Genomic DNA, 42,057 nt, shown 5'->3' with positions numbered 1-42,057 from the left:
CGGCCTGCTTCTTCCCGGCTCATTTTGTTATCATTGTTGTCTGCCATTTTGAATTCCTCCTTTTTAAGTGGTATGGTTTTTACATTCCACGTCTGAAAAAGAGTAAACAAAAATAGCACATTTACGAAAGAGCCGGGAGAACATTCGGGATGATCAACGCTTATTACGCCCTGCAAGCGACCGTCCATTCCGGGACAAGGGCCGGCGAATGGCGTTTCAATGCCCGTCCGATCTCTGCCGGATCTTCTATCAGCTCAATATGGCTTGAATGAAACGTGTCTTTTTGATTTGTTGTTTCATAGATAAGATCGTGATCATTCTTCATGAAATTCATATAATCCTGTTTCGTCTTCCAAAGCGCCATGATCACGGCTTCAGGCCCTTCTTCAGCCTCCAGCCAGCCGCCCCACTGCCTGACGAATCCTTTTATGTTTGAAATCGGCTTCCATTTGGCCTGCGCTTCGCTGAACGGCTGCCGATTCCGGCCGGCCGGCTTGCACCGAATCAGTTTCAGCACATTATCTTTTTCAAATCCGACGGCTTCAGACGCTGTTTTTGCCACCGAGAGACAGACGGTCTGTTGATTGGAACGAAACCTGTAAATCGCGCCTCTTGGAATCAAAAATGAATCATTTCGTTGCAGAACTTCTGTCCTGTGATCCATGACATCGACCAATAGCTCCCCCTCCAACACGATGATCAGCTTTTCTGAATCCGGATGAAAGCGCCACTGGCATTCACCTTCTAAAACCGCGGCCCGCACGCAATGGTCATTTACTTCTGAAACGGCAAAATGAATATCATCCTTCGTTCCTTTTGCCATTTCGATTACATGTCGTACTGGATTGGCCTCCATATGCTCCCCCTCTTTTTGTTTGATGTTCTCCCGAACTTATTTTACCATTTGACTTTTAACCGTTCGCCTTTTAAAGTGTTGGATATTGATGAAAAAGGGTTTGAAGAAATAGAAGAGGTGTACATCATGCAAAACCAAACCGGAAAAGCCTCCGGGCTTTTGCCGCTCTTATTATTTGTCTGTTTATTCGTTGGATCAGGGATTGTAACCGGCGATTTCTACAGCCTTCCAATAGTCGCCGCCGCTCTGATCGCTTCGGTTCTTTCATTGGCCATGAACCGAAAAGAGACGCTCAATCAAAAGACGGAGTGGTTCGCAAAAGGCGCGGGCCACCCCGATATTATGATTATGGTCATGATTTTTATTTTGGCCGGCGCTTTTTCGTCTGCCACAAAAGCGATGGGAGCCGTAGACTCGACAGTGCATCTGGCCCTGTCGTTTATTCCTGAACAGTTTATGGTTCCAGGCTTATTTATCATCGCTGCCTTTATTTCAATTTCAATTGGAACCTCGACTGGAACGATCGCGGCTCTTGCTCCGATCGGCGCGGGAATCAGCGGCGAAATCGGCGTTTCTGCTGCGCTTTCGGTGGCTGCCGTTGTCGGCGGAGCGATGTTCGGCGACAATTTATCATTTATTTCTGATACGACGATTGCAGCGGTTCGTACACAGAAAACGAAAATGGCGGACAAGTTCAAAACCAATTTCTTGATCGTACTGCCCGCCGCGGTGATAACGGTCATACTGCTGGTCATCTTCTCTCAAGGCGGGCATCTTGGGGCTCAGGAAGCGGCATACAGCTGGGTGAAGGTGCTTCCATACCTTGGCGTGCTGATTTTTGCGCTTCTCGGGTTCAACGTTATGGCCGTCATCCTCGGCGGAATCGTTTTGTCCGGTGTTATCGGAATCTTTGACGGCAGCCTGACGCTTCACTCCTATTTGAGCGCCATCACTGAAGGGATCGGCGGCATGTCTGAGCTGATCATTTTGTCCCTTCTGATCGGCGGAATGGCGGAAATGATGAAGAGAAACGGCGGAATCGCCTTTCTGCTTCACTTCGTTTCAAACCGGATCCGTTCAAAAAAAGGAGCCGAAGCCGGAATCGCCGGACTTGTCAGCACCGCCAACCTGGCCACGGCCAACAATACGATAGCCATCATTACTGCAGGGCCGCTCGCCAAAGATTTATCAGATCAATACGGCATCGACAATCGCAAGTCGGCGAGCATCCTTGATATTTTTTCTTGCGCTATCCAGGGGCTGATCCCCTACGGCGCACAAATGCTGTCAGCGGCGCAAATTGCGAAAATATCGCCGATCAGCATTCTGCCTTATTCCTTTTATCCGATTTTGATCGGCATCTGCGGGATTGCCGCGATCATATTCGGGCTGCCGCGTTTCACAAGAACATCAAAATGATTTACGGGCTGCCGCGTTTCACAAGAACATCAAAATGATTTACGGGCTGCCGATCTAATCGGCAGCCCGTTTTTTCTTATTCCGCCTGTTCTCGCTCCAGCTCTGCAAGCTTTTCAAGGATTCTCCGTTTTTTATACATCATCATCCCTGCTTCAGCAACCCCGCCAACCATTGAGCGGTTTGAGATTGCCCCAAAGAGAATGCCGGCGACAGGCACCATTTGAAAGAGCTTTTTCCAGCCGAAAGAATCGCGGTACGTATAGACGACTTCCCGCCATCCCTGAATTTGCGAGATCATGTTCTGGCGTGCGCCGGGTTGTTGATGATATGTACTGAGCTCTTCGATGATCGCTTTTTTTCCGACTATGTCCGCCGCACTGAGCTGAAGGCATTTAATGATGAACATGCGCTCCATTTTATCCTTCGGATCGTAGCCGTATGAGACCGCGATATCCTGCAGCGTTTTCAAGGAAAGGCCGAGAATGGCGGGAATATCAACGGCAAGGGTAAACAAACCGCCGACACCCGTTGTCGCGCCTTGGACGGCAGCAGTGTTCGCCCTGTTTTTTCCCAGCTCTTCACAAATATGATCCATCACAGAGAGCGGTGCTTTTTTGATATCCTCAATTGTTTGAATCGTTTCTTCCGGAAGCTTTTTTTGAAACTGCCGGATGAGATGTTTTTCAGACGTCAAATATTGCCCGCCATTTTGAATAAAGCCTCCGATTTCATCGAGCAGGACGCCGATTTTATCCTGGATAAACGCCGGCGTAAGCTTGTCCAGCACTTTAAACGGAATCCGGCCGATCCGTTCCCAAAACCATACTTTCTGTTGTTCCTTTTCCCATTTCTCAATGGCTTTCAGCTGGGCCTCTAGGTCTGTCTGTTCATTATGCATGGAACGCCTGTCCTCCTTACCGTTTTTTATAGTATACAATGATCAGCCTTAAGAATCCGTGTTTTTTTACCTATACGAAAAAGGAGGGGTGAGAGGATGCCATGGTCAGTGAGCGATGATTATTCCGCTCAAAACAAAATCGCACGAGGGGTATGAAGAACGGAGCGTAATTCCGATCGCAATAAGCCGGGCAAAAGAGTGGGCTGAAAAACAGAAACCAAGACGTTTTTGGAAAATGATGGTGAGACAAAACCGGATGGCGGCGGATTGAATCAGCGCCCCGAGCTCACGGAAAAGCGCGGGCATGTCATAGGCCGGGCGGTGAAAGCCGATGATGCCAAGCGCGCCATTGAAGTGAAAAAACAAAGTCTGTGGCGGTGGAACGGGCGAAGGAAATCGGCCGCAATAAAGGAACCGCCGTCATCGTTCATAAGAAAGACGGCAGCATGATACGGATAGACTAAAAAAAGACGCTCCTGATGTTGGAGCGTCTCATGTTTGCCGGATGATGCCGAAAATGGCATCCGCCGCCCTGCTGTAGCCGCCGGCGTCCCGCAGCGACCGGCCGATGTCCGCGGCGCCGGCGGTATAGGAGCCGTTATTGATGATTTCTTCTATTTTTTGCCGCAGCACTGCTGAGGAGAGCTCCTTTTTGTCAAGCTTCAGCCCGGCCCCTGTCTTCTCGACCTGGGCGGCGACAAGAAATTGATCTCCTCCCATCGGGATGACGAGAAGCGGCGTATCGAAGTAGAGCCCTTCATTTGTGCTGTTCATTCCCCCGTGCGTGACGAATAAATCGGCTATTTTCAAAAGCTCCAGCTGCGGAATATACGGCCTAACAATAAAATGATCAGGGATCGGATCAAGATCGGCCGGGTCCGTATATTTGCCGATTGACATCACCACTTTGCCGTCAAAATCCTTCAGAGCTTCAATGCACATATTGTAAACCTCTTGTTGCCGATTAAAAATCGTCCCCATCGAAATGACGATGACTTTTTCACCCTCCAGTTCGGCGAACGGAAAATCGGCAGATTCCGGCCGGCTGGTGATGGACGGCCCCACAAACAAATAATCGTCTCCAAACTTATCCGCTTGCGGCTGGAATTCTCTTGAAGTAAAGACAATCGTGATATCCCCCGGACAAAGGAAAACATCGAACGGATCCTCAAATCTGACTGGATAACGCTCGTTTAGTTCTGCAACCATCCGTTTGAATTTTTCAAAATAAGGTGAGCTTTCCAAGTCACCCTGCTTATTTTGAAACGATGTGCCCATGTCTTTATTGATCGCGAACGTCGTGCACAATGAGATGCCCGGAAGCCCAAGCTTTTCGGCAATGATTTTTCCCGCCAAAAAGTGATGATCAAAAATGACATAGTCGTACGTTTCATGGCGGACTTCTTCATATATCAGATCAACGATATCGATGGCTTTTTTCGCCATATGGTACATCATTTCGGCATAGTCCCTGTTTTCATCGCCCGTCATGTTTTTTCCAAAGGATATCGTCTCTCTGAAGTCCGGGTACAAACGGACCTCAGCCCCTGTTTTTTTGATTTTTTCTGCATATTCTTCAACAGCATAATAAACGATCGTCTCTCCCCTGCTTTGAAGCTCTTTTGTCACGCCTAAAGAGGGATTGATGTGACCTTCGCCGGGGAAGTTGATCATCAGCGCTTTTCCCATTGTGATCTTCCTTTCTTTTGAAATTTTATTAAGGACTTTACTACAAAAAAGCGTGATCGTAAAGTATTTAATTAAGTTAATAATAAATAGACATAACTATTTTACTATTTATATCTTTTTGCATATGTTTCCTTAAAAATTCCCCTGCATGCAAATAAGCGGATATGTTTAATAAAAAAGGGCTTTTTATTTCTTGACAGCCGGCATTTCCGAGCCAATTTTACTTTTTTTTCGTTCAAAAACTAAAACCCGGTGGTTCGTGGCACACTACAGCATAAGAAACAACATTACGGAGGATGTCAAACAATGGATACGAACACCACCCGGATTGAAAAAGATTTTTTAGGCGAAAAAGAAGTCCCAGCAGATGCATATTACGGCGTACAGACGATGAGGGCCGTTGAAAACTTTCCCATTACCGGCTATCAGATTGATGAAGAGCTCATTAAAGCGCTGGCGATGGTCAAAAAAGCCGCCGCCCTTTCCAATATGGAAATTAAGCGGCTGTATAAAGATCTTGGCGAAGTGATAGTAAAAGCGGCCGGTGAAGTGATAGACGGCCATTGGCATGATCATTTCATCGTCGATCCCATTCAGGGCGGAGCCGGAACTTCAATGAATATGAATACAAACGAGGTCATCGCCAACAGAGGATTAGAGCTTTTAGGGAGAGAAAAAGGAGATTACTTCCATTTAAGCCCCAATACTCACGTCAATATGGCCCAGTCAACGAATGACGTTTTTCCGACAGCCATTCATCTGGCAACCTTAAATCACATGAGAAAGCTGATAGCGACGATGGAGGATATGCTGGACGCCTTCCGAAAAAAAGCGGCTGAATTTGACTCCGTCATTAAAATGGGGAGGACCCATCTTCAAGACGCCGTGCCGATCCGCCTCGGGCAAGAGTTTGAAGCGTATTCGCGCGTCATCGAACGCGACATCGAGCGGATTAAACAATCCCGGCACCACCTCTATGAAGTCAACATGGGGGCGACGGCGGTGGGAACCGGCCTGAACGCCGATCCGAGATATATCAGAAACGTAGTCAAACATTTATCCGACATCAGCGGGTATGAGCTTGTCGGGGCAGAACACCTTGTCGACGCCACCCAAAATACGGACGCCTACACAGAGGTATCATCTGCACTGAAAGTAGGAATGATGAATATGTCCAAGATCGCCAATGACCTCCGTCTAATGGCGTCAGGCCCAAGGGCCGGACTCGCAGAGATCCGCCTCCCTCCCCGCCAGCCCGGTTCTTCCATTATGCCGGGCAAAGTGAATCCGGTGATGCCCGAGGTGATGAACCAGATCGCATTCCAGGTCATCGGCAATGACCATACCATTTGCCTTGCTTCTGAAGCGGGCCAGCTCGAATTAAACGTCATGGAGCCTGTCCTTGTATTTAATCTGCTGCAATCGATCAAGATCATGAACAACGGATTCCGCGTATTTACGGATTATTGTGTCGCAGGGATAGAAGCGAATGAAATCAGGCTGAAAGAATTCGTCGAAAAAAGCGTTGGCGTGATTACGGCGGTCAACCCCCACCTCGGCTATGAAGCCGCAGCGCGGATTGCAAAGGAAGCGATTGCCACAGGACGGTCTGTCCGCGAGCTCTGCCTGCTGCATGATGTTTTGACAGAGGAAGAGCTTGACTTGATTCTTGATCCTTATGAAATGACGCATCCCGGCATCGCCGGCGCTTCATTGCTTGAGGAATAAACGTCTTTTCAAACGCTGATATGCTTTCAAACGTTTATATTCGTCTTGGCAGGGCTAAAGACATAATATAAATCATTTGAAAGAGGGTGAAAGGACAATGTTAGGATTTCTCGTTTCAGTGATTGTTGCAATTGTCATCGGTTTAATCGGAGGTGCCATCGGCGGCAACGGCGCTCCGGGCGGCATCATCGGCTCAATGGTGGTCGGTTTTATCGGGGCCTGGATCGGCCATGGGCTGTTCGGCACTTGGGGCCCTGATATTGCGGGATTCGCCATCTTTCCCGCCATTATCGGCGCCGCGATTCTCGTCTTTATCTTAAGCCTGATCTTCCGCGGAAGAATGGGGTCTCAAGCATAAGCAGCATCCATGCCAGCATCGTTTCGCAGCGATGCTGGTTTTTGTTTGTGCAAAAATGCATACACTATAAAATCTAACAGTTGACAATTGATGATGGCAGGCATATGATGAACATATAATTTGCACTAAGGAAACATTTATAGCACAAGGAAAAACAACATAGAATCTAGGTGAATCAGATGATCAGTAACGATATGTCCAGACACACACAAATATCAAAAGACGCTCAAGACGCATTGGATGGAAAAAGCAGAGGCTTGAAAAGGCTTCTTCCCTTTTTAGGCCCGGCTTTTATAGCTGCCATCGCTTATATTGACCCGGGGAACTTTGCCACAAATATCGCTGCCGGTTCCAAATACGGGTATCTGCTATTATGGGTTATTCTTTTTTCTAATATTATGGCGCTTCTTATTCAGTCATTATCAGCAAAACTGGGGATTGCGACGGGAAAAAACCTGCCTGAGGTCGCCAGAGAGGAATTTCCAAAGCCGGTTTCTTTCGGCTTGTGGATTCAAGGCGAACTGGTCGTGATCGCGACAGACCTTGCCGAATTTATCGGCGCCGCGCTTGGACTTTATCTTTTGTTCGGCATTCCGCTTTTAGAGGCTTCCATCATTGCCGCTGTCGGGTCATTCGCGATTTTGGAACTGCAAAGACGCGGCTTCCGCCCCCTTGAAGCGGCGATTACCGGGATGCTGTTTATCGTCGTCATCGCGTTTGCTTTACAGACCTTTTTTGCAAAACCGGATCCCGTAGCGGTGCTTGAAGGGATGCTGGTTCCCCGCTTCAACGGCGCGGACAGCATTCTCTTGGCGGCGGGAATTCTCGGTGCGACGGTCATGCCTCATGCGATTTACCTTCACTCCGCACTCACACAGAGGAGAGTGGTCGGTAAAACGGAAGCGGAAAAGAAAAAGATTTTCCGCTTTGAATTCATCGATATTTTAATCGCGATGCTTGTCGCCGGGGCGATCAATGCCAGCATGCTGATTGTTGCCGCCGCATTATTCTTCAAAAACGGCATTTTCGTCGAGGACCTTGATGTGGCCTTTCATCACTTCAGCAGCATGGTCAGTCCGCTATCCGCCGTATTATTCGGCATCGGTCTTCTCATTGCCGGATTATCAAGCTCTTCTGTCGGGACGCTTTCAGGGGATATTATTATGCAGGGGTTTATCAATTTCAGGATTCCGCTTTACCTGAGACGTTTTATTACGATTCTGCCGCCGATCGCCATCATTGCATCAGGCGTCAATCCGACGACAGCTCTCGTGTTAAGCCAGGTCGTCCTGTCTTTCGGAATCGCCTTTGCCCTGATTCCGCTCATTTTATTTACGAGCAATAAACGGATTATGGGAAGCCTTACAAATGCGAAGTGGGTAACAGCCGTTTCCTGGCTCATCGCCGCGCTCATCGTCTCACTGAACATCTTCCTGATCTTTGATACAATTTTTGGTTAGAAAAGCTGACTTCGGTCGGCTTTTTTTATATGATACTGTTAAAAAGGAGGATCCTGGATGTTTACACTGACGATCAATGATGACTTGTATTTAAAGATGCTTGAACCGAAAGATGCGCGCGACGTTTATATGATGGTTCAGCAGTCTAAGCGTCATTTAAGAAAATGGCTGTTTTGGGTAGACGGGACGAAGAAGCTTGAAGACAGTGAAGCCTTTATTGAAGAAAGCATGAAGCAGACCGCGGCGAATAACGGTTTTCAGGCGGGGATCTGGTATCAAAACGAGTTCGCCGGAATCATCGGACTGCACTATGTCAATTGGATCAACCGCACGACTTCTCTGGGTTACTGGCTCGGGGAGCCGTTTCAGGGGAAAGGAATTATGACGGAGGCATGCCGCGCGCTGATTGACATGCTGTTCAATGATTATGAATTAAACCGGATCGAAATAAGGGCCGCAACAAAAAATATGAAAAGCCAGGCCATCCCTGAAAGGCTGGGATTTACGAAAGAGGGCCGCCTCAGACAATGCGAATGGCTCCATGACCATTTTGCCGATCATTTCGTTTACGGCCTGCTGCGGGAAGACTACCAGAACATGATTTAGGAATTTGTCACACGCATTTTCACCTGAAATCTGGTATGATGAGATAAAAAAATATGGAGTTTTGAAGATGAAAGTACTGATATTATTTTACCTATGGATCATTCCGCTGATTGTCGGACTGATATTTTTTCTGATCACCCAAAAGACAAGCTTTCAAAAAAGATTTTATCCGGCCTTCTCGATGATCGGGCTGGCGGTGGTCATATTTGCTGTCTGCTATTTGATCGGTCAGCCGTATCTCGGGAATTTCTTCGGCGGCACAATGCTGTTCGGAACGGTTCTTCCATTCATGGCCGCGGCGATGAAGAAAAAGAAATGAGCTAATCATAAACAAAGTAAAATACACGGATTTAGAAAGCCTGCTTTCCGAACATGTCGGGGCAGGCTTTCCCGTTTTATCATTCAAACGGCGGAATTCTCCGGCCGTCTACATCTGTAAACCGGTATTCTTCCGCCAAGTCTCCGGCTCTGAGCACCTTGCCGCTTTTCTCTAAAATATTCGGATCACCTGCCAGACAGACCGCCGCCCGTCCGACATAATGCGGCGATTCCGTCCGCTCCAATTCCTCTTTTTCATGCCAGTGCCCCTCATCTGTCTGAAACGCCCGCAGCACGAGCTCCGTCCTCATAAAACCCGGAGACAATGCCAAAACGGCGATGCCATCCTTCTTCAGCTCAACCGAGAGTCCGTACGCCATCCGGTTCAACGCATTTTTGGCCAGATCGTAGTAAAAATTACCGATATACTTGTCTCTGTTCCAGAAGGTCGTGTGGATGATCACTCCCGCCCCATTTTGGCGAATAAGCGGTATGGCATAGTAATTGGTCATAAGCTGCGCGCGGACCCCGGCTGTGAACATATGATCCCAATGCTCTCGCGGCTGCTCCCAAAAAGAAGTTGATTCAATTTTCAGCTCGTTTCCGCCCCAGACATTGTTGACAAGGATATCGAGACGTCCTTGTTCTGCCCTGATTCGATCGATGAGACGCTCTGTTTCCGAGTCGTTCGTATGGTCGCATACCGCTCCCGCCGCTTTCCCTCCTGCTGCCTCAATTTCCGACACGGTATCATCAATCGAGCCGGGCCACCGGTTTGTCGTATTTCCTTTCGTGCTTCTTCCGCTGACATAGACCGTGGCCCCGGCCTTTCCCAATTCTATCGCAATCGCGCGGCCCGCTCCCCTGCTTGCACCCGTTACAAGCGCAATTTTTCCTTTCAAGCTTTCCATTTATCCGTCATTCCTTTCTTAGAGAATCGATGTCTATCATAAAGGTTTAATCTTGACACCTTTTGTCATGTTTTATTTAATGGAAGGCAGAACAAAGGAAAAAAGGTGATGGCGATGAGAGGAGACCGGCTGCTGTCAATTGTTTTGCTGTTGCAGTCTTACGGGCGGATGTCCGCAAAAACATTGGCCGAACAGCTTGAAGTGTCTGAACGTACGATCCACAGAGATATGGAAGCGCTCAGCAGAGCTGGAATACCCGTTTATGCAGAACGCGGGAAAAACGGCGGCTGGCGGCTGATGGAGGACTACCAAACAAAGCTTACAGGCTTAAAAGAACAGGAGATCAGATCGCTGTTCATTTCTCCTTCTTTACAGCTGCTTGAGGATCTCGGACTTGCCCGGTCTTCCCGGGAAGCGAGACATAAATTAATCGCCTCCCTTCCGCCTTTATACAGGGAACAGGCAAAGGAAGTGTGGAGCCGCATTCATATTGATACAGGCACTTGGCGAAACCAGAAAGAAAAAATAGCCGCTTTTGCCGTTCTTCAAAAAGCGATATGGAGAGAAAACAAGCTCAAGATCATTTATGAACGGGCAGACGGAAACACAAGCGTCCGGATTGTGTGTCCGCTTGGTCTGGCGGCAAAAGGGCGCGTCTGGTATCTTGTCGCGTCGCATGGAGAAAGCGTCAGAAACTACAGAGCTTCCCGCATCCGCTCTGCGGAGCCTCTCGACGAAACGTTTACCAGACCTGACGATTTTAATCTGGCCCAATATTGGGAAGCATCAATGAAATCGTTCATAGACAATCTGCCGACATACGAAGTACGCGGTTTGGCCGCACCAGCTATCGTTCCGAGGCTGATGTTCACGGGCCGGTTTGTGAAAGCCGTTGAAAAAGAGGCCCCAGGGGAGGATGGCTGGATACCGGTTACGTTCTCCTTTGATACAGAGAGGGAGGCAAAGGAATATGTATTGGGATTCGGCGATCAGCTAAAAGTGACGGAACCCCCGGAATTGCGCAAGGCCCTGATAAAAGCCGCTGAGGCGGCGGTCGACTTTTTCAGGCGGGAATACGAATGAAAAAATCACCTCTTAAAAAGAGGTGATCCGGGGATGGCCTAAAACAGCCGCCTTAAGCTTTTCTTTAACGGAGGCAGGTCAAGCTCTTTTTTCTCAACGAATTTTTTCAGCATATATTTACTGAAGCTTGCTGCTTGTGTGTATGAAATTTTTCCCGGAAGCGGCGGTTCGTCTTCAATGGCCACATCAATGACGGCCGCTGTCTGTGACTTAAACGCGTTTTTCAGCGCAGGAATAAGCTCTTCATGCTTTTTCACGCTGAAGCCTTTTCCTCCGCACGCTTCTGCAAATTTGGCATAATCGACGTTTTCAAGCTTTGTTGCAAATTCAATATGCCCTTTTTCCTGCTGTTCATATTGAATCATGCCGAGGTTTTGATTGTTTAAGATGACGATGACAATCGGCAGATCATATTTAACCGCTGTCGGAAAGTCGTGCATTGACATACTGAAGCCGCCGTCTCCGCAAACGGCCACTGCCTGGCGCTCCGGGTGTGACAGCTTGGCGGCTATCGCGCCGGGCAGGCCGCAGCCCATCGTGCCGAGCCAGCTTGAAATGAGAAAGTCCTGATCGTCCATGTCAAAATGGCGGGCCATCCATACCGTCACATTACCGACGTCAACCGATAAAACCGCGTCGTCAGCCACCGCATCTTGAAGCCTTGCGATCACCTGCTGCGGCTTGAGCGGATCGGTCGCTTTCTGTTCATCCTTTTCAATATGGTACCGCCATTTGTTCATATACTCTGTACAGCTTTCCAAAAATGACCGGTTTGTTTTACGTTCGATTGTCTTTGTCAGCTCTGCCAGGCCTGTTTTTGCATCGCATACGAGTCCTGCCGTAACCGGATAGCGCTTCCCGATTTTCGCAGGATCAGCGTCAAGCTGAATCGCCGGGGTATCTTCCGGCAGATAATCCCGATACGGAAACGAGGTCCCCAGCATGATCAAAAGATCGCATTCTTCCATCGCTTCAGACGCCGGCTTTGTCCCGATATGGCCGAGATTCCCGAGCACATAAGGATGGCGGTCTGGAACAACGCCTTTCGCCGGGAGCGTAATGATGATCGGCGCCGCTGCTTTATCTGCAAATTCCAGCAGCTCATATCCCGCTGATTTCATTCCTTTTCCGGCCAATATCACCGGCTGTTTCGCTTGATTGATCAATTGGGCGCACTGCAAAAGCTGGCTTTTTTTCGGCTGCAGTCCGCCATCGATATAAAGCGCCGACGTATAAGCAGGCTTCCGTTTGATTTTTTCCGCAAACAGGTCGTCTGATACGCTGAGGACGGCGACCCCTTTTTGGCTGTAGGCTGTCCGAATCGCCTGATTCAACAGGTCGGGGAGCGCTTCGGCTGAATGAACCTGCTGATTGAAAACAGATACATTCTCAAACATCCGCTCAAGACCGATTTCCTGAAACATATCCCTGCCGATTTCATTTGAGGCCACCTGCCCCGTAATGGCAAGCACCGGGACACCGTCCGCTTTTGCGTCATAAAGCCCGTTAAGCAGGTGAACGGCGCCAGGCCCCGCTATCGAAAGACAGACGCCGATTTTCCCCGTCAATTTCGCATCAGCCGCGGCAGCAAGAGCGGCTGTTTCTTCATGGCGCACCTGAATAAAGCGGAGGCTGTTTTTTTCATGCCGCAATTCATTGATCAATTCATTGATGCTGTCTCCCGGCATGCCGTAAATATGATCGATATTCCATTCCTTCAGCAGTTCTGCTGCTATTTTTCCTGCGGTTTTGTATGCCATATCACGTCCTCCTTCCTTTCTTCCTTCCTTACCACATTCCATTTTTGCTCAAACGTCCCCCTGCGAATCCAAACAAAAAAAGCTTGCAGAGATGTGTCTCTGCAAGCTTTTTCACTTTTTAAAATGGTATGGGAGCGTGGCGACGACGATGTCTTTTTTCCATAAAAGTCTCAGCCGCAGCAAAAATGCGGACTGATTGTGAAGAATGTTGTGCCAGCTTTTTTTCGGGATAAACTGCGGAACAAGAACCATGACAGAATAGTTGTAAGTCGCCGCTTTCGCTTCAACCGTTTCCAGAAATTTTTCCAAAGGATAGATCAGGCTCCGGTATGACGAATAAAGCGTGACGAGTCTGACGCCGTTGTTCAGCTCCTCCCATTTTTTCTCGATCTTTTTCTCTTCTTCTTTGTCAAATGATACATGGACGGCAATCACCTGATCTGACAAGGTCTTCGCGTATTGGATCGACTTTTCGACGACGCTTGTCACACCGGCGACAGGGACGATGACGATGTTTCCTTCGATCGGTTCCAAAGGCTTTCCTGTCATCCTAAGCTGCTCGCCGACCGCATTATAGTGCTTTTTCACCGCGTAGAAGACCCAGATGACAATCGGCATGAAGACGAGGATCGGCCATACTAGCGGAAACTTTGTAATGAACAATATCAGCAGCACGACGGCGGAGATCAAGGTGCCGATAGCATTGATCATCATTTTCCAAACCCAGCCGGCCGGCTTTTGCCTGATCCATTTCAGACACATGCCCGTTTGTGAAAGCGTAAACGGGATAAACACGCCGACCGCGTATAAAGGAATGAGATGCTCCGTCTGTCCGTTAAATAATAGAATCAGCAAGATCGATGCAAAACCGAGAAAGATGATCCCGTTTGAATAGCCTAAGCGGTCGCCTCTGACTGTAAACATTCTCGGCATGTATTTATCCCGGGCCAAATTAAACGCAAGCTGCGGGAAGGCCGAAAATCCGGTGTTTGCGGCCAATACTAAAATCATCGAAGTCGTCCCCTGTATGAAAAAGTAAAGGAATGACCGCCCAAACGTTTCCGAGGCGATCTGGGAAACAACCGTTTCCTCGCCTTTCGGCATGATGCCGTAGCCGAACGCAAGCCACGTGATTCCGGAAAACAGAACGGCGAGCAATATTCCCATCATCACAAGGGTATTTGCGGCGTTTCTTGGCGCCGGGTCTCTAAAAGCCGGTATCGCATTCGAAATCGCCTCTACCCCCGTTAGTGCGGAACAGCCGGATGAAAAGGCTTTGAGCAGGAGAAACAGGGACAAGCCGGCGACAGGCGTCCCGATGGCTGCATGCTCCGCCGGTTCGATTTGTCCGGTCAGCAGTTTATAGCCGCCTACCGCAATCAGAATCAAGAGCGCGGCAACGAACAGGTAGACCGGATATGCCAATATCGAAGCAGATTCCGTCAATCCGCGCAAATTTAATATCATGATCAGCAAAACAAGTACGACCGCGATCAGCAAGTGATATGGATGTAAAGAAGGGAGCGCTGATGTGATCGCATCGGTTCCCGCTGACACGCTGACCGCGACTGTCAAAATGTAATCGACGAGCAGTGAGCCGCCTGCGAGAAGCCCCGGATTCACGCCGAGGTTTTCTCTTGATACAACATAGGCCCCTCCTCCATGCGGATAAGAGAAAATGATCTGTCGATACGAAAGGATTAATGCCGTCAACAGAATCAGAACACCTACCGCAATCGGCAGTGAATACCATAATGCAGCCGCACTGACAGCCGCCAATACGATTAAAATCTGCTCTGTACCGTAAGCGACGGAAGACAGAGCATCTGAGGATAGTAAAGCAAGCGCCTTTGTCTTCGTGATCTTTTGTTCCCCAAGCTCTTTTGATTTCAAAGGCTTACCGATTAAAAAGCGCTTTATTGTACTGTACATGATCGACTTCTCCTTCTTTGCTGGTTATTTCCGTATTTTTTCACACAAAAAAGCACAGAGGCAAACAGCCCCTGCGGAATCGGCTTTATGTGTTCCCAGGTGATTTCCCTCTCTCTTAACGCTTACGAGGTTAGCTGACGGATTCGGGCTCATGAGAGTTTGCCCTACCTTTTAAAAGGATTCACCCCAAAAGGCAATTATATGCCCCTGATTGGTTCCCCCGCTCTTTTAGATTAAGCGATTTTGAAATATACGTTTTATAGAGAGATCATACTCCCGTTTATGTCTGTTGTAAATACTTTTTTGGAATAGGCTATGTTAAATATTTATGTAGATATTTGATAAAAACAAAAGTTCTGGTCAGAGATTAAAAAACTGAATCAGATGGAATAATTCGGAATAATTATTCATTCCATTTCGTCATTTTCTGCAAGCAAACCCGTATTAAGAAGGAAAAAATGAAGATGATTGCATTTGTGTACATGGAGCTTCAATAATGATCACAGTCGATGAAAAAGATGGATGTAACGATTTAATGGTGCGGCTACCAAATACCTTCACCATATTCCAATTCTTAGCTGCTGACGGGCAATGAAACCTATCACTCAATAAAAACGTATCAATATGAGAAATTCCACTGACCAACTAATGAATTGATTAACATATATAGAATAGGAAATTTATGGAAATGGGTTTATTAAATCGTTTGATAGAACAAGCAAAAAATCCAAAAGGGTTTATTGGTTCAATTATGTTGAGAATAATGAATACTGCTCATACCGGAATGAACAAATGGGCTTTAGATAAGTTAAGGATTAGAGAAGATTCGAAATTTTGGACATCGGTTCTGGAGGGGGCAAAACAATACATGCACTGTACATAATAACCGAATACGGAAAATTATACGGTATTGATTACTCAAAACAAGCAGAAACATGTAAAGTAAACATTCGTCAAGCAAGTGTCTCCGATATTCCATTTCCGGGAAATGCCTTTGATATCGTAACTGCATGTCAAACGCATTACTTTTGGTCTGATTTAGAAAACGATGTAAAAGAAGTATTTAGGGTATTGAAACAAGATGGAAAATTTATGATTCTTGCCGAGTTATACAACATCAATTACCATATGAAATCTTGTAAAACTACGGAGGAAATGAAACAATTATTCTTTATAAGCGTAGAATTCTATGAGAATAAGAATAAAGGTTGGCTATGTATTATAGGGTTTAAATAGTAGTGTTAGATGTAGAGAAATATAAATCATTTAAGCTTCATTTCGCGTTCGAATTCATCAAAGTCAGAAAACTAAAGTGAGGAAACGTTATGACACTAATCCTGCAAAATATCGACTATTTTTTAACCGTCCTCTTGACTGTTTTTTTCTTATTCAAATTCGTTGAAGAAATAAGAAATGAAAAGAGAATTCCTGTCATCATGATCTTTCTATGCATAAGTTTATATTTTTTGACGAAAACGTTCTTTGTGCTTCGTATCATGTTTAACTGATGAAGCCGTTTGATTTGGAATGATGGATCAGCACAAAACAACCTGCCGATTGGCAGGTTGTTTTGGTTATTGATCAAGCTTCAGCTTTTTCAGCTGTTCGGCGAGCGCGTTGTTGATCGGCTCGTCTTTGTTTTGTTTTTTCATATAAGTGTGTACATCGCGTTTTGATGCTTTTGAGTTTTTGTCGTTTGCTCTGCGTTTTTCAAATACGGAGAGCTTTTCGCGGTGGCCGCAGACGCATGCGAAGGTCTGGCCCTCCCCGTGGCCGCGCAGTTCCATGCGTTTATGGCAAACCGGGCAGCGGGCGTTGGTTTGTTTGGCGATTGTTTTTCTGTGGCCGCATTCCCTGTCCTGACAGACGAGCATTGTGCCGCGTTTTCCGTTCACTTTCAGCATCAATTTTCCGCATTCCGGACAGTGCGTGCCTGTGATATTATCATGCTTAAATTTTTGATCGCTGCTTTTGATTTCCTTGATCGTCTGCTTCGTGTACTCTTTCATTTCCTTGATGAAAGCAGAGGATTTCAGCTTGCCTTTTGCAATGCCTGAGAGCTTTTGTTCCCATTCCGCCGTAAGCGCCGGGGATTTTAAGTCTGACGGGACAAGCTCCAGCAGCTGTTTTCCTTTCGAAGTGATGAAAATGTCTTTGCCTTTTTTCTCGATCAGGAATGTATTGAACAGCTTTTCAATAATGTCGGCCCGGGTGGCGACCGTACCGAGGCCGCCCGTCTCTCCGAGCGTTTTGACGAGATTTTTTTCCTCGCCCTGCATAAATGCGGCCGGGTTTTCCATCGCGGACAGAAGCGTTCCTTCATTGAAGCGGGCGGGCGGTTTTGTTTCGCCCTTTGTCTCTGTCAATGAACGGACAGATAGCGTATCACCTTTTTTAAGCTTCGGAAGGGTTTGATCCTTTTCTTCCTCATCGTCATCTTCCTCAGCATAGTCATATACGGCTTTCCATCCTTGGGACTGAACGGTTTTTCCCTTGGCGGTAAACGTTTCTCCGCCGATTTCGGCGAGCACCTTTGTTTCTTCATATTCAAACGGAGGCATCAACACCGCGAGGAAACGCTTCGCAATCAGATCATAAAGCTTTCTTTCCTTATCGCTTAAAGCGCCGAGTGAAAGGGGTTCTTCCGTCGGAATGATCGCGTGGTGATCAGAGACCTTCGCGTCATTGACAAAGCTTTTGCCCGCTTTAATGCCCCGCTGCAAAATCCGGCTGACATGCTGGGCATACGGCTTGACCTGCATCCCTTCGAGACGGTCTTTCAACGTCGGAACGATGTCGTTTGAAAGGAACCTGGAATCCGTCCGCGGATAGGTGACCAGCTTGTGCTGTTCATAAAGCTTTTGCAAAACGGACAGCGTTTCTTTTGCGGAAAAGCCGAAGCGTTTATGTGCATCCCTTTGCAGCTCTGTTAAATCATAAAGGCCCGGTGCAAAACTCTTTTTCGCCGTTTTCTTCAAATCGCTAATGACGGCCGGCTTGCCTTGGAGCGCTTTGGCGAGCTGAGATGTCACAGACGCATTGAATGTCCGGCTCTGCTTCGTTTTTTTGTCCTGCCATGTCAGCGTCATGCCGTCAACTGCGGCGCGCAGGCCGTAGTAAGGAACTGGTTTAAAGTTTTTAATGTCTTCCTCTCTTTTGGCGATCATCGCCAATGTCGGCGTCTGCACGCGTCCGCAGGAAAGCTGGGCATTGAATTTCGTCGTCAGCGCCCTAGTCGCATTAATGCCGACGATCCAGTCCGCTTCCGCTCTCGCCACGGCTGAATGGTACAGATTTTCAAATTCTTTGCCGCTTTTCAGATTTTTAAATCCGTCTTTAATCGCTTTGTCTGTAACAGATGAAATCCATAAGCGTTTCAGCGGCTTGTTCACCTTTGCCTTTTCGATGATCCAGCGGGCGACGAGCTCGCCTTCCCGTCCCGCATCAGTGGCAATCACGATGTCTTTGACGTCTTTTCTGATCAGCTGCGATTTGACCGCCTGAAACTGCTTGCCCGTCTTTTTAATGACGACAAGTTTTAAAGGTTCAGGGATAATCGGCAGGTCTTCGAGGCGCCATGATTGATATTCCTTTCCATAGCCTTCAGGGTCTGCCAATGTCACTAAATGGCCGAGCGCCCATGTTACAATGTAGCGGTCCCCTTCAAGATAGCCGTTTCCTTTTTTATGACACTTCAGCACTCGGGCCAAATCCCGACCGACCGAAGGTTTTTCTGCTAAAACCACTGTTTTTGCCAAGTCTATCACTTCTCTTTCTTATTCATCCATCCTTTTATTATAACAGATGAAAAGGATTCATCCCTAACGTTCAAATTCCTTCGTTTTGATTTCTGAAAAAATAACATGTGTCACGGTTTGGGCGTAAGGGGATGTTTGGTTAATAAATTCTTCTATTTGCTCAAGGCTTTCGGCGTTTATTTTCAGCATATAACATGCCGCCCCTGCGATTCTGTAGCAAAATTCGATATTCGGAAGACGTTCAATATAAGTTTTGAACCTTTCATATTCACCGTTCTTGACCGTCGCTTCAATGATGCATGATACAGGGAGTCCGATCTTCTGATAATCGATTTCCAGCGTATATTTTTGAATGACGCCGAATGATTCAAGCCGCCTGACCCTTTCGGTCACAGACGGTGCTGAAAGGCTGACCTTTCGCCCGAGCTCCCTCATCGACAAACGGCTGTCTTTGTTTAATTCTTTGATAATCATAAGATCAAGATCATCTAATTTCATTTGAAAATCAGTCTCCTTCATTTCATTTCAATATTTAAATATTAACAGACATCCCTTTACAAATGAAATTCCTATTTTCGTTTGAGTTAGATATGATAATAGAGAGGTGATCAGAAATGACAAGAATTCAACCATCACAAAAAGGAGACACCCCGTTTCAGCTGCTGTTGGGATATTCAGACTCTCTGCTGTCAACTTGGACAGCCTTAGCTGACGAGCTTTCAGGGGACGGTTTTTTATCAAAGGAGCTGAAGGAGCAGGTGCGCAGAGTGCTGGCTCAGGGAAACGGCTGTGAATATTGCAAAGCAAAAGGCAAACCTGAAGCGTCAAATCTGGAAAAAACAAGTCTTGCCATGGGCTTTGCCGAAGTATTTCTTTCTCAAAGGCAACAGGTCTCAGACAGGCAGTTCGCTGTGTTGAAAGAGACGTTTTCCGATGAGGAGATCTCAGAACTGATAGCATTTATCTGTTTTACAACGGCACAGCAATATTTCGGGGCGTTAATGAAAATTCCGGCCGCAACATAACCGCAGGCCTGTTCTATTTATCCTTTTTTTAGTCTATATTATAGAGGTAATACTTAGATTAGAGGGAGGTATCACATGCTGCAAACGCCGATTGGACGCCTTCGCGCGATGGGTTTTATTGAAGGCATGTCACTGCTTATCCTGCTATTTGTCGCTATGCCTCTGAAATACTGGGCGGGCTACCCGATGGCCGTCACGATCGTCGGCTCGCTTCACGGCGGATTATTTATCATCTATCTGATTGTCCTTTTATATGTGACATTCACCTTGAGATGGTCGCTGAAATGGCCTGCCGCGGGTCTTGTCGTCGCTTTTATCCCTTTTGGAAACTTCCTTTATGACCGCGGACTCAAAACATTTGATCCATCATAAAAGATCCGCCGTTTGTTTCGGCGGATCTTTTCCATTTAAGACTCATCAAGAAATTGGTGCAAGGCTTCTTTATTTTGTTCTAGGTCTAAATCCAATACCGCTCCATATGTAGGATCGGTCTTATTTGTAAAGGAGCCGTCAACGGGGAGCCTGAAGCTTTTGGTTTCTTTCACGCTTCCTAAAATGTAGTCTTTTCCGGCGGAAAATAAAAACCCGTTCGGAATGTTTGTTTCAACATAAGGGTCGATGATTCCCAGGAGCTTCGGCAGCTTGGCGATATTCCCCATGCTCATTGCTTCTTTTTCCAGCTTTGAGAAGATTTCCTGCTGTCGTCTGACCCGTCCGAAATCACTTTCTCTATCATGTCTGAAGCGGACATATCCCAGCAGTTTATCGCCGTGGAGAATCTGTTTGCCCGGCTCTATCGTCGTGCCGATGCCGTAGGACATTTTTTTAGGAACGTCGACTTCGATTCCATCAGGTGCAATAGCGTCGACGATTTTGGCGAACCCTTTAAAGTCGACGACAGCGTAGTAATTGATGTCCAGGCCAAAGTTTTCCTTCAGCGTTTCGCGCACCAGCTCTGGGCCGCCGAATGCGTATGCCGCATTGATTTTTTGCTTGTCATGGCCCGGTATATCGACATAGCTGTCCCTCATGATCGAAATCAGTTTCGGCTGTTTTTGTTTTTGATTGTAATGGACAACCATCATTGAATCAGATCTTGAATGCTCCTCTCCCCTTGAATCAATTCCAAGCACAAGAATGTTCACTTCATCTAGGTCAGAGCCTTCTCCGTGGAATTCAAACTGACCGTCTTTTGTAAAGCTTCCGTCAGATTCGGATAGGCCTTTATTGTATTCATAGATACTGTATCCGGCTGCAGCTATGATGAGCAGCAGGAGAATGGTGAACAGCCGTTTTATGATTTTCCGCCGTTTTTTCTTTACTTTTTTGACTCTTACTCTTTTCACCCTATCCACTTTTATCACCGCCACAAATAGACTATCACAGGATAATACATCCGGCAATTAATAAAAGAAAGTTTGAAAGGGTTACCAGATCCCGAAAAAAGTCGTTTTCTCTTCTTTTGCTTACACATTGTAATAAAAATGATCAATATTAAACCATTCCGTCAGCAAAACACTACATCCATTTGGTCATCCATGCGATATAGTAAGAGGCGGGTATAAATAAAAGTTGTGCGAGAACCGTTCCTGTTACCCTCGATACTGCCATTGTGACCGAAGCCCACTTCAAATAGACATAGCTCCGCTTCCCTTTGGCTACATCATCGGCCAAAACCGACACCTTCGGATCAACAAACAGCGACAGAAGCATTGTCGCCACTCCGTTGACAAGCCCTGATGCCATGACAGCTGTAGTGCTCCTTTCAGGAACAAGCACGCCCGCATAAAGAGCGGCGAGCACCCCGATCGTATAAATTGCCGTAATGACCATATTTAACACAAACAGCCGTTTTGGAATAAAGCGGAATTGAAAATCTTTCACATAATGAAGGGTTGGTTTTTTCATATACCATCTGATGTTTTTCAGGTTTGATAGGCCCTTCCGAAACATTTGCAAAACCGATCCGTCTTGACCTGCCAGATGAATAATCGCCCTTGAAAAAACAGCCACAAACGTCGGCAAAAGGAGCATGCCGCAGATGGTGCCGACCGTCGAGCCGAAGATTAAAAACCGGAACTGCTGTCCGACGAGCGATAGCGCATCAGTCCCCGCGACATCGACAAGCTTTCCTGTGACAGGCTGCTGGATCATATTGGACATTCTTGACACGATCACCATAACGTTAAACAGCGACAGAGCCGATGCGATAAATCCGACTCTTGCGCCGGACAGCCTGGCTGCATAGGCCAGTGTTTCAATCGAATGAATCAGCAGCAAAAAAAAGAAAATTAAAAGCACCTTAGATGTTAAAAATTCCATTTTCGAATCCTCCAGTCTAATGTAAGACTATTTTAGAACAGAAAATGTTTCGCCATTTAAAAAACCGCTTCAGCAAAAGCCAAAGCGGTTTCCATTCATCTTATTCTTTTATATGAGCAAATAAATATTGTATATCATCTCCGCCAAGGCTGCGGATCATCAAGTTAGCATCTATTGTTCCGAGTGAAAGTAAACACCATGGAATTTCTGAAAACAAGACAACGAAAGCCCTACCTCTCAATCGTCCTTGCGGCTCCGAAGCCGCGCCAGTGTGAATTGTGAAACAAAAAGTCTTTTTTCCCTCTATCCTGTTAGGGGCGGTCAGAGGAAGAGAATAAGCACCTTCTAAGAAAGAAAAAAGAAGTTTACTTTCCATTTATTTGCTCTTTACGTGTTCCTAACTTGTATTATACTACAGTTCTTTACAAATGACAAACTGTTCAATACAGTGTTATAGATCAAGGATAACCGGCGTGCTTTTTCCTTCGTTCATCAGTCTGATTTCCGAAGGCTGGATTTCAAGCACGGACAAGTTCGGATCGTCTTTTCCGGCAAACCAGCGGCTGAGCTGCTCATTCCAGATCTGATCTTTCAGTTCTTTTGAGCCATTGATCTTTGCCTTTCCTTCGATTTCAAGATATGCATCGCCGAAGCCTTCGCCATCATAGCCGAGCAGCACGTGGACATTGGGATTGTTGTCGATTTCCTCCGCTTTGTGCGTTTCGACGCTTGTCGGGGTATAAAGGGTCAGTCCGTCGTGAAAAAAAGTCATGTAGCGGGAATGAGGCTTACCTCCTTTAACCGTTGCCAGCGAGCCGATTTTATGATGATCGAGAATATCGAGCACCTTTTGTTTGATTTGCTCCTGTTCCATTTTAAGGTCCCTCCTTATCATCGTATCCACTGTTACTTTTCCACATTGACCTGCAGATTAAACAATCAGGTTGATTACATATGATCCCGAAAAACGAAGGATATCGTGACGGCGCATCCAGACGATAATCAGCGGATGATTAAGAAGCGGCTCCGGAAAGCGCGTCTATCGATTCTAAGCAAACCATACAAGTGCGAAAAAACGATGGTCGCATTCGATTCTATTTTGCTGATCCCGGACGCCTGAACTTCTTCGGTTTTTGATAGCGCTGATTTGCGAGAAAAAAGCGAACGAGAGCTTCCTCCCATTCGCCTATATTCTCGGATCTGTAAAAATATCATGGCTGTCTGTGCTCGGTGAAGAAAATTCCGTAATCACCGCGCCTTCGTTTCCGGCCTTGAACCAGTGCTTTGTATTCGGCGGGATGGTGTACTGTTCACCCGGCGACAGCTGGATTTCGTGCCAGACGGTGAAATGCTCGATGTCTTCGCGTGGCGGAAGAACGGCTGGATCGGTGTTTTTTTCTCCTTCAACATATAAATAGACGTTTCCATAGCGGCATCTGAACGTTTCCTCTTTCCCTTTTTCTCCATTGACAGGCGGATGGCGGTGTTCCGGGCATGTTTGCTCAGGGAACAACACAAGCTCCTTGGCGCAGTAGCGGTCTGTATTGACATAGACGAACAGCTGGAGCCCGAGCTGTTCCGGCTTGTTTAAGCCGTAGTCCATGAGCTGGATGCGCTCCTTTTCCTCTTCTGTCAGGACGATTCCCGCTTTTTGATAATATTGATTGACTTCTTCTTTCGTCACCTTCACTGCTCTTTCTCCTCCTTATGTCGTAATGAAGTCGCCGCCGTTCACATGAAGGGTCTGACCCGTCATATAAGAAGAATCGTCTGATGCCAGCAGCACATAACAGCCGACATGATCTGCGGGCTGGCCCGGCCGTCCCATCGGTGTGTCCGTGCCAAATGCGGCCACTTCCTCTGCTGAGAAAGTCGACGGAATCAGCGGTGTCCAAATCGGCCCCGGTGCAACAGCATTGACGCGGATGCCGTCTTTCACCAGCGCCTGTGACATTGACCGCGTAAAGGCGTTGATCGCGCCTTTTGTTGCCGTATAGTCAATCAACTGCGGATTTCCGCGGTACGGGTTGATCGATGTGGTATTGATAATCGCGCTTCCAGGCTCCAAGTAATCAATTGCTTTTTTTGTGAAGTGGAAATACGAATAAAAATTGGTTCTAAACGTTCGTTCCAGCTGCTCGCCGGATATCTCTTTAATGCTGTCTTTTGGATGCTGTTCTGCCGCATTGTTGACAAGGATGTCGAGCCTCCCCAATTCCTTGACCGTCCGTTCAACCGCATCATTGCAGAAGGCTTCATCACCGACATCGCCAGGCAGCATCAGGCACTTGACTCCTTCTTGTTCAATCCGCGCTTTCGTCTCCTGTGCATCTTCATGTTCATTCAAGTAGACGATCGAAATATCCGCGCCTTCTTTGGCGTAAGCAACAGCCACCGCTCTGCCGATTCCGCTGTCGCCTCCCGTAATGAGCGCGACTTTCCCTTTCAGTTTATCCGTTCCTTTGTGGTTATCATGTTCATAAACTGGACGGGGTTTCATCACGCTTTCGATCCCGGGCTGGCGGTCCTGCGTTTGCGCCGGTTGTCCATCTGTTTGCCGATTGCGCAAATCCATCATTGATTCCTCCTTTTTACGACATGATACTTCACCTTTAACCGTGCGGCATCTTGAATAAACATGCGTGTATGCAGGAAACAGAAAAAGCCCCGGATCATCGTCCGAAGCCTTTCACCATTTTTTGTCTCGTATGAATGTGTGAAACAACATGTTCAGCCTTCTGTAGAGAAGCTCGGCATCTCCCGTTCCATATGCGGCCAGGCTGTCGGCGCTTTCAATGATCGATGAGCTGATGCAGCTCAACAGTTCAGATCCTTCAGGTGGAATATCGTCGGGCGCCAGCATGATCAGCATCCGTTTCATTTTGATAGAGCTTCCGTCCATCGCTTTAATGTCATACGGCTTTGTCAGATCAACGGCTTTAAATAATGGAATGTTTGCTGCTTCGTTTTTTAAATGAAACAGTGCGAACGATGTGCCCGGTATGCCGAGGCCCCCTTGCGCTTCTCGACTGAGCAGCCCCTCTGCCATTTGTCCGGCGTCTCTGATCAGACCTTGCTCTTCAAGCAGCAGGCAAACGCGTTCAACCGTCTGTACATGGCTCTCTGCCGTCTTCACTACTTCAACCGTAAAATGGCTGACAATATGCCGTATCGCGTTTGCGTAATGGCTGATTTTTTCCGCTACGGCGAGCATATCCGGAAATGGCGCGGTTTTTTTTTGTTCGGCCCGCCTTTTCTGAAGGATCAGCGGAATTTTCCGTGTAAGCTGATGCTTGACTTGTTTTACGTCTTCTTCATCAAGGAGCGGGCTGACGATGACGTAGTCGATTCCTTCGTACGGAATCTGAACGGTGGACACGATGATGTCATATGCAGCCGTATCCTTCGTTTTCAGCTCCATCAATGAAGAAATGTCAAAAGACGCGATTTCCGGAAGCTCTTTTTTCAGCCTGGAAGCGAGCATTTTGGATGACCCGATTCCGCTCGAACAAATGACAAGGGCATTGATGTTGATTTCCCCCTTGTTCATTTCAAGCACAGATCCGAAGTGGAGAACGATGAACGCAATCTCTTCATCCGGAAAATACGTATCCGGGAAAAACCGTTCGACCCCTTCCTCAATCGCCATATATAAAAGGAAGTAATCCTTTTTGATCTGCTCTTTTAAAGGGTTGTGAATCAACATTTTTTCTTTGATGCGGATGATGGCCGGTTCAAGGTGGGCGATCAACCCTTCGTAGAGTGACTGATTGTCATTGAGATTAACGCCCATTTTTTGCGAAATGAAATCAATCAGTTTTTTCGTGCGCAAAGCGGTGTCAAGCTCGATGTCTTCCGCTCTGTAGTCCGTTTTATAGCTTCGATTGGCGCTTCTGAGGTGCATCGTGATATAGCCGGCCTCGGCATCGGGGATCTTCACGTGAAACACTTCTTCAAGCGATTTGGCAATTGTGAGGGCGAGCTCAAATTCTTTCGTGTGCTTCAGCTCAGCCAATTCTTCTTCGTTCATATTGATCACTTCGCCGAGCTGAATCCGTTCCACCGCAAATGTCAAATGGACGACAAGGGCGATATACGCGCTGTCGGAAAGCGAAAGTCCGTGCTGTTCTTTGGCCTGTGACAGCACTTTTTCCGCCTTGAGCAGCTTCCCCCTGCTGACAACTCCGAATATTTTTTCCGATGTCTGGTTTCTTCCTTTAATGTTCATTTCAATGGTTTCCAAAAATTGCTGCACATCAAGCTTGTCTGCCATTAAATTCCCGACGATTTTTCGCTTTGCATCTTCAGGGCCCCTCAATTCGATCCCATAGCCTCTTTTTCTGATCAAAGAAAGGCCGAACGGAGCGATCCAGTTCTCCAGTTCATCGAGGTCATGGCTGATCGTTGCGGCGGTCACCTGCAAATCGTTTGCGATCGTATAAAGCTTGATCGGTTCTCCGGATTCAAGCATGGCACATAAAATCAAGAGCTTCCGTTCATCTGAGGTGTATTCGACATGGCTGTCATTTGAAAGATCGTGTAATAGCCGCTGCTTATCACGGGAAGGCCCGACGAGCTTTAAACCTTTGCCAGGCTGTTTATCGAGCTGAAAGCCGTACGCCTCAAGGACGGATTTAACCGCTTTCAGCTCACGGTGAACGGTTCTCGTACTGACCTCAATATAATCCGCGATTTCGCCGACTTTTACATAACGGTTTTGATGTAAAAGATATTTAATGAGTTTTTGTTCCCTTGCTGTCATGTACATAAAGCGCCCTCCGGTGATTGTTGATTTTCGCGGTAAGCCTCATGGGGATGCTGCTGGGGAGAGAGTGGTAATCCTATCATAAAACGCTTACAGAAAATCTTCAATTCAAGCTAATAAAATTTTCGATAAATTTCTCTGTAATATTATGAAAAAATTGGATCATCGATAAATGGAAGCACCAGCCGGCTGCCGATGCTTCCAGGTTATTTTGTCTATTTTCCCGCTCCTTGATCCAGGTTCCGGGTTTGTTATTGTCTATTCTTTACATCTAGCATTTTTCATGTTGATCCACATGTTTTAAAATCAGCGGCACTAAAGGGTTGTCATTCTGCAGGCCGCATACTTCGCGAAGAACTTCTTGATAGCCTTTTTCCCTGATCATGATTTGCAGCTGAACAGCTTCCGGATCATCCGCGAAATCGAATTGAAGCGCCCGGGCAATTCCTTCGGCTAAATGAACGGGCTTATATCCGATTCCGTTCAGCTTTTGGGCGGGCCGGATCAGGCGGTCATGTTCGCCAAGCTTGCGGAGCGGCGATCTTGCCACACGGGTGATGTCATCTGAGATAAATTCATTTTCAAACCGGCCGATGATTTTCTGTATATAGCGCTGATGTTCTTCTTGTGTAAAGCCGTATGTCTGGATCAGATAGTGCCCTGTTTCTTCAAGTGCGCAGGTTACCATTTGTCTGACTTCCGGATGGCGGACGGCATCTTTAATCGTTTTGAGGCCTTTTTGATAGCCGGCATAGGCCGCAATCGCATGTCCGGTATTGACGGTGAACAGTTTTCTTTCAATATAAGGTGCAAGGTCTGATACATACATCACCCCTTGAATATCAGGCGCTCCCCCGACAAATGCGGTTTTGTCGACCGCCCATTCGAAAAAGGGTTCGACAGACACTTTCAGCGGATCATCATGCTGCTGAATCGGCACGATCCGGTCTACTGCGGAATTTGGAAAACCTACCCTCTTTTGAAGCGCTTCCTGCTCTTCTCCGCTTAAATAAGTGAAAATCTCTTCTTTTAAATGGCTGCTTCCGCCGATCATATTTTCACAGGCTATGATATTTAAAGAGCTTTGATTGGTGTTGAGGCGCTTCTTCAGCCCTTCTGCCAAAGGCTTTGCGATCAATTTCAAAACCGATGGCCCCACGGCTGTCGTTACAAGGTCGGCCTTTGCGATCAGTTCATATAATTCGTCAAGCTCCTTGCCGCTGTTGATCGCTCTGACGGGGCCGATGATGTCCGTTTGCCGCGATTCATCGGCGAGCTCGACCGTATATTTGCGTTTCTCATTCAATTCATTGATGACCGCCTCATTCACATCTGCAAACACGACTTCATACCCTGATCTCGTGAGCAGGGCTCCGATAAAGCCCCGGCCGATATTGCCAGCACCGAAATGTAAGGCGATCATAGCTGGCCACCTTCTTCAAATACCGCCATCAATTCGTCTTTATCCTTCGCATTGATTAAGCGTTCGACATTGTCCTCTTCAGAGCAGACGATCGCAATCTTTGAAAGAATGTCCAAATGTTCATCATTTTTTCCGGCAATGCCGAAGACCACTTTCGCTATGTTTCCATCTCCGTATTCAACGCCATCAGGAATTTGAATGACCGAAATTCCGGAATGGAGCACTTCCTGCTTTGCGTCCTCTGTGCCGTGCGGAATGGCGATCGCGTTTCCCATGTAAGTGGAAGATACGTTTTCTCTAGCAAACATCTTTTCTATATAATCAGCCGTCACATAGCCGGTTTCCACAAGGGCCTCTCCGGCAAGACGGATCGCATCTTTTTGCGAGGCGGCAGATTGGTTTAAGTAAATGTTTTCTTTTGCGAGTACTGGTTTCATTGGGACATCACTCTCTTTCAAACAATGTTTTTCGTGGGCCTGTTGGAACAGGCCCGCAGCTTGGTCAAATCGGTTATTGATTGAGCTGATCGATCAACTCGTCATACCTTGGACTATTGAGGAAATTTTCCACCGAGATGTGCCTTGCGTTTGGAAGCTTCGCCTTTGCACGCTCGGTCAAGTCTTTATGTGTGATAACGATATCTGCATCATCCGGCAGATTGTTAATCGAAGTATTAGAAACCTCAATATCAAGTCCGGCTTTTTTCACCTTATTTCTCAAAATGGAAGCGCCCATTGCACTTGAGCCCATGCCGGCATCACAAGCAAAAATGATTTTGCTGACATCTTCCGCTTTGATTTGCGCTTCTTCCGCTTGTTCTTGTTCAGCCGACGTCAGAGCGGAAACGGCTTGGCTTTTCTTCCCTTTCATTTGCTGCATTTTTTCAGCAGCCGCTGTTAAATCATCTTCTTCGGCAGCTTTTGACGTCCTGAGAATGAGGGCCGCCACAATGAATGAAACAGCTGCTGCAACAAGAACGCCCAAGATAATGCCGATGTGGTCTCCTTTCGGCGTCATTGCCAGAATCGCAATGATGCTTCCTGGTGAAGGAACAGCGGCGAGTCCTGCGTTAAAAATGGAGAACGTCAGCACACCGCTTGCCCCCCCGGCAATCGCCGCTAAGATTAAAAGCGGCTTCATCAAAATGTAAGGGAAATAGATTTCGTGAATTCCACCGAGAAAATGAATAATTGCTGCCCCTGGGGCGGTTTGCTTCGATGTACCTCTGCCGAAGATCATGTAGGCCAAGAGAATGCCCAGTCCAGGTCCCGGATTCGCTTCAAGCAGGAATAAAATCGACTTTCCCGTTTGTGCGGCCTGTTCAATTCCAATCGGGCTTAAAATTCCGTGGTTGATCGCATTATTCAGAAACAGAACTTTTGCCGGTTCGACAAAGATGCTCGCCAGCGGAAGCAAATTGGCATTTACGATCACTTCAACCCCGGCTGCCAGTGTTTTATTCAAGCCGAGTACAACCGGACCGATCGCGAAAAACGCGAGGACGGTCAGAATAAATCCGAGGATTCCGGCCGTAAAGTTGTTAATGAGCATTTCAAAGCCTGAGCGAACCTTATCCTTAAAGAGCTTGTCTACCTGTTTGATCAAATAGCCGCCAAACGGTCCCATGATCATGGCGCCCAGAAACATCGGGATGTCTGCTCCGACAATGACCCCGATTGCCGCCGTTGCCCCGACGACGCCGCCGCGGTGATCGTACACCATCTTACCGCCGGTATAGGCGATCAAAAGCGGAAGCAAATACTTGATCATCGGGTCCACCAATGTAGCCAGCGCCTCGTTTGGCATCCAGCCTGACGGGATAAATAACGCGGTAATGATTCCCCAGGCGATAAATGCGCCGATATTCGGCATGATCATGCCGCTTAAATGGCTCCCGAACCGCTGAATTTTCACCTTTACATCTGATTGTTGTTTGTCTTGCATTGCATAACCCTCCTTTATTGTCCTTTCGATTGCATATAAAAAATAATGTCGAATAATGTCGGCCTTACCTTTATGTTAAAACGCTTACACCCCTTGTCTCAATTGAAAGAAAGCGCTGTTTTGTCATAGGCGGTGTGACAAAATTTAAGAGACTGATTTTCCAGTATGTCAGCAGATGCCGCTCTTCATTCCCCGAAGCCGCTTATGAAGGCATAAAAAAAAGACCTTCATAATCAGAAGGTCTTTCTTTCATCAGCTTTTTACCGGTTCATAGCCGGAAGCTCTCAGTTTTTCCGCTATGGCTTCATATCCCCTGCAGTTCGGATGAACGTTGTCAAAGGATAAATATTCTTCCTCATGTCCTTTAAACACCGAATACGTGTCAACCACCTTGATGTGCGGAGCTGACTCCAACTGCCTTAAATGACTGTTAAAGCTCAAGATCCATTTTTCCGCCAATTCGATTTCAGGAAAAGGATTATATAAATTGAGCAGCCGGACAAAATAGCGTGGATTCTCTTCTCCTTTGATGTCTTTAATCTTTTTCAGCATGGCTGAATAGTTTTCCTGACAGTGTGAGGAAGCTTCCAAAAATACATGTTCATCCTTTTCCTGTTCATAATCATCAAGAGATTGAAGCAGATCGTTCCCGCAGCCCGTTATCGTGATGGCCTCCGCCTTTTCGAGTTGGTCTCTGATGAAAGGCTGGTCAAGCATACTGAGGATTTCGGCCGTTTTAAGACCCGATTTAGCGAACACCGCCAATGAAACATGCTGTTTGATGTCTGCTTCCATCTTCCTTTTATAGCGCAGAACAAATCCCGGTTCAAAAAGACCGGCGCCGACCCCGACGGTTAAGGAGTCGCCGAGAGCCGTATAATGAAGTGCCATATCCTCTCCCCCTCTGAAATTGCCGTTTCACTCGCGCATACGATATATGTACTCGCCAGAGGGGGAAAAGGATACTGCTTTTTCTTTTAAAAACCTAATTTCCGGGAAATGTCAAGCGCTGCCTGTTTTACTCTCTCTGTCAAATAGGGGAGCCGGTCTTTCTGAAAGCGGGCTTCAAATCCGGCGATGCTGATGCCGGCTGCGACTTGGCGCTTATGGTTGAATATCGGCGCGGCGACGGCGGACGTATAGTCTTCAAGCTCCGAATGGCTGACAGTGACGCCGTTTTGATATGATTCATCCAGCACACGGGCAAGCTCGTTCTTATCGCGGATCGTTCCCGAGGCGATCGGCACCAGTTCTGTTTTTCCGATATACTCCTCCCGCTCCTCCCGCGGGAGAAATGTCAAAATGCTTCTCGCACAGGCACCGGCGTATAATGGGGACCGCCTGCCAATCGCGGTGTAAAGGCGGACCGTTTGCGTGCCTTCGATTTTTTCTATATACATGGCCTCATTTCCGTCTTTGACGATTAAATGGACGGCTTCATCCACGTCATCGCGCAGCTGTTCCATAATGGGCAAGGCGATCTTCCGGATATCAAGCCTGTCAGAGACCAGCTGGCCGTACTGTAAAAACAGGAGCCCCAAAGCATACATCCCGTTTTCATCCCGATCCAGAAATCCCATGTCTTCAAGAGAGCACACCATCCGATAAACAGACGTTTTCGGCATGCCTGTAAGCTCAATCATGTCATTGAGCGACAGCTTGTCTCTCGTCAAAAACAGATTGAGCAGGGCCATTGCTTTGACAACCGTTTTATTCTTGCTTTCCAATCCCTTCCCCTCCTGATACACATCATACCATGGATTCAAGCTTAATTCTGGCTGCAAGTTCAACGATTTTTGTCTCTCTTTCAATGAATAGCCTTTCCGCTTCATATACAGAAACAGGCTGAAATTGCACCTGCTCTCCCGGCATCATCTGGGTGACGGCAGATCGATCGGCAGAGATGATATGAGCGATGCGCGGATAGCCGCCGGCCGTCTGCCTGTCTGCGAGAAGAATAATCGGATTGCCGTCGGGAGGCACTTGGACAGTCCCGAAAGTTACGGCTTCAGAAATCATTTCTAGCGGGCTCTTTAGTTCAAGCGGTTCCCCTTGCAGACGGTACCCCATCCGATCGGATTTTGCCGTCACACGGAATGCATCGGCAAAAAGCCGTTCCTGTGAAGCCTCTGTAAAATGATGGTACTGGCCGCCTTTGATGACGCGAATTACCGGATTTTTCTTCAGCGGAAGGAAATAATGGCGATTGACAGCCCAGTTCGGCGCCGCAAAACCGCAGGCTGTCATTTTTGTTTTCAGCCTGTCTTTCATATTTTCCGATAAAGGCGTGCTCTCTCCGAAGGTTAAACGGTTTCCCTTTTCCAGGGGCCTTCCCTGGTGGCCGCCGATTCCCGCTCTTACATACGTACTTTTGCTGTTCATGACAGACGGAACGTCAATTCCACCGGCGATTGCCATATAAGCGCGGCTGCCCCGCTTGCACATTCCGAAATTCAAAACGCTTCCTTCTTTGATCAAGATCGGCCGCCACAGCGGCACTTCCTCATCATCAATCATCAGTGAAAAATCCGCTCCCGTAACCGCTATCAGCGCTGTTTCGGCAAAACGGAGAGACGGGCCGGGGCCCATCAGCGTCACTTCAAGAGCCGCTTCATCCCCGCTGTTTCCGACAAGGAGATTGGCAAGGCGCAATGAATCCGTATCCATTGCGCCGCCTACGATGACGCCGTATTTTTGAAATCCGGTTCGCCCGAGATCCTGGACGGTCGTCAGAAGCCCCGGCTTCAACACTTCTATGCTCACGATTCTCCCTCCTTTAATCTGTCATACTCTTCTTCTGTCACGCGGACAAACGTTACGATATCCCCCGCCTTAAGCAGGCTCGGTGGCTGTTGGTAAGGCCGGAATAAATCAAGGGGCGTGTTGCCGATCAGCTGCCAGCCGCCAGGTGTTGATAACGGATAGACGCCTGTCTGCTTGCCTGCGATGCCGACAGAACCGGCCGGAATAGACGTTCGCGGCGAAGACCGGCGCGGAGCCGCTATTTTTTCAGACATTCCGCCTAAGTAAGGAAATCCCGGCGCAAAGCCGATCATATATACAAGGTATTCCCCCGATGTATGAATCTCAATGACCTCTTCAGGCGTCAGGCCATTGATTCGGGCAACTTCCTCCAGATCGGGGCCGAAGCTGCCTCCGTAGCACACGGGAATTTCTACTGTTCGTTTCGCGGTTTCTTCTTCAGCAGTCATCTCTTTGAGGCTTTTCTTCATGAAGGCTTTTACCTTTTCATAAGGAGAGTTACATGCGGAGCCTTTCATTTGTTCATGAACTTTTAATGGGTGGTAAAAAACTGTCAAGCTCGTGAAGGCCGGCACACATTCGATAAAACCGGGAAACGGATGGTTTTCAATATGCTTGGTCAGCGCACCGATCAGGCGGTGCGTCCGCTCATTGATTTCCGTTCCAAGCTGAATGAGGACCGCCGAATCTCCAAGCGGTGTTATCTTTGCATCAAATAGATTGTTCAATTCTACATCACCTTGCCTTTCATCCCCCAAAAATCAAAAATCAATACAGAAGCACTGCCCCGTATTGATTTGAAATCGATTATAAAACGCCAAACTGTTCATCACGCACGTCCGTGATCAGCATATGCCCCGGCGCATGCGTAATGACCAGCTCCGGCTTGACATGCATCGCGACAGCCTGAGGCGTGACACCGCATGCCCAAAATACCGGAACCTCCCCTTTATGAATCGTAACCGCATCGCCGAAGTCGGGTTTTGCAATGTCTTGAATACCGATGGCTTCGGGATGTCCGATATGAACCGGCCCGCCGTGGACGGCCGGAAACCTTGATGTGACCTGGACGGCGCGCACCGTCTGCTCTTCCGGAACCGGTCTCATGCTGACGACCATCGGACCTTGAAAACGGCCGGCCTTTACACAAGGAATATTGGTTTGATACATCGGGACATTCCGGTTCTCTTCAATGTGTCTGACAGGAATTCCGTTGTTTAATAACGCTTGCTCAAATGTAAAGCTGCAGCCGATCAAAAACCCGACCATATCATCCTCCCATAAAGAGGTGATATCGGTCACTTCATCGGCCAGCTCCCCCCTGCGATACACGCGGTATTTTGGGAAGTCAGTCCGAATATCAGCGCCAGGCGCTACAATCGATGGAACGGGAGATCCCGGTTCCGTTACGTCAAGTATCGGACACGGCTTTTGATTTCGCTGGCAAAACAGAAGAAATTCAAAAGCCAGCTCCTTTTTTAAAATAACCAAATTTGCCTGGGTGTAGCCTCCGGCCATGCCGGCAGTCGGCCCTGAAAGCTCGCCGCTCCGAATCAAGCCGCGGACTTCTTCAGGCCGCATCGCATTCAAGTTTTGCATATTTGATCATCCCCATAATTTAGGAATTTCATTGATCAGCGTATAGCCGCCCATTATCGCCATGACTATGACGACGGCAATTCCCGGAACGGTAAGCCAGATCGGATGTCTGTAATCACCGACGATGTTCTTTTTATAAGCACCGATTAGAAGTGCGCCCAGAGCGATCGGCAAAATCAAACCGTTTAAGGCGCCGGCAAGCACAAGCAGGTTGACCGGTTTTCCAATGGTTACAAAGCAAAGCGTGGAAATCACGATAAATGCGATAATAATGCCCCGCGAATTTTTTTCGATTTTAGGAGAAAATGTTTTGAAAAAGGATACGGATGTATAGGCCGCACCGACGACAGATGTAACGGCTGCCGCCCACATGACGATTCCGAACATTTTAAAGCCGATATTTCCGGCAGCCAGCTGAAAAACTGAAGCAGGAGGGTTGTCCGGATTAATATGCAAACCCTTTGATACAACGCCAAGAACGGCCAAAAACAGGGCAATTCTCATAACGGATGTAATGAGGATACCGGAAACAGAGCTTTTCGTCACTTGAGAAATCGCGTCTTTTCCTTTGACTCCGGCATCAAGCAGACGGTGCCCTCCGGCAAATGTAATATAGCCGCCGACAGTTCCGCCGACGAGCGTCACAATCGCAAGGATGTCGATTTTTTCAGGCATGACCGATCTAGCCAGCGCTTCTCCCGCAGGCGGATTCGTCGTAATCGCCACATAAACGGTCAGCAGAATCATGACGGCTCCCGCAATAAGGGTGAAGCGGTCCATCGCTTTTCCGGCTTCTTTAATGGCAAAAATCAAAATCGCAATGACGGCGCTGATCAACGCACCCGTCTGAGGAGTCACGCCAAATAAAACCTGCAATCCCAGTCCGGCGCCGCCGATGTTTCCGATGTTGAAAGCAAGTCCGCCCAACACGACGAGGGCTGCGACAAAATAGCCAAGTCCCGGAAAGACGAGGTTGGCGATTTCCTGCCCCCGTTTTTCAGAAACAGCAATGATTCTCCAAACATTGGTTTGAGCGATAATATCTAAAATAATGGAAACTAAAATGACAAACCCGAAGCTTGCGGCCAGGTTTTGCGTAAATACTGTCGTTTGGGTCAAAAATCCGGGTCCGATGGCTGATGTGGCCATTAAAAAAGCCGCACCCAATAATAACGTCCAGTTGCTTGAAGTTGTTTTTGTTTTTTTGTTTTGCTTCAAATGGCATTCCTCCTTTTGACTGTATCATGTTGAAAAAGCTTGTATGTTGATGTCTGCCTGTTCGAGTTCTTTGCGGATCTTTTTCGCAAATTGGAGGGCATGTGCGCCGTCTCCGTGAATGCATATCGTATCAGCCTTGAGAGTGACATCCGTCCCCTGGCGGCTGCGGACTTTCCCTTCTTTGACCATTCGGATGACCTGGCGGACGGCCTCATCATCATCTTGAATCAGCGCATCAGCCTGTGTACGGGATGTCAATGTTCCGTCTTCCTGGTAAGTACGGTCGGCAAACACTTCATGGGCCGTTTTCAGACCGAGTTTTTCTCCGGCGCGGACGAGTTCGCTCCCCGCCAGACCGAACAGGATCAGCTCTGGATCGATATCGTAAACCGCTTGAGCGATCGCATCCGATAACTCCCTGTTTTTTGCCGCCATATTGTAAAGCGCTCCATGAGGCTTAACATGCTGCATGGCAATACCTTCTGCTTTTAAAAAACCGGAAAGGGCGCCAATTTGGTAAACAACGAGATCATATGCTTCCTCAGCCGTGATCGCCATATTGCGCCGGCCGAATCCGGCTAAATCCGGAAGCCCGGGATGAGCCCCGATTTGAACCCCTTTTTCCGCTGCCATAGCGACGGTTTTCCTCATGACGCTCGGATCGCCTGCATGAAACCCGCAGGCAATATTGGCTGATGTAACAAATGCCAGAATATCTTCATCCAACCCTATTCGATAGGCGCCGAAGCTTTCTCCAAGATCACAGTTCAGATCAACAAGATTCATCGAATCCCCCCTATTGATTCGTGCACGATTCGTCGAATTTTAGTACTTTCCCCTTTTTGTTCCGATTATCGGAACATTAATTCCGAATAATCAAACTTAAGGTTGATTATAACAGGGATTTGTTGTCTTGGCATCAGTTTGTTAGAAAAGCTCACATAAAATAAATCGATTTGACTAAACATCATCCTGCCTAAAAGACCGTTTTTTCCCGCATTCCCATGGATGTTTGCTTATTTTATCTCGAATTCAATTTTTTTATATGTTGATTGTACCCATAAAAAAAAGAGCCGCTTTTCGGCCCTTTTTCATATCACGCCAGCACCCAATGCCTGATCGCTTTGGCGACGCCATTTTCATTATTTGTATCTGTAATCCAGTCCGCCGTTTCTTTGACGATGTCCTGGCCGTTCCCCATTGCAACGCCGAGCCCCGCTTCCTTGATCATGGCGATATCATTCAAGCTGTCGCCGACTGCCATGACATTCTCCATCGTAAAGCCGAGACGCTCGGATACTTTCGCCAAAGCCGCCGCCTTATTGATGCCGATCGCATTGACTTCGATGTTGGTCGGGCTGGAATTGGTGACTTCCAGTTCTTTGTTCTTTTTCAGCGCCTCCAGTACAAGGCTTCTTACGTCATCATCGGGTATATCAAACCCGAATTTCAGCCATTCATACGAATGGATATCTTCGGGAAATTCGCCTCTCCATACTTTATCAACGCTCGCCGCCCAAAAATCGGTGTTATGCAGATTCCGTAACTCCCACATCATTTTCACATGATCCGGATGAAGGAGCTGTCGTTCGACCAGCTGAAATGAGGAATCCCAGATTTCACTGCCGTTTGCGGTAATCAGAAAAGAAGACAGTTCCAGGGATTCCGCGAATTCCCTGCACGTCATCAGCGTCCGGCCGGTACTGAGCACGACATAAACCCCTTTTGCCTCGGCTTCTTTTATCGCTTTCCGATTTTCTTCCGAAATGGTCTGTTCATCATTCAATAACGTCCCGTCCATATCCAGTGCAACAAGTTTCACATCTTTTTGATTGATTGCCACGATATAAGATACCTCCACTTTTTTTAGGCTCCTTATATTCTAATATAAAAACCGGCCAGGACAAAGAAACCAGGATAAAAGGCGGTATGATTTATGCTTCAGCTTTCGGATCTGAGTCCCTCCGTTTTTCGTGTTGAAAGCCGAACAACACGAGAGCAACTGCAACAATCGCCAAGCCAATTGCTACGCCCGCCGGGCCGAGAAGCTTCACTGCATTCCCCAAAACAATGCCCGCCGCCGCAAAATCGGTATCGGAAAACGTCGTATTCGCAAAGCCAAAATCGCCAAGAACCGGCAGCAAAGCGACAGGGAGAAATGTAATGATCAATCCGTTGGCAAAGGAACCAAGGGCGGCTCCCCGAATGCCGCCGCACGCGTTTCCAAACACGCCGGCAGAGGCTCCGATAAAGAAATGAGGAACCACTCCGGGAAGAATGACGATAGAGCCGGAAGCGCCAAGGATGAACATGCCGGTGATTCCTCCCAAAAAACTGCAAAAAAATCCGATCAAAACGGCGTTTGGCGCATATGGAAAAATAATCGGGCAATCAAGCGCCGGCTTAGAATCAGGGACAAGTTTGTCTGATATTCCTTTGAAGGCCGGAACAATTTCGGCAAGCACCAGCCTTACGCCTGAAAGAATGATAAACACGCCGGCCGCAAATGTGACCGCCTGTATCAGTGAGAAGACAAGGTAATGCGTCCCAGCGCTCAGCTCGCTCTCTACATAAGCCCGGCCGGCAAAAAAAGCGATCAATACATATAAAACAGTCATCGTAAGCGCAATGCTGACAGAGCTGTCCCTTAGAAACCCCAGGCCTTTTGGAAAACGGATATCTTCGGTTGAACGCGAGCCTTTCCCGGCCGCTTTTCCGATCAAGCCCGATATCGCGCAGCCGATCGCAGAAAAATGACCGAAAGCGACTTTGTCATTGCCGGTTATGTTTCTCATAAAAGGCTGTACGAAGGCAGGAAAGATGCCCATCATCAGGCCGAGGGCGATCGAGCCGGCGACGACCAGCAGCGGGCCTTTCAGTCCTGCCGCGATAAGAATGACGGCTATCAGACAAGCCATGTATAAGGTGTGGTGCCCTGTTAAAAAAATATAGGTAAAGCTTGTGAAACGGGCGATCAGGATGTTGGACAGCATACCGAAAAACATAATCAGGGCGATCGCCGTTCCGTATTCTTTGAGCGCCATCGCGACAATCGCTTCATTATTCGGAACAACGCCGTTTACATGAAAAGCCGCCTGAAACATTTTTCCAAACGGTTCCAGTGAATCGACAAGAATACCGGCGCCTGCAGAAATGACGATAAAACCCAAAAATGATTTCGTCGTTCCTTTTACAACTTCATTGGCGGGCTTTTTCTGCAGAATAAGGCCAATCAGAGAAATTACCGCTATTAGAACGGCAGGCTGACTCAGCATATCTATTATCAGCTTTAATGATCTTTCCCCCATCTGTTTTACAACACTCCCTTATCCTGCAATGTTCTCAACAATTTTGTCTTCAGTTCATCCAAATCAATGATACTGTCAAGCACGACGACTTCCCCCAAGTGGGAAGCTCCTTCTGCAATATCTTTTGCAACGACAAACAGATCAGCCTGATCTCGGGATGCTGAACTCAAATCAGAATGGCTTACGTCAATGCCGGCTACTCCGAGCTCCGTTAACAAATCGCGAATATTCATTTCCAGCATAAAGCTGCTTCCAAGTCCTGATCCGCAGACCGCCATGATTTTCATGATTTCCCCTCCCGTTTTAGTTGGTTGAATAGGCTTTTATTACACTCCTGACCTGTGCCAACGACTCGGTTTCTTTTAACAGTTCCTGATTGTCTTTTTTGCTAAGAAGGCGCGTTAATTGAGAAAGCGCCTTCAAATGAGTGGTATGGTCAATGGCCGCGATACAAAATAAAAGCTTTACAGGATATTGTTCATTATTCAAGAAATAGACGGGTTCTTTCAGTTTCAGCAGACTCATCCCCACATGATTCACCCCCATTTCAGGCCGCGCGTGGGGGATGGCAATCTCCGGGCCGATGATCATGTAAGGGCCCAGTGTTTTGACATTGTCGATCATGGCGTCTATGTAATGTTCCTTAATCAGTTCCTGATCAAGCAAAGGTTTTGCGGCCAGTCTAATCGCTTCCTCCCAGCTTTCGGTTCGTTCGGCCATTTGAATGGTTTTCTCTGTCAACAGCTCGTTCAGCACTGGTCGTTTCCCCCTTGATTCCGTCACTTTTTCAAAAAACGCAATCTGTTTCAATGATTCTCTCAGGCCTTTTTCATCGATGATATGCACGTATTTTTTCAGAAGCTGGAGAAACTCGTCTGTCAGTATCTCCCTCTGTTTGACCCCAAAAAGATGCCGATAGACTTCATTGACAAGCCTGCTCTTTTCGGCGGGCGTCATCAGCGGCCCCGCCATGTAATAGCGCCTTTCCGTTTTCAGCTCAATGGTTGAAAACACCGCATCATACTGGTCAAAGAGCTCTGGTGTGAATTCTTGCAACGACAGCGTCTTTTCTACACATATTTCAGAAAACAAAGATTCAAGCTGATGTTTGACCATTAGCGAGGAACTGACACCGCTCGGACAAATGACGACAGCCGTCTTTTTGAATGATTTCATCTGTGATGGTTCCTCAAGCATGGCCCAGAAGTGGATCGTAATAAAGCCGATTTCTTCTTCCGGTATCAGAATGTTCAACAAAGATTCAAACGGCTGCATAAGCTTTTGTACGATCGTATACAGTTCTTTATGCTCTTTCTTTATTTTGGTTAATAGAGGGTTGTGGATCGGAATGCGGTATTTCATCCTGAAATACGCCGGCTTCATGTGGCGGTACAGGGATTCAGCCACTTCATCCCGTCTTGAGAAGGTGACACAGGCTCTGGATTCAAAATTGAGAACAAGCTGCTCGCACAGCTGGAAAAGAGGATCATCTGCCGAATGGCTTCCAAAAGAAAGGCCCAAAAGCTGGATCATGACATAGCACAGTTCAGTTTCATGTTTTGGCATGTGCAGCTCATCCATAAGCTTTTCCGCCGCATGTTTCAGCGGATTTTGTTTGAAAGCCTCCATTTCTTTCTGATGAAATCGGACAATCTTGCCCTCAGCCACTCTCCGGGAATACAGGATAAGAAAGTGGATAAATTCATTCAGCCTTTCTTCAACGAACTGAAGATTGCATTCTTTGGAGATGCGTTCAACCGCTTTTTCCGCATCTTTACCGCAGCAGTCGGCACCGGACGTTTTGAAAATATACTGAAGCATTTCCCGTCCGTACGGCTTTTGTAAAAAAGAAGATAAATAATGCATGACAGGAACCCTTTTATCAAATTCGCTTCCTATTAAGTGATACCCCTGCTGTCTTGTATAATGAACAGATACTAAAAATGGGCGAAGCGCTTCATTCGCTTTTTTCACATCATTCATCACCGTGTTTTTGCTGACCTGCAACAGCTGGGTTAAATGAACGGATGAAATGGGCTCCCGCCTGATAAAAAGGAAGATATACAAAGCTTGGACCCGTTCTTCCTGAGTGAAAATAAAGAAGCGGTTACCCGCTGTTCCGGTTGAATTCCTTGTCAATTGAAGCACTTCTTCCGGAATGACCAGCCTGTTCTTTCTTTTATAATCGATTTCAGGCAGCTCATTCCTCGCCAGCCAGTGATTGATTTTTTCCAAATCGTAATAGATTTGGCGTTTTGTTAATTGAAAATGATCGATCAGTTGATAGATCGTAGCTTCTTTCACACGAACTAAATATTGGAGTAGATGAGCTGGACGTTTTTCTGTGATCATCTATATGTCCTCCTTGCTGTCATCTTACAATAAAATGTTTTGATTCCGTTTGCTGTTTGAGTACAAATAACGGGACTTCGGATCTACAAAATTGTGTTGAAATCAAAGCAGCCAGGCTGAAACCATTTCAGCTATGAAAAGCAAACCGGGAAACATCATCGTGATATAAGATTGATTCAAGGTATAAGCCGGATGATTCATCCAGCCTTTTATAACAATATGTATTCATATGTTCATGTTGATTGTCAGATAAAATCGCGAGGCATGTAAAAAGGGCGCCAAAATGTTGATTTGGCGCCCCTTCCAGCCCTAAAACCATGTCGATCTAGACATTTCGTTTTCTTCTAAAATACCAAAGACCTGTCCCGGCTAATAGCAGCACGAGACCTGCAAGAAGCAGATTAAACGTATCTGTTGCCGTATTCGGCAGCTCATTTCCTCCATCTGTCTTCTGATCTGTAGGCTTTTCTGGTTTGTTTGGTTTATTTGGTTCGCTTGGTTTTTCAGGATCAGGATCCTTCGGTTCTACGGTGATGCTTGTTCCCGGCTTATCAGGAGTTTT

At 47.3% G+C, this 42,057-nt stretch carries 40 protein-coding genes, 1 pseudogene and 1 riboswitch; of the genes and pseudogenes, 11 read left to right on the top strand and 30 right to left on the bottom strand.

The genetic code is table 11. The features are described 5' to 3' along the window. Positions 1 to 163: 163 nt before the first annotated feature. Positions 164 to 856 (bottom strand): DUF4937 domain-containing protein, encoded by a 693-nt coding sequence (locus BTR1S_RS20130; protein WP_006638758.1) that lies wholly within the window; start codon positions 854 to 856, stop codon positions 164 to 166. Positions 857 to 982: 126 nt separating this feature from the next. On the opposite strand from BTR1S_RS20130, the gene BTR1S_RS20125 reads away from it, so the two are divergent. Then, complete coding sequence (locus BTR1S_RS20125) at positions 983 to 2,275, top strand: Na+/H+ antiporter NhaC family protein (protein WP_029418969.1); 1,293 nt, start codon at positions 983 to 985, stop codon at positions 2,273 to 2,275. Positions 2,276 to 2,351: 76 nt separating this feature from the next. Here BTR1S_RS20125 and BTR1S_RS20120 read toward each other — a convergent pair whose 3' ends face one another. Continuing rightward, positions 2,352 to 3,173 (bottom strand): EcsC family protein, encoded by an 822-nt coding sequence (locus tag BTR1S_RS20120; RefSeq protein ID WP_006638756.1) that lies wholly within the window; start codon positions 3,171 to 3,173, stop codon positions 2,352 to 2,354. A gap of 371 nt (positions 3,174 to 3,544) precedes the next feature. Between BTR1S_RS20120 and BTR1S_RS23465 the strand changes: the two genes are divergently transcribed. After that, entirely contained in the window at positions 3,545 to 3,637 is a 93-nt protein-coding gene (locus BTR1S_RS23465) for a DUF2188 domain-containing protein (RefSeq protein WP_224254457.1), read from the top strand. Between the two features lie 28 nt (positions 3,638 to 3,665). On the opposite strand, the gene BTR1S_RS20110 is transcribed toward BTR1S_RS23465, so the two are convergent. Then, entirely contained in the window at positions 3,666 to 4,862 is a 1,197-nt protein-coding gene (locus BTR1S_RS20110; RefSeq protein WP_029418968.1) for a macrolide family glycosyltransferase, read from the bottom strand. 306 nt (positions 4,863 to 5,168) lie between these two features. Here BTR1S_RS20110 and aspA point away from each other — a divergent pair, with 306 nt between their 5' ends. The 5 genes from aspA to BTR1S_RS20085 all read left to right on the top strand — a co-directional run bounded on the left by aspA (position 5,169) and on the right by BTR1S_RS20085 (position 9,333). Beyond that, entirely contained in the window at positions 5,169 to 6,590 is a 1,422-nt protein-coding gene (gene aspA, locus BTR1S_RS20105) for an aspartate ammonia-lyase (protein ID WP_006638752.1), read from the top strand. 97 nt (positions 6,591 to 6,687) lie between these two features. Continuing rightward, a complete protein-coding gene (locus tag BTR1S_RS20100; RefSeq protein ID WP_006638751.1) occupies positions 6,688 to 6,948 on the top strand; it encodes a GlsB/YeaQ/YmgE family stress response membrane protein in 261 nt (86 codons plus the stop codon). Positions 6,949 to 7,127: 179 nt separating this feature from the next. Further along, positions 7,128 to 8,408, top strand: a complete 1,281-nt coding sequence (locus BTR1S_RS20095) for an Nramp family divalent metal transporter (protein WP_006638750.1) — start codon at positions 7,128 to 7,130, stop codon at positions 8,406 to 8,408. A 57-nt stretch (positions 8,409 to 8,465) separates the two neighbouring features. Continuing rightward, a complete protein-coding gene (locus BTR1S_RS20090; protein WP_006638749.1) occupies positions 8,466 to 9,014 on the top strand; it encodes a GNAT family N-acetyltransferase in 549 nt (182 codons plus the stop codon). A gap of 67 nt (positions 9,015 to 9,081) precedes the next feature. After that, complete coding sequence (locus BTR1S_RS20085; RefSeq protein ID WP_006638748.1) at positions 9,082 to 9,333, top strand: hypothetical protein; 252 nt, start codon at positions 9,082 to 9,084, stop codon at positions 9,331 to 9,333. A 79-nt stretch (positions 9,334 to 9,412) separates the two neighbouring features. On the opposite strand, the gene BTR1S_RS20080 is transcribed toward BTR1S_RS20085, so the two are convergent. Continuing rightward, positions 9,413 to 10,243, bottom strand: coding sequence for an SDR family NAD(P)-dependent oxidoreductase (locus BTR1S_RS20080; RefSeq protein WP_006638747.1), 831 nt, complete (start codon positions 10,241 to 10,243; stop codon positions 9,413 to 9,415). A gap of 114 nt (positions 10,244 to 10,357) precedes the next feature. Here BTR1S_RS20080 and BTR1S_RS20075 point away from each other — a divergent pair, with 114 nt between their 5' ends. Further along, the gene (locus BTR1S_RS20075; protein WP_029418966.1) at positions 10,358 to 11,326 is read left to right on the top strand and encodes a helix-turn-helix transcriptional regulator; all 969 of its coding nucleotides are present in this window, start codon (positions 10,358 to 10,360) and stop codon (positions 11,324 to 11,326) included. Between the two features lie 38 nt (positions 11,327 to 11,364). Here BTR1S_RS20075 and BTR1S_RS20070 read toward each other — a convergent pair whose 3' ends face one another. Both BTR1S_RS20070 and kimA read right to left on the bottom strand, forming a co-directional pair. Further along, positions 11,365 to 13,086 carry a pyruvate oxidase gene (locus BTR1S_RS20070; protein WP_029418965.1) on the bottom strand — a complete coding sequence of 574 codons (1,722 nt, stop codon included), beginning with the start codon at positions 13,084 to 13,086 and terminating at the stop codon, positions 11,365 to 11,367. A gap of 111 nt (positions 13,087 to 13,197) precedes the next feature. After that, positions 13,198 to 15,018, bottom strand: coding sequence for a potassium transporter KimA (kimA, locus tag BTR1S_RS20065; protein ID WP_029418964.1), 1,821 nt, complete (start codon positions 15,016 to 15,018; stop codon positions 13,198 to 13,200). 103 nt (positions 15,019 to 15,121) lie between these two features. Continuing rightward, a riboswitch (cyclic di-AMP (ydaO/yuaA leader) is annotated at positions 15,122 to 15,268 on the bottom strand. Positions 15,269 to 15,706: 438 nt separating this feature from the next. Here kimA and BTR1S_RS20060 point away from each other — a divergent pair. Continuing rightward, positions 15,707 to 16,254 (top strand): annotated as a pseudogene (locus BTR1S_RS20060) (class I SAM-dependent methyltransferase). A 338-nt stretch (positions 16,255 to 16,592) separates the two neighbouring features. Here BTR1S_RS20060 and BTR1S_RS20050 read toward each other — a convergent pair. Beyond that, positions 16,593 to 18,776: a DNA topoisomerase III gene (locus tag BTR1S_RS20050; protein WP_006638741.1), complete on the bottom strand. Its 2,184-nt coding sequence runs from the start codon at positions 18,774 to 18,776 to the stop codon at positions 16,593 to 16,595. 63 nt (positions 18,777 to 18,839) lie between these two features. After that, positions 18,840 to 19,274, bottom strand: a complete 435-nt coding sequence (lrpC, locus tag BTR1S_RS20045; RefSeq protein WP_006638740.1) for a transcriptional regulator LrpC — start codon at positions 19,272 to 19,274, stop codon at positions 18,840 to 18,842. A 116-nt stretch (positions 19,275 to 19,390) separates the two neighbouring features. Here lrpC and BTR1S_RS20040 point away from each other — a divergent pair, with 116 nt between their 5' ends. Next, positions 19,391 to 19,801 (top strand): carboxymuconolactone decarboxylase family protein, encoded by a 411-nt coding sequence (locus tag BTR1S_RS20040; RefSeq protein WP_006638739.1) that lies wholly within the window; start codon positions 19,391 to 19,393, stop codon positions 19,799 to 19,801. Between the two features lie 75 nt (positions 19,802 to 19,876). Then, entirely contained in the window at positions 19,877 to 20,173 is a 297-nt protein-coding gene (locus tag BTR1S_RS20035) for a DUF3817 domain-containing protein (RefSeq protein ID WP_006638738.1), read from the top strand. A gap of 35 nt (positions 20,174 to 20,208) precedes the next feature. On the opposite strand, the gene BTR1S_RS20030 is transcribed toward BTR1S_RS20035, so the two are convergent. From BTR1S_RS20030 to BTR1S_RS19920, 22 genes are all read right to left on the bottom strand, one after another. Continuing rightward, positions 20,209 to 21,156, bottom strand: coding sequence for an LCP family protein (locus tag BTR1S_RS20030; RefSeq protein WP_029418962.1), 948 nt, complete (start codon positions 21,154 to 21,156; stop codon positions 20,209 to 20,211). 163 nt (positions 21,157 to 21,319) lie between these two features. Beyond that, the gene (gene amj / locus BTR1S_RS20025) at positions 21,320 to 22,123 is read right to left on the bottom strand and encodes a lipid II flippase Amj (protein WP_006638736.1); all 804 of its coding nucleotides are present in this window, start codon (positions 22,121 to 22,123) and stop codon (positions 21,320 to 21,322) included. 100 nt (positions 22,124 to 22,223) lie between these two features. Next, complete coding sequence (locus BTR1S_RS20020) at positions 22,224 to 22,499, bottom strand: hypothetical protein (protein ID WP_029418961.1); 276 nt, start codon at positions 22,497 to 22,499, stop codon at positions 22,224 to 22,226. A 75-nt stretch (positions 22,500 to 22,574) separates the two neighbouring features. Further along, positions 22,575 to 22,997 carry a pyridoxamine 5'-phosphate oxidase family protein gene (locus BTR1S_RS20015; protein ID WP_006638734.1) on the bottom strand — a complete coding sequence of 141 codons (423 nt, stop codon included), beginning with the start codon at positions 22,995 to 22,997 and terminating at the stop codon, positions 22,575 to 22,577. A 312-nt stretch (positions 22,998 to 23,309) separates the two neighbouring features. Next, complete coding sequence (locus BTR1S_RS20010) at positions 23,310 to 23,813, bottom strand: D-lyxose/D-mannose family sugar isomerase (protein WP_006638733.1); 504 nt, start codon at positions 23,811 to 23,813, stop codon at positions 23,310 to 23,312. 15 nt (positions 23,814 to 23,828) lie between these two features. Next, a complete protein-coding gene (locus tag BTR1S_RS20005) occupies positions 23,829 to 24,698 on the bottom strand; it encodes an SDR family oxidoreductase (protein ID WP_034326168.1) in 870 nt (289 codons plus the stop codon). 114 nt (positions 24,699 to 24,812) lie between these two features. Next, on the bottom strand, positions 24,813 to 26,891 hold the full coding sequence (locus BTR1S_RS20000; RefSeq protein ID WP_029418960.1) for a BglG family transcription antiterminator: 2,079 nt from the start codon (positions 26,889 to 26,891) through the stop codon (positions 24,813 to 24,815). Positions 26,892 to 27,159: 268 nt separating this feature from the next. Further along, positions 27,160 to 28,311, bottom strand: coding sequence for a mannitol-1-phosphate 5-dehydrogenase (locus BTR1S_RS19995; RefSeq protein WP_029418959.1), 1,152 nt, complete (start codon positions 28,309 to 28,311; stop codon positions 27,160 to 27,162). Next, positions 28,308 to 28,748 (bottom strand): PTS mannitol transporter subunit IIA, encoded by a 441-nt coding sequence (locus BTR1S_RS19990; RefSeq protein ID WP_006638729.1) that lies wholly within the window; start codon positions 28,746 to 28,748, stop codon positions 28,308 to 28,310. The genes BTR1S_RS19995 and BTR1S_RS19990 overlap by 4 nt, the downstream gene beginning before the upstream one ends. Positions 28,749 to 28,821: 73 nt before the next feature. Further along, positions 28,822 to 30,255: a PTS mannitol transporter subunit IIBC gene (locus BTR1S_RS19985; RefSeq protein ID WP_029418958.1), complete on the bottom strand. Its 1,434-nt coding sequence runs from the start codon at positions 30,253 to 30,255 to the stop codon at positions 28,822 to 28,824. A 252-nt stretch (positions 30,256 to 30,507) separates the two neighbouring features. Next, positions 30,508 to 31,146: a GDSL-type esterase/lipase family protein gene (locus BTR1S_RS19980; protein ID WP_006638727.1), complete on the bottom strand. Its 639-nt coding sequence runs from the start codon at positions 31,144 to 31,146 to the stop codon at positions 30,508 to 30,510. 86 nt (positions 31,147 to 31,232) lie between these two features. Further along, a complete protein-coding gene (locus tag BTR1S_RS19975; protein WP_029418957.1) occupies positions 31,233 to 31,982 on the bottom strand; it encodes an IclR family transcriptional regulator in 750 nt (249 codons plus the stop codon). Between the two features lie 22 nt (positions 31,983 to 32,004). Continuing rightward, the gene (locus BTR1S_RS19970; protein ID WP_029418956.1) at positions 32,005 to 33,018 is read right to left on the bottom strand and encodes a 5-oxoprolinase subunit C family protein; all 1,014 of its coding nucleotides are present in this window, start codon (positions 33,016 to 33,018) and stop codon (positions 32,005 to 32,007) included. Continuing rightward, on the bottom strand, positions 33,015 to 33,746 hold the full coding sequence (pxpB, locus tag BTR1S_RS19965; RefSeq protein WP_006638724.1) for a 5-oxoprolinase subunit PxpB: 732 nt from the start codon (positions 33,744 to 33,746) through the stop codon (positions 33,015 to 33,017). The genes BTR1S_RS19970 and pxpB overlap by 4 nt, the downstream gene beginning before the upstream one ends. A 79-nt stretch (positions 33,747 to 33,825) precedes the next feature. Beyond that, positions 33,826 to 34,617: a putative hydro-lyase gene (locus BTR1S_RS19960; protein WP_029418955.1), complete on the bottom strand. Its 792-nt coding sequence runs from the start codon at positions 34,615 to 34,617 to the stop codon at positions 33,826 to 33,828. Between the two features lie 6 nt (positions 34,618 to 34,623). Further along, positions 34,624 to 35,835, bottom strand: coding sequence for an NRAMP family divalent metal transporter (locus tag BTR1S_RS19955; RefSeq protein WP_006638722.1), 1,212 nt, complete (start codon positions 35,833 to 35,835; stop codon positions 34,624 to 34,626). A 24-nt stretch (positions 35,836 to 35,859) separates the two neighbouring features. Next, complete coding sequence (gene pxpA / locus BTR1S_RS19950) at positions 35,860 to 36,621, bottom strand: 5-oxoprolinase subunit PpxA (RefSeq protein WP_006638721.1); 762 nt, start codon at positions 36,619 to 36,621, stop codon at positions 35,860 to 35,862. Between the two features lie 310 nt (positions 36,622 to 36,931). Further along, positions 36,932 to 37,681: a Cof-type HAD-IIB family hydrolase gene (locus BTR1S_RS19945; RefSeq protein WP_373870240.1), complete on the bottom strand. Its 750-nt coding sequence runs from the start codon at positions 37,679 to 37,681 to the stop codon at positions 36,932 to 36,934. An 88-nt stretch (positions 37,682 to 37,769) separates the two neighbouring features. After that, positions 37,770 to 39,143 carry a PTS ascorbate transporter subunit IIC gene (ulaA, locus tag BTR1S_RS19940; RefSeq protein ID WP_029418953.1) on the bottom strand — a complete coding sequence of 458 codons (1,374 nt, stop codon included), beginning with the start codon at positions 39,141 to 39,143 and terminating at the stop codon, positions 37,770 to 37,772. A 5-nt stretch (positions 39,144 to 39,148) separates the two neighbouring features. Further along, entirely contained in the window at positions 39,149 to 39,430 is a 282-nt protein-coding gene (locus BTR1S_RS19935) for a PTS sugar transporter subunit IIB (protein WP_006638718.1), read from the bottom strand. Between the two features lie 16 nt (positions 39,431 to 39,446). Next, positions 39,447 to 41,495 (bottom strand): BglG family transcription antiterminator, encoded by a 2,049-nt coding sequence (locus tag BTR1S_RS19930; RefSeq protein ID WP_029418952.1) that lies wholly within the window; start codon positions 41,493 to 41,495, stop codon positions 39,447 to 39,449. 325 nt (positions 41,496 to 41,820) lie between these two features. After that, positions 41,821 to 42,057: LPxTATN C-terminal sorting signal domain (locus tag BTR1S_RS19920; RefSeq protein WP_156483224.1), on the bottom strand; the 237-nt coding region annotated here is incomplete at its 5' end.

It is taken from the genome of Bacillus sonorensis NBRC 101234 = KCTC 13918, assembly GCF_001592005.1.
Classification (GTDB): domain Bacteria; phylum Bacillota; class Bacilli; order Bacillales; family Bacillaceae; genus Bacillus; species Bacillus sonorensis.
Note: the sequence above shows the minus strand (reverse complement) of the source record. Positions and strands in the feature narration are given on the sequence as shown.

Excerpts from the sequence above, each read along its gene's own strand:
- BTR1S_RS19980 (WP_006638727.1), bottom strand. The coding sequence starts at position 31,146 with ATGGCACTTCATTATACGGCTCTCGGCGACTCCTTAACCGTCGGGGTC.
- lrpC (WP_006638740.1), bottom strand. The coding sequence starts at position 19,274 with ATGAAATTAGATGATCTTGATCTTATGATTATCAAAGAATTAAACAAA.
- ulaA (WP_029418953.1), bottom strand. The coding sequence starts at position 39,143 with ATGGGGGAAAGATCATTAAAGCTGATAATAGATATGCTGAGTCAGCCT.
- BTR1S_RS20090 (WP_006638749.1), top strand. The coding sequence starts at position 8,466 with ATGTTTACACTGACGATCAATGATGACTTGTATTTAAAGATGCTTGAA.
- BTR1S_RS19990 (WP_006638729.1), bottom strand. The coding sequence starts at position 28,748 with ATGAAACCAGTACTCGCAAAAGAAAACATTTACTTAAACCAATCTGCC.
- kimA (WP_029418964.1), bottom strand. The coding sequence starts at position 15,018 with ATGTACAGTACAATAAAGCGCTTTTTAATCGGTAAGCCTTTGAAATCA.
- BTR1S_RS20110 (WP_029418968.1), bottom strand. The coding sequence starts at position 4,862 with ATGGGAAAAGCGCTGATGATCAACTTCCCCGGCGAAGGTCACATCAAT.
- aspA (WP_006638752.1), top strand. The coding sequence starts at position 5,169 with ATGGATACGAACACCACCCGGATTGAAAAAGATTTTTTAGGCGAAAAA.
- amj (WP_006638736.1), bottom strand. The coding sequence starts at position 22,123 with ATGGAATTTTTAACATCTAAGGTGCTTTTAATTTTCTTTTTTTTGCTG.
- BTR1S_RS20095 (WP_006638750.1), top strand. The coding sequence starts at position 7,128 with ATGATCAGTAACGATATGTCCAGACACACACAAATATCAAAAGACGCT.
- pxpA (WP_006638721.1), bottom strand. The coding sequence starts at position 36,621 with ATGAATCTTGTTGATCTGAACTGTGATCTTGGAGAAAGCTTCGGCGCC.
- BTR1S_RS20125 (WP_029418969.1), top strand. The coding sequence starts at position 983 with ATGCAAAACCAAACCGGAAAAGCCTCCGGGCTTTTGCCGCTCTTATTA.
- BTR1S_RS20100 (WP_006638751.1), top strand. The coding sequence starts at position 6,688 with ATGTTAGGATTTCTCGTTTCAGTGATTGTTGCAATTGTCATCGGTTTA.
- BTR1S_RS20000 (WP_029418960.1), bottom strand. The coding sequence starts at position 26,891 with ATGTACATGACAGCAAGGGAACAAAAACTCATTAAATATCTTTTACAT.
- BTR1S_RS20020 (WP_029418961.1), bottom strand. The coding sequence starts at position 22,499 with ATGGAAAGTAAACTTCTTTTTTCTTTCTTAGAAGGTGCTTATTCTCTT.
- BTR1S_RS20075 (WP_029418966.1), top strand. The coding sequence starts at position 10,358 with ATGAGAGGAGACCGGCTGCTGTCAATTGTTTTGCTGTTGCAGTCTTAC.
- BTR1S_RS20080 (WP_006638747.1), bottom strand. The coding sequence starts at position 10,243 with ATGGAAAGCTTGAAAGGAAAAATTGCGCTTGTAACGGGTGCAAGCAGG.
- BTR1S_RS20085 (WP_006638748.1), top strand. The coding sequence starts at position 9,082 with ATGAAAGTACTGATATTATTTTACCTATGGATCATTCCGCTGATTGTC.
- BTR1S_RS19960 (WP_029418955.1), bottom strand. The coding sequence starts at position 34,617 with ATGCAAAACTTGAATGCGATGCGGCCTGAAGAAGTCCGCGGCTTGATT.
- BTR1S_RS20035 (WP_006638738.1), top strand. The coding sequence starts at position 19,877 with ATGCTGCAAACGCCGATTGGACGCCTTCGCGCGATGGGTTTTATTGAA.
- BTR1S_RS20015 (WP_006638734.1), bottom strand. The coding sequence starts at position 22,997 with ATGGAACAGGAGCAAATCAAACAAAAGGTGCTCGATATTCTCGATCAT.
- BTR1S_RS20040 (WP_006638739.1), top strand. The coding sequence starts at position 19,391 with ATGACAAGAATTCAACCATCACAAAAAGGAGACACCCCGTTTCAGCTG.
- BTR1S_RS19985 (WP_029418958.1), bottom strand. The coding sequence starts at position 30,255 with ATGCAAGACAAACAACAATCAGATGTAAAGGTGAAAATTCAGCGGTTC.
- BTR1S_RS19930 (WP_029418952.1), bottom strand. The coding sequence starts at position 41,495 with ATGATCACAGAAAAACGTCCAGCTCATCTACTCCAATATTTAGTTCGT.
- BTR1S_RS20005 (WP_034326168.1), bottom strand. The coding sequence starts at position 24,698 with ATGGATTTGCGCAATCGGCAAACAGATGGACAACCGGCGCAAACGCAG.
- BTR1S_RS20120 (WP_006638756.1), bottom strand. The coding sequence starts at position 3,173 with ATGCATAATGAACAGACAGACCTAGAGGCCCAGCTGAAAGCCATTGAG.
- BTR1S_RS19995 (WP_029418959.1), bottom strand. The coding sequence starts at position 28,311 with ATGATCGCCTTACATTTCGGTGCTGGCAATATCGGCCGGGGCTTTATC.
- BTR1S_RS20070 (WP_029418965.1), bottom strand. The coding sequence starts at position 13,086 with ATGGCATACAAAACCGCAGGAAAAATAGCAGCAGAACTGCTGAAGGAA.
- BTR1S_RS19935 (WP_006638718.1), bottom strand. The coding sequence starts at position 39,430 with ATGAAAATCATGGCGGTCTGCGGATCAGGACTTGGAAGCAGCTTTATG.
- BTR1S_RS20130 (WP_006638758.1), bottom strand. The coding sequence starts at position 856 with ATGGAGGCCAATCCAGTACGACATGTAATCGAAATGGCAAAAGGAACG.